The organism is Sediminicola sp. 1XM1-17 (assembly GCF_037203765.1).
Taxonomy (GTDB): Bacteria; Bacteroidota; Bacteroidia; order Flavobacteriales; family Flavobacteriaceae; genus Sediminicola.
Map to the genome: position 1 here is coordinate 115,343 of NZ_JBBCAS010000006.1, position 57,671 is coordinate 173,013.

The window sequence follows — 57,671 nt, forward strand, 5'->3', positions numbered from 1 at the left end:
GCGTCATATTACCTATGAAGGGGCAAAAAAGAGATATCCGGAGATAACGGATGTTATAAGGGAGCGGATCGACTTCGAATTACAGACCATTGAGAATTCCGGGTACCCCGGATATTTCCTGATTACGGAAGATTTTATCCGTGAAGCACGTAACATGGATGTTTCGGTAGGACCTGGCCGTGGATCTGCCGCGGGTTCGGTAGTGGCCTATTGTTTGACCATTACCAATATAGACCCCTTAAAGTACGATCTACTTTTTGAGCGTTTCTTGAATCCGGACAGGGTGTCCATGCCCGATATCGATATTGATTTTGATGATGAGGGCCGAGGGCGGGTCATGGACTATGTAATCAATAAATATGGTGCCAATCAGGTGGCCCAGATCATTACCTATGGTACCATGGCGGCAAAGTCCTCTATCCGTGATACGGCCAGGGTGCTGGACCTGCCCCTGATGGATGCCGATAGGATTGCCAAACTGATCCCAACCATGTCCAAACTGGGCAAGATTTTTGGTGTGAGTGAGGCCGATCTAAAGAAAAAGTTTAGGGCAGAAGAGCTGGAAAAGGTCAATGAGCTGTTGAATATTGCCGAAGGGGACGATCTGGAGGGTCAGACCCTAAAAATGGCTCGTATTCTTGAGGGCTCGGTCCGAAATACCGGTATCCATGCCTGTGGGGTAATTATAACCCCCGATGATATTACCAAGTTTGTTCCCGTGGCCACGGCCAAGGATTCGGATCTTTATGTAACCCAATTTGACAACTCCGTAGTGGAAAGCGCAGGACTGTTGAAGATGGATTTCTTGGGACTGAAGACCTTGACCCTTATCAAGGATACCGTAAAAATTGTAAAGGCCAAGCATGGGATCACTTTGGTGCCCGATGATTTTCCTTTGGATGATGAAAAGACCTATGAACTTTTCCAACGTGGAGATACGGTAGGGGTTTTCCAATATGAATCTGTGGGGATGCAGAAACATATGAAGGACCTAAAGCCAACGGTTTTTGATGACCTCATAGCCATGAACGCCCTGTACAGACCAGGGCCCATGGAATATATCCCGAGCTTTATCGCCCGTAAGCACGGGCGTGAGGAGATCACCTATGATCTGCCGGATATGGAAGAGTACCTAAAGGAAACGTATGGTATTACCGTGTACCAAGAGCAGGTGATGCTTTTGTCTCAAAAACTGGCCGGGTTTTCTAAGGGTGATGCGGATGTACTCCGAAAGGCCATGGGTAAAAAGATCTTTGCCCTGCTGGAAAAATTGAAACCACAGTTTTTGGACGGAGGGGAGCAGAAAGGGCACCCTAGAGACGTACTTGAGAAAATTTGGAAGGATTGGGAGGCCTTTGCATCCTATGCCTTTAACAAGAGTCATTCTACCTGTTATGCCTATATAGCCTATCAAACCGCTTATTTAAAGGCACATTATCCGGCCGAATATATGGCGGCGGTCCTGTCCAACAATATGAACGACATTAAGCAGGTGACCTTTTTTATGGAGGAGTGTAAACGTATGGGCTTGGAAGTGTTGGGTCCGGATGTAAACGAATCCTATTATAAGTTTGCCGTAAACGACCAAAATGCTGTGCGTTTTGGTATGGGGGCCATCAAAGGTGTTGGGCGTGGTGCCGTTGAAACCATAGTGGAGAATAGAAAGGAAGGAGGCCGTTTTAAATCGGTCTTCGACCTCACCAAACGTATAGATCTAAGGGCGGCCAATAAAAAAGCCTTTGAAAACCTCACCTTGGCTGGCGGATTCGATTCCTTTGGAGATACGCATCGCGCACAGTATTTTCATGATGATGGGGATGGGATCACCTTTTTGGAAAAGGTCATGAAATATGGCGCTAAATTCCAAGAGAGTGAAAACTCATCACAAGTAAGTCTTTTTGGTGAGGCCAGTGAAGTGCAGATACCCGAGCCCGTAGTGCCACCTTGTGAGGAATGGGGCACCATGGAAAAACTGAGACGAGAAAAAGAGGTGGTAGGGATCTATATTTCGGGTCACCCCTTGGATGATTTCAAAACGGAAATGAATGCCTTTTGCAATGCTACCATTTCCAATGTGCACCAGATGGAAGCCTTTGTGGGTCGGGAGCTGGCATTGGCAGGGGTTATTTCCGATGTGCAGCATAGGGTTTCCAAAAATGGTAAAGGGTGGGCATCCTTTGTTTTGGAGGACTATACCGATTCTTACGAGTTTCGAATTTTTGGTGAGGAATATCTCAAATACAGACACTTTTTAATGATCAATTCCTTTGCTTATTTTAAGTTGTTTGTCAAGGAAGGGTGGACCAATAGGGAAACCGGTAAGAAAGGTGAACCCCGTTTGCAGTACAATACGGTCATGATGCTTCAGGACGTCATGGAGACCTACGCCCGTAAGCTGACCATCAAACTTAACATAGATCAGCTTAAGGAACAGGAGATTTATGATTTGAAGGATACCTTGGTAGCCCATGAAGGGAGCCATCCTTTGAGTTTTGTGGTCTATGAAATGGAGGAGGAGATCAAAGTAAATTTATCCTGTAGAAAACAGAAAGTACAGATCTCTACCGAACTTTTATTGGAACTGGAAAAGAAGGAAGTGCATTACAAGCTTAATTAATGGCGAATGGGTCAATTTTTTGTATAAAGTTTGCCTATCTTACAATAGGTAAAACGAATATAGCGTTAGTAAGGAAAACGTGAATTAATTGACTAAATTTGCATAATTCTAAAATAAAATAAACATGGCATTAGAAATAACAGATGCTACTTTTGATGAGGTAGTTTTAAAAAGTGATAAACCGGTTGTTGTAGATTTTTGGGCAGCATGGTGTGGACCTTGTAGAATGGTAGGTCCAATTATCGATGAAGTAAGTACTGAATATGAAGGTAAGGCTGTAGTTGGTAAGGTTGATGTTGACGCCAATCAAGAGTTTGCTGCAAAATATGGGGTGCGTAACATCCCAACTGTTTTGGTTTTCAAGAATGGCGAAATTGTTAACAGACAAGTAGGAGTATCTCCTAAGAAAGTATATACCGATGCTATCGAAGCAGCATTGTAAGATTATATGATAGGATTAGAAAAGGCTTGGCGATCGCCAAGCCTTTTTTATTTGATATCATTTCTTGACAACTTAATTTTTCGGCCCACAGGATGTTTGTTATCTTAGGGTATCAATTGCGCTATGAATCTTCAATCAGAATTAAACAATGCTTCGTTGTTCCAGAATTTGGAACTGTTGGCCAACCAGGTAGTGGAAGGTTTTATCAGTGGTATCCATAAAAGTCCGTTCCACGGCTTTTCTGCCGAATTTGCCGAACACAAAATATATAACAAAGGGGAAAGTACCAGACATATAGATTGGAAGCTTTTTGCCAAAACAGATAAGCTCTATACCAAAAGATATGAGGAGGAGACCAATCTGAGATGCCATATGATCTTGGACAACTCAGCCTCCATGTACTATCCTCAGGTCAGCAATTTGAGCATAGACAATCTGAACAAGATCGGTTTTGGTGTATTGGCCATTGCTGCCCTGATGAATATCTTAAAAAGACAGCGGGATGCTGTGGGATTAAGTGTCTATTCGGATACCTATCAATATTATGCCCCTGAAAAAGGTAGTGAGCGTCATCACCAGATGCTTTTGGCCAAACTCAACGAGATCAGTTTGGATACCGAGCCTTCCAAAAAAACGGATACCTATACGTACTTGCACCAGATAGCGGAAAAGATAAAACGCAGAAGTCTTATCTTTTTGTTTACCGATATGTTCCAGAATACTACCGATGATGATCAGTTGTTTGATGCGCTACGCCATTTAAAGTACAATAAGCATGAGGTGGTCCTATTTCATTTGATGGACAGGGACAAGGAATTCCATTTCAATTTTGAGAATACTCCCAAGCGTTTTGTGGATGTGGAAACAGGGGAACATATTGATCTGTATGCGGAAGGTGTCAAAGAATCCTATGAAAAGGAGGTAGGGGCTTATTTTGAAATGTTAAAATTGCGTTGTGCCCAGTATAAAATTAAATATGTGGAAGTGGACGTACATACTGATTTCTCGAGAGTTATGAATACCTATTTGGTGGAGCGCCAAAAATTTCTATAAAGATGTGTATTTTTTAGGCGAAATTATTTGTGCAATTAAATAAGGGGTGTATATTTGCACTCGCTAAACGCCACGGTTCGGTAGTTCAGTTGGTTAGAATACCTGCCTGTCACGCAGGGGGTCGCGGGTTCGAGTCCCGTCCGGACCGCTTAAAGCCTTCAACGCAAGTTGGGGGCTTTTTTCGTTGTTTCAATTTTTAGTTTGTATCCTTGAATTGTTAGTGGCGGGTTCCCCCGAGACTTCGGGGCCGTCCGGACCGCTTAAAGCCTTCAACGCAAGTTGGGGGCTTTTTTCGTTGTTTCAATTCTCAATATGCATCCTTAATTATTAGTGGCGGGTTCCCCCGAGACTTCGGGGCCGTCCGGACGGCTGAACCAATTCGACATAATTAGGAGGTTTTTTTATTTTCTAGGCGAATGATGCAAGGGATTGATAATTTTCGCTATCAAGGATCTTAAATGTACATATTTCGGAGGTACCCTAAGGATATATTGGGGCTTAAAAGGACGTTTTTACATGCTATTTAAAGCCATAAACATAGGCGGTGATGGGCTATGACAACTTTTTTAGAATTTAATCGATTTTTTGTCAACGGACTTGGAAATTCTATATATTTACTTGCCTTTCTAGGGTGTATAGAGGGTTTGTGAAATACTAATTCTTTGATTGTCAATGAGCAAAAACTTAACCTGGAAAGGCATGCTTGCCTCATCTTTGGGTGTCATTTTGTTGATGTCCGGATGTTCTTCAACCGAAGATGATTCCGCTATTGAATCCGATCCTTTCTACCAAGATGCATTGGTAAGTGCAGATCTGAGTCTATTAAATCAATATTGGTCAATTTATGAGGTCAACTACCAGCAACAAACCGCAGAGATACCCAAAACGTACGGTAACTGTGATAGGGACTTTTTTACCTTTCTCAATGATGGCGTCTATAAAGATTATTTAATTCCCAATTCGGCGTGTATCCCGGAAGAACAGAATTTGCAATGGAGGTTCGATAAGGGGGTCATTACCTTGGAAAATTCATTTAAGGATTATAACGAGATGGTCATTGTAAAACTCACCGTGGACCAGTTTGTTTTTAAAGCGAAATACGATTTTGACGATGATGGTGAAGAGGAAATTTTTCAGTTTTTAGCGAAGCCTTACCGCCCCAATGAGGCCTATTTTTACGGCAATAGCTTAATAAAGGATGAGGCAGTTACCAATAAGATTAAGTTGACGTGGTCTGAATACCAAGGCATAAATAATTTTGAAAAATATGAGATATATCTGAGTGACCAGACTTGTGAGCTCGCCAAATCTACACTTGTGGCAACTATAACCGACAAGGGAACCACGGTTTACGAAGATGCGGATCCGCCGGTGGAAACATTTTTCTGCTATTTCCTAAAGGTATATACAGATAAAGGTCTGTTGTTTACTAGCTATTCCGTAGGGATTTCTCCAGAATACCTTGATGTTAAGGGTGTTAATCTGCAACAACCTGTAGTTCAAAACGAGAAGATATTTCTGCAATGGGAAAAATACGACGGACTTTACTTTTCACATTATGAGGTGGTTGTCAAGAATTACCTTGGTGGCTCTGGGTCAATCTACCAGGAAAAAACATTACTTGAGATATCGGACATCAATACCACAAATTTTACCGATGAAACGCCCCCTTACATTAAGAATCCAGTGTACGAGATTCGTGTCCATAATAAATTTGGGAAACAGAACTACTATAATCCACAGGCCATAATCAGTGCTAGAGAGGCCAACTACCTCCCTGAAAAGGTCATCGATTTACAGAACATTTTTGATATTGCACATTCTCCAGATGAAACAGTGGTCTATCTTAATGGTGGTAAGCACAATATAAACGACACCTACATCATCCGTTATAATTATGTAACAAGACGGGTGGAAGCTGTTTCAAACACCAAAACCAATCCTAATGGCAATGGTAGGAATGGCTTAACAGTAGTGAATTCATCCATCGGGAAAGAGCTCATGTACCTTAAATATGATGGCATAACTGTTTTTGATCAAGAAACCTTGAAGTTTAAGTACGATCTGAAACTTAATAATTATGGTTCATTGGACGACTTCATCTATCTTGGAAATGGTCGATATATTTTGCTTGATGCTCAGTATGTCTATACCGTATCGCGTGACTTTGCCAACCTGACCCTTCTGGATAAGCAAGAGCACTTTTCCCAGGGCCAGAGTCAAAGTGGGTATCATGTGTTACAAATCAACGAGGGCCGTATTATTATAGGAAATAGGGATAAGGCCCAAAGTGTCATTTTTAACATTGATGCATCGGGGAATCTTACAGATAAAATGATCATTGATATTCCAATAACCGCAAGGACTTCAAAGGAAACCGTATTCAATCCCAGGGATAATACCATCATCAATTTCAGGGAAAATAGAATTTATAGTCTATTGAGTGGTTCGTTAAAGTCATTTGAGCAACCTTATCTTCCATTGGCCATTAATGCGGACGGACGTAAGATCCTAGGAACCAATAATGACCCAGAATGGAATATTGATCCTGAGTCACTACATGAAAAGAAGGTACGAACTCTAGATTTGATCAATTCAAATTTGAGCCTTATTGAAACGGAGGGATATCCGCATTATCTTTTTGAGAACCATTTGGGTCAAATCATATCCTTATCTACTTATTTTAAAAGACAGAATCCAAACTACGCCTATGAGCGACCGGATTTTTTTACTGAGATAGTGAAATAACAGATATGTAAACTTAGGTCGGTGTTCAGATCTAAATGTTCCAGCAGGCCGGTAAAGTTTGCCAAACCGTTAGTTCCCTGTTATACGGCATGAGTCCAACTATTGCGATAAGTCGTTTTTATGAATATGAGTCCTTTTTTTTGTGAATTGGATCAATCTGTGGAGCTGTATTTTCCTACACTTGTATTTTATCCTACATTTGAACATGTTGGACAGATATGTTTTGCAGGTGGATCAAACTAACTTAATTTTATTGATGGCCTAACTTATTGTGAGGCATTGTTTTAGGCAAAGCTGAAATTATTAACAGCCATTTTTATAGTAATGCAATGAAAAAGACAACGACCCTTTTGTGGATTGCTCTAGTGGTAGTCATCCTTGGCTTTGGGGTTGGTATATACCTACAGGATTTAAAACATCAAGAAAGTACGGAGGCCGCCTGGAAAGCCAATCGGTTCAATATGGAACGATATTACAAAATTCGTCAGTTTACTGGCAAAATAAATGCAGGAAACTGGGAGCACATGCGCGATAGTATAGGAAGTCAGTTAGACAGCTTTATGATCCTCAGGTATAGAAAAGAGATGGATAGTCTCAATAAGTCAAGGAGCAAGTAGGTCCCTTTAAAAGGCAAACCCCTAAGTCAGCCGTTCTGCATATTAATCCCTTAAAAGCACTTTACTTCGATGATCTGTTTTGTTGTTGGGTTTCAACGAGATTTGTAGGCATTTGAGCTATTCTTGTAAGAAAAAAGCACCCTTCGCTTTAAGTTTGTCCTCAACATAATCGAAACAAACAACTTGATGAAGACAATTTTACTCGTAAGGAATATTTATTTGGAAGGCTTTAAAAACATTGGAAACTTTGTGGTTCGAAATTATTTTAAAGGTTTCGCCATCTTTAGTTTTATTATGTTCACAGTAGTTATTTATGCCTTTGTCTTTAGGTTGATGACTGGATTTGCATGGGATTAAACTAGGCATTAAAATTAAATTTTGGTCATACTCAAGATGCTGTCATTACTTATTTGCAGCATGAGATGTGTTGCAACCTACTATTTCTAATGTAGTGCGCAAGTGCGTGGCCAAAAGGCAAGAATCTATGTTTGTACCACCCTTTCCTGTGGTTTGGCAACAAAAATAGTGGTTGATATAGGAAAGATTCTAGTTTTGTTGGGACAACATTAAAAGTCCAAACACATGAAAAATAGAATCCTTGTATTGATCTGTACAGTTTTTTCCTTGAGTTTAACCGCACAGGAAGGTCTGAAAGTGGGGTTGCAAGGGGGGATGCCCTTTGATGACTTTAATGATGATGTATCGCTGACGTTAGGTTTGGATATGGGTTATATGTGGGCCCTAGGGGAAGTTGTTGATGCCGGAATAGCTACAGGTTTCGTCAATGGTTTTCCAGAAACCTTTCATTCGGATGTTGTTAGAACAGATTTGCCCCATGTGCAATTCGTACCTCTTGCGGCCTCTGTAAGGGTCTGGTTGGGCAACTCCTTTTCTTTTGGTGTTGATGGTGGCCAAGCCCTTGGAATCAATAAGGGAAATGAAGGAGGACTCTATTATAGGCCCCAAATTGGATATCTTGTACATTCCAATGCGGAATTGAACTTTTCCTATACGGCCATAGAATTGGAGAATAAATCATGGACCACCATAAACGTCGGATTACTATATACCTTTACCATTAAGGGTAGAAGAAGGTAATTGTCATCCAAACAATGTATTATAGGCATGATCCACTTTAAGGAGAAAGCCGCTTCCATTATTGATTGAAAAGGCTTTCGGTAAACTTTCCGTTGACTTTAGGCAAGCTTGAATTAAAAAGCCCATCGCAATACTTTCTGCCAAACTTATGCCCACCTTGGCAATATTCTTTAAGAACCACTGGTACTCCTCGCTTAATTTGTCCTATTAAAGCATGAGATTAATTGCAATTTTCTTCCGGCAAGTAAGTTAAGGCAACTTCACCAAGTACTCATTGGGGCTGAATTTATATTTCCTTAGAGACAAAATATAATTCCATAACACGGGTGAATCAAGGAGGCCAAACGTATAAATTTGTATTCGCCTTCCTGGGCTTAAAGGAATCATAGTGATGAGAAATATTATGGGTTGGGCGCAAGGCTTATTTTTTAAACTTCTCAAGTTCAGATAGGTAGGTAGCGTTATGGGGTTGGTGAGACCTTCGGTAATAGCCCATAGCGTATTAAAAATTTAACATTTACTTAACGTTTTAATATATACATTTACCTCATGAAAACAGTAAAACATTACAGCTTCGTAAGTCTCTTGCTCCTTTTCCTCTTTTGGGGCGTGGGCAACACTGTTTTTTCATTTCCACAATCTTCAGTTCCCTTAAATTCTCATTCAGGAAATGAGATCAAGGTGAAAGAACTCCTTAATAAGGAAGGGGTTATTTTCAACTTTCAGCACCAGGAATTTGAAACAGCCCTACAGTTATCCTCTTTGGATAAACCGCATTCTGGGTTGTGGATGTACTCCAAAAGGACTGCACCTTTATTTGGTGACCTTAGGGGCTATGAGCTACAATATATCAACTATTCCAAAACCATAGAACCCGGGTTGGATTCGTTGACCATGATATTTCCGTTCCATACTTATATTTAAAAATGTTTGATTTAATGTGGCATTCTTTGGAGGATACTTTTGTTCCTCTCAACAGTGGTTGCACCTGTTTTTGATCGTAATCAAGACGCTTATAGGGTGCGCCCTTAATAAATATCAAACAACATTTTTAATTTTAAATAGTAAGTCATGGATTTAGGATTGGTAATAATATCGGTAATACTAGTGGCAAGTGTTTTTGTGCCCTTTTTTATAATTGATTTCTCAGGTAAAAGTGGAATCAAACAAATGAGAAAATTGTTTAAAATGGAAGTGGTCAATCACAATTTAAAATTGACCGAAGAGGAAAATTGGGGCAATACCTTTATTGGTTTGGATAAGGAACAGAAAAAATTGATCTTTATGAAGGTCCTGGGAACAGAGCCCCTTATCCATGTTATTGATTTGAGCAAGGTTATGGCTTGTGAAATTGACAGCAAAGTCAATACAGTTAAAACAAAAACCAAGAGGGAAACAATTTTGCAGAAATTGAACTTAAAAATTACTGCCATAGAATCCAACAATGCTGAAGTCATTCTTAATTTCTACGATGCAGAGGGTATTTATGGAGAAGATTTTGAATTTGCCAGAGCAGAAAAATGGAAATCAATTATCAAAGGTTATATACATACCGTATATCCTGGCAAAAGGGCAGCATAAACAATCAACCAATATAATTTAAAATCAATGAAAGCAAATTTCAAAACCCGAATAAACAATACAAACCTCCCGTGTAGGTAATTATGGAACTTACAATTATAGTTTTCGTTATTGGCTATCTGCTGATCGCCATGGAGCATGTTGTGAAGCTTGATAAAGCGGCAACAGCCCTATTTACGGGTGTGGTTTTATGGGTACTGTTGGTATTTGGCCATGGGGAACTCAGTGAAACAGTGGTTCACCTAAAGGAACATTTCGAAGAAATTTCGGAAATCCTGTTCTTTCTTCTCGGAGCCATGACCATTGTGGAGCTCATAGATTCCCATGATGGTTTCAAGGTCATTCACAAAGTCATTAAGACAACGGATAAAAGGGCATTATTATGGATTTTGACCATTTTGACCTTCTTCTTGTCCGCCGTACTGGATAACCTGACAACCACGATTGTTATGGTAGCCCTGTTGAAAAAGTTTATGGATAACCGAAACGACCTATGGTATTTTGCGGGTTTTATCGTAATTGCGGCTAATGCTGGTGGTGCTTGGTCACCCATCGGGGACGTTACTACCATTATGTTGTGGAATGGGGGTCAAGTTTCTACCAACGCTATTATTACGGAGGTCTTCTGGCCTAGCGTAGCTTGTTTGTTGGTGCCACTTGTTTTGGTCTCGTTTTTCCTCAAAGGAAAGGTACAAAGCGTAGTTATTGAAAATAAACCAGAACACGAGCAGATCGGTAATGGTGAAAGTATGTTTGTACTTGTTCTAGGAGTACTTTCCTTACTGTTTGTTCCTGTATTCAAAACGATCACACACCTGCCCCCATTTATGGGTATGTTGTTCAGTTTGGGAGTTCTTTGGATAGCGACGGAAATTATACATAGAAAGAAACCGTTTGAAATTAAACATCAATATTCGGTGGCCAATACCATCAGGCGTATTGATACACCTAGTATATTGTTCTTTATGGGTATTTTGCTCGCTGTGGCGGCCATGCAGACCAATGGGGTATTGGGAGTGGTTGGAAATTCCTTGGACAGTTCCTTTGATAGTTATTATATTACCAATATTCTATTAGGTCTTTTGTCATCCATTGTGGACAACGTACCGTTAGTGGCTGGGGCCATGGGGATGTATTCTATGGAGCGGTTTCCCCAAGACCATGAATTTTGGACATTTTTGGCCTATTGTGCAGGAACAGGGGGTAGTGCTTTGATCATAGGTTCTGCAGCAGGTGTTGCGGCCATGGGAATTTTAAAGATCGATTTTATTTGGTATCTTAAACGGATAACATGGTTGGCCCTACTTGGTTATTTTGCCGGGATAGTGGTTTTTGTATTGATGAACTAATGAAAGCATCCGATCATAAAGTATCCCTAGCGTCTCTTTTGATGACGCTAGGGATAGTTTTTGGGGATATTGGCACCTCTCCTTTATACGTATTTACGGCCATTACACAGGGCAAGAATTTTGATGAGTTATTGGTCCTGGGAAGTCTGTCCTGTGTCTTTTGGACACTCATGCTTTTGGCAACTGTCAAGTATATTTATTTGGCATTGAATGCCGACAACCATGGGGAGGGAGGGATTTTTGCACTTTATGCCCTATTGCGAAAAACAAAATCGAAATGGATCATTTACCCAGCCCTAATAGGCTGTGCAACATTGATCAGTGACGGATTTATTACTCCCGCCATTTCCATTTCATCAGCAGTAGAAGGTGTTTCCATTTTATACAGCCATATTCCTACCCTGCCCATTGTATGTATCATCATTACAGGGCTCTTTCTGATCCAACAATTTGGTACCAAGAAAATTGGTGGTTTGTTCGGGCCAGTGATGTTACTTTGGTTTTTGACCTTGGGATTTTTAGGGTTAAGACAATTGATGCACAGCCCGGAGGTACTAAAGGCTATCAATCCCATGTATGCCTTTGATTTTTTGGTCCAATATCCCGAGGCCTTATGGATTTTGGGAGCCGTTTTTTTATGTACCACCGGAGCAGAAGCACTATATTCCGACCTAGGGCATTGTGGAAAAAGAAATATCCGTTTAACATGGATGTTTGTCCTCTCCATGTTATTGTTGAATTATTTTGGACAAGCGGCCTATTGTCTTTCTTTACCAAAAGGTCAGCAGTTGGAATCTGTTTTTTATGCAACCGTCCCTCAAGAATGGTTGCCCTATGTGATCGGGATAGCAACAGTAGCAACAATTATAGCCAGTCAGGCATTGATCACCGGTATTTTCACTTTGGTCAATGAGGCCATTAAGCTAAAATTGTGGACCAATCTCAAAGTCAAATACCCATCGGACCACAAAGGACAGATCTACATTCCGTTTATCAATTACTTTTTGTTGGCGGGATGTTTGTTGGTGGTGTTTATTTTTAAAAAGTCATCCAATATGGAGGCGGCATACGGTCTGGCCATCACCATAGATATGCTCATGACCAGTTTGTTATTGGGATACCTGCTGTTGATCAGGGCGAAAAAGGGTGAAATTATAATTACCCTGCTGTTCTCCTTGTTCTTGCTTGTTGAGACCACCTTTTTGATTTCAAACCTTAACAAGATCGTCCACGGTGGTTGGTTTACCTTATTGTTGGCGCTATTCCTGTTCACTCTATTATTGTTTCACCGGTTTGCAAGACAATTGCGGAGTCGCGTTGCCGAATATCAAAAACTGGAAGAGGTAAAGCCGCTGTTGACCGATGTGATGAACAATGATAAATTGCCCTACCTGGCAACCAATCTAGTATTGCCCACAAGGTCCTCTAGGGTGAATTTCATAGACATGACCATTGTTCATTCCTTGTTTTATCTACAACCCAAGCGGGCAGCGGTCTATTGGTTCCTTCATTTGGATATAACAGATGAGCCTTATGGTGTTTCGTATACCGTAACTACCATTATACCTAAAAAATGTTTTTTTATCAAAGTCAACATGGGCTTTAAAGAACGCCACCTGCTCGATCATATTATGAAAAAGATCCATAAGGATTTGGTACGATCTGGGGAGGTGACCAAGGCCAATGTTTTCTATACGGACCCCAATATTAACGTTGCACCAGATTTTAAGTACATATTGATCAATTCCAGGGTGGCCTCCGATAACCGACTCACCGCTATGGAAGCCTTTAGCGTACGTGTTTACCGCTTTCTAAAATCTCTGGGGCTTACGGCCATTGAAGATTTTGGATTGGATGAGACCAATACCATAGAGGAGAAAATACCGATCAATGTGGCGAAAAGGGATACCCTGCATATTACCAGAATGGAAGCGTAATGCTTGTTTGGTATTTCCTTGGTGCTTACTGCAAAAACCTTCTTGAACAAAGAAGGTTTTTGTTGTTAATGAGGGAAAAGTTTCCACTTTTTGGCCACCAATTCTTGCATGTAGGCAAGTTCATTCAAGGCCTTTTTGCTAAAATCAAAAAGGCTGAGGCTTCTATCCAAATTTTGGTTGGGATATGAAACCTTGTAATATTGATTGTTGTTCAGGTAATCGGTAAGGGCCCTTAGCCCATGGATAAAGGGCATAAAAACGGTTCCTAGAGGTAATGATTGCAGTTCCGCTGAGGTTAAGAAGTGGTCGTTTGTGGCGAGTCCGTCCAAAAATGCTTCAAAAAGTTCCTTGTCAAATGAAATTTTTCGGTGTTCCCTTTCGTCCTCCTGGGCAACATTGGCGATGGTGCGCACCAAATCTCCAAAATCGTAATAAAAATAGCCCTTCATTAGCGTGTCCAAATCAATAAAGCACAACGCTTTATTGGACTCTTTGGAGAACAGAATATTGTTCATTTTGGTGTCGTTATGGCAGAGCCGTAAGGGGAGATCTATTTGGGAAAGTTCTGAAAAAATGTCCAGGGTACTATTTACAAAGGAGATTGCAGCATTGGCCGCAAGGAGTTTCTCTTTGCTTGCCCCCTTGACAGCTTTTGCAAATTGTGCTTCCCGTAATTGTAAATTATGGAAAAGTGGAATGGTGTCTTCAAATTGCTCTGTTGGGGCATGTTGTAATAATGTATGGAACTGACCCAATATCCTACCCGCTTCAAAGGCCATAGCGGGATTTTTCGCATTGTTGTAAGCAGTGCTGTAGGGAACATATTCCCATAACCTCCAATAGGAGCTATCCTCAATTTCACAATAGGACTCCCCTGATTTTGTGGGAATCAATCCTACCGATGCATAGCGTTTGTCGTGTAGATAGGGCAAGGCCTTGGTAATATTGCCCATTACCGCAGTAATGTTTGGAAAAACCTCGCAATTGATCCTTTGCAGGACATAGAATGGATCCTTATTTTTTAAAACGAGGTAAGTGTTGTTGATATAGCCCTGATTAATTCGTTCAAAACGATAAATTCCTTGTTCAATATCGAAGTTGCCTATGAGCCCTTCAAGATCTTTATGAGTGGGAAGAGTTTCCATATCTATTGCAACTTATTCCATAGGGGGGAAGGATAATTTCCCATTGTGGTCATATCCATTAATTGCCCAACAGCCGATTCCCTATCATCGGCATAGGTGATCCCAAACCATTTTCCGCCAGACGGCAGCACCTTTACGGATATTTTATTCTTGGCAATCAAATGTTGAATGACAAGAGGTAGGTATACTTCACTAAGCTGTACCAGTTCCTCATCCAAAAGGAATTTGGTAAAGTATTCCGTTATCTCGGAAAATAGGGAAGGATGGCATATCCAAAAATTCATACTCACCATTTCCTTTCCTGTAAAATATTCTCCGGAATCCAAGTCGGTTATCGATCCATTTTCCGATATGATCTTAAGACGTTCTTCAACTGCTGATAGTTTGCCATTTTTAATGCTACAGATTCCCCTGGAAACAGATCCATTTTGGGAAAGTGTGGCTTCAAGGGTGTATCCTATCATGGCAAATGTGGAATTGTTACGGGAATCATTAATAAAGTCTGCAGCTTCCTTAAAAGCATGACTGCCGTAAAAATCATCGGCATTCAACACGGCGAAGGGAGAATCGATGTGGTTTCTGGCGGTCCACACGGCATGTGCCGTACCCCATGGCTTTGATCGTTTCCCTGTAATTTTTACACCTTTGGGGAGCTCCTCCAATTCTTGGGAAAGGACATCCAATGCTATATGCTCTGGTAAGCGACCTTCCAAATGTTCCTTAAGAAATTGAACATGGTTCCTTTGGGTAATCACAACAATATGGTTGAAACCTACTTTTATGGCATCATACATACTAAATTCCATCAAGAATTCATCTTTGGGCCCTAAACCGTCAAACTGTTTTAGTTTCCCATATCGACTCCCTTTGCCCGCGGCCATCAGTAACAATGTCATCTTTTTCTCCATGGGTAGTAAAAATAAGATTTTTGATAGAACTGCGCTTTTAAAATGTCAGACTTCAATACTAATAACAAAATGATTAATTTAAAGCACCAAATAACAATGTAGATAACCAACCCATTTTACAGATGACCAAAAGAAGAGAATTTATTAAAAAAACCAGTGTACTGGGAGCGGGAATTCTAATTACCCCGGCCATTACCCCTAATTTTTTTGGTGATTTTGAATCCCAAAAGCTGAACATTGGCCTAATTGGCGTGGGAGAGCGGGGAACCAACCATCTCAGTAATCTTTTATTGCGGAAGGATGTCAATATTACAGCCATTTGTGACATTGATCCCAATAGACTGGATGCTGCCAAAGATAGGATGTCGAAAGCTGGTAGATCAGCTCCCAAGATCTTTGGAAAAAATGATTATGATTATCGCAACCTATTGGAGCTTAAAGAGGTCGATGCCGTTATCATATCTACGCCATGGCTCTGGCATACCAGGATGACAGTTGACGCCATGGAAGCTGGAAAATATGCAGGGGTGGAAGTCTCGGCGGCAAATACGTTGGAGGAATGTTGGGATCTGGTAAATACCCATGAGCGCACAGGCACCCACATGATGATATTGGAGAATGTAAATTATCGAAGGGACGTACTGGCCATTCTAAACATGGTCCGACAAAATGTTTTTGGTGAGCTCGTGCATTTCAGGTGTGGTTATCAGCACGATTTAAGGGAAGTGAAATTCAACAATGGCAAACAGCCTTATGGTGGGGGAGTTGAGTTTGGGGAAAAGGGGTATTCCGAGGCACGATGGCGTACGGAACATTCGGTAAAGCGGAACGCCGATGTTTATCCGACCCATGGGGTGGGCCCCATAGCTGCTATGGCCAATATCAATAGGGGGAACAGGTTCGTTTCCATGACGTCAAGTGCCAGTAAAGGAATAGGGCTTCACAATCATATCGTAAAACAAGGGGGTAAAGACCATCCCAATGCAAAAGTAAAATTTAAACAGGGCGATGTCATCACCTCCACTATTGAGACCGCAAATGGGGAAACCATTTTGGTAACCCACGATTGTAACTTGCCCAGACCCTATTCACTGGGATTTAGGGTTCAAGGGGCCAACGGACTATGGGAAGTTGATGGTAACAGGATATATATAGAAGGGAAGTCGGAACCCCATAGGTGGGATGTTGCGGATGATTGGCTCAAAGAATATGATCATCCCCTTTGGAAAAAGTATGGGGAATATGCAGAAGGCTCTGGGCATGGAGGGATGGATTTTTTTGTGCTCAATGCCTTTGTGGAATCGGCAAAATTAAAGGTGGCGCCGCCTTTGGATGCCTATGATGCCGCAGCATGGAGTGCCATAACGCCCTTGTCCGAAGTGTCCATTGAAAATAATGGAGCGCCCCAAAATTTTCCCGATTTCACCAGGGGTCTATGGATAAAACGGTCACCTTATCATTGGATGAAGGATACCTATTAATGGTTGTATCAATTCCTGTGACCCAAATATGATGGATATCATATGTTTTTTTCTATGGTGCGTATATTTTTGAAAGTACATAGCCTCTTAATTTAATTATTATGAAAAAGATTATAGTCCCAGTTGATTTTTCTGAACAATCCGAATACGCCTTGAAGGTGGCGGCATCCCTTGCAAAAAAGTACAATTCCGAAATTTTTGCGGTGCACATGTTGGAGCTCTCTGCCGCAATAATATCCACTTCGGAAGGGATACAACAGGACCAGATGCTTTTTTTGATCAAACTTTCTGAGAAGCGATTTGCCGAATTTTTGGCAAAACCCTATTTAAAAAATATAAAGGTTACCCCCATTATCAAGCATTTTAAGGTATTCAGTGAACTCAATGAGATAGCAAAAATCCACAATGCAGACCTCGTGGTAATGGGTTCCCATGGATCCGATGGATTAAAGGAAATTTTTATTGGTTCCAATGCAGAAAAGGTAGTGAGAAATTCAGAGGTGCCTGTACTCGTAATCAAAGATGAAATAGAGGATTTTAAGGTGGAACATTTTGTTTTTGCCTGTGATTTTAGGGAAGAAAACTTACCGGCCCTTGCCAAGGCCCAGGACTTTGCCAAAAAATTGTCCGCAGAAATACATTTGGTATATGTGAATACCCCTGGGGACGATTTTATGAGTAGTTCGGACATTTATAAAAGGGTCTCCCAATTTTTAAACAAGGCGAAAGTGGGAAAAGAAGTTGAGATCTATAATGACTACACCGTTGAAAAAGGAATTTTGAACTACAGTAAGGACATCAACGCCGATATTTTGGGCATCCCTACCAGAGGAAGAAAAGGCCTTACCCATTTCTTTATGGGCAGTATAGGGGAAGATGTGGCCAACCATGCGAAAATTCCTGTGGTAACTTTTAAATTGTAGGGGCTATCAACACTATAATGGTAATTATAATAGGGAGCCAGTAGGCTCCTTTTTATTACCCATTTTAAATGAAAGGTCTTGCCAAGAAATCCATGTAGGCCTCTTGAATAGAATCAATTTATGCAGTCGATATTGCTGGATACCAGTTCAATAACCGGTTCTGGAGAAATAAATGGAATGCCCAACCCCAATCCCCTTAGGATAGACAAAAGGCCAATAACTATAACAAAAGTTTTTTTCATCATGTACAATGCCATCTTTTTTGCAATCGTCTCCACAATGGTAGCATTTGGTTGATCCCATTTCTTTGCGCTTTTTACCCGGAACAAATTTGTGGTCATACCTATTCCTAAAATATGATATCGATCAGTTTTGTAAAGATTATGACGCTTTTTATGAAGCTGATCAAAATCATAGTTTCCAGTTTGGCCTTCCTTTAATTTTGGTTCATCCCCAAGGATTATACGGGCAAGAAATTTTAAAATAAGTACGTTGAAGAAGATATTGATAGCTACCGACTTTTCAGAAGATGCATGGAATGCGGCTCACTATGCCATTGAAATGCACAAGGATGAGGACTGTGTGTTTTATCTATTGAACACCTATACCCCAACGAAAGTTTCGGGCAGTTTTATGGCAGAAGCTTTGGCAGGACATTCTTTGGAATCTGTCATCAAGTCCAATTCAGAAAATGGTTTAAAGAAGGTTGTAGGACGAATTCAAAAAACCCTTAATTACCCCAATCACAGTTTTAAGACCATATCATCGTTTAATTTATTGGTAGATGAGATCAAAAAGATTGTCAATCGGGAGAACATAGATTTAATTGTTACTGGGGCTAAAGGTGCCTCTGGCCTTGAAGGGGTATTTCTGGGCAGTAACACGGTGCATATCATAAAATGTATTAAAAATTGCCCTGTTCTGGCCATTCCTAGCCATTTCCGGTTTACCGAACTTTCAGAGATCGCCTTTGCTACCGATTTCAATCGGTTCTATACGATCACGGAATTACAGCCCTTACTGGAGTTGGTGAAAACTTTTAAAGCCAGCATTCATATAGTTCATGTACAATATAAAATCACAGAGCTTACAGAAATCCAACAATTCAATATGAATATGCTTTGCAAGTATATGGAAGGTATAGATCACAATATACATACGGTAACAGAATTAAGGTCTGTTTCCAATACGTTGGAAGCTTTTGCTGAAGAGTTGAATATTCATTTATTGGCCATGTTGAACTACCGACACAGTTTGATGGATAACCTGACCAAAGAGCCTATTGTTGATCGGTTGGTTTTTCATTCCAACGTGCCATTGCTGGTACTTCCCGAATTAGGCATGGGAGCTTCTTCCGCTTCCAAAAAACATTCGGTAATTCACTTTACTGATTAGGACGTTTTCCAATGGGGGTAGTCCTCATAGAAATCTTCAAAAGTCTTATCGGTATTATAATCATCCGCCAAAATCCGATATACGGTGTTTATCAATAGGGTTTGACCTATTACTGTAACATAAAATATCCAATTAAATGGGAAATCCAATGCTGCCATTACCGTTAAGAATATAAGAACGATTGTTGTTAAGACCAAGGTACCTTTGGCAGTAACCTTCATTTTTTTATGTTTGAGGTACTACTTATAAGGAAATGATGGTGTTAACGAAGTGAAAAATCCAATGGGGTCCTATTCATTCCAAAATTGATCCTGATTTGGGATGTTTTTATTTTTACCTAAGGTCAACGGGTTGAATTTCAATTTTGCAAAAAGGTACCATACACTGGACGAAAGGGTTGATGTAATATCTGCATGGTCCCATAGCATGTCGGTTCCATAAGAGGTGCCATAATTTGAAGTGTAGGGAATTCCCTTGGCATTGGTCAACGTGGTACTTTTAATAAAGGTTTTTTCCAATTGCTCCAGCAATACATTGGCCTCGCTTTCCAAACCTGCATTTTGAAATGCCACGGCCATTTGGGCCGTTCCTTCCAACCAGATTACATCTTGGTCTTCATCAAAGCAATATCCGACGATATCCTCACCGGTCAAGGTGGAAGTTTGGGTGTTTTTATATCTATCGGCCTGGTATAGCACGGTTGTAGGGAAGTTTTCAAAAATGTTATAGCCCAAGGTGTGCAGGTCCAGAGCGTATTTGTATTCTGGGTTTTCTGGCCATGCAACCAACAAATTTTCATTGTTGTCCCATCTTTCAACCTCTAGATAACCAAGGATGTTCTTGTGAAAATCGTCATATCCTTTTACGGCATTAAAAGCAGTTACAATTCCCTCTGTAACCTTATGAATGGTTGATCCATCTTCATTTTCTCCTCCAAATAGGCCGCCATCTTCATCCTGCAAGGACCGAAGCCATTGTTCAAGTTCATGGGATAATCGACTGTATTTATTGGAGCCTGTAGCGTCGTGATAATTGTTGAGGGCAATTAGCAACCAGGCATTATCCCCCATCCAGATCCTATCATGGTGATCTCCCTGCTTGTTTCTGGTGGCATAAAAGCCTCCGTTCCCCTTTAGGAGCTCATTGTCGATCTGACCGTTGAAGTAATCGAAGATAGCCTCTGCCTTATCATATTTTTTTAAAGCGGTAAAGGCAAGGGCAGCCAGAGCGTTATCATACAGGGAAACAAAATCCCCGTTTTCCGTACTTTCCAATAAACCGTTTGTGCGTTGCATTTTTCCCAACCAATTGGAGGTCTCTGTCCAGATTACATCTTGGACTTCCTCTTTTTCTGGATTGACCACGGTAATTGTTTCGTTTTCAGTTTCCTTTGCCTGTGTTTCTTCAATAACTTCAAGGCTCTCGTTGGAACAGGAAATAAGGGTTGCCATAATCATAAAGCAACACAAAGTAGGTATTTGGGAATATCTGAGCATACTGTAGGTTTGTAGTATCAACCCTACAAATATATTGAGATTATATTCTTCTTTTGTGTACTTTACGACCAGTCGCCCTAAACGTCGTTCATCTACCAATTGCCGTATTCTTGTCTAATTTTTAGACCTTTTATCGTTAATTTGCATATAGATTTTTTGGTGGATCCTTGCCTACTATCTATTTAAGTTTCAGTATTTTTAACCAAAAATAGGCGCTATGAACCTTCCCGATTTAGGAAAGAAAAGAATTGTTGTCATTGGTGCGGGATTTGGGGGTATTTCCCTGGCCAAGAAGCTCAGAGATTTGAATGTTCAGGTAGTGGTCATCGACAAACACAATTACCATACCTTCCAACCCCTGTTGTACCAAGTGTCCACAAGTGGTCTTGAGCCAGATTCTATTGCCTACCCGATCCGCAAGATATTAAAGCGACTCAATAATTTTTATTTTCGATTGGCAACGGTACAAAAGGTGAGTGTGGAGGCCCAGGAAGTTGTGACCGATATAGGCAATCTGACATATGACTATTTGGTGATCGCTACGGGTACCAAAACCAATTTTTTTGGGAATACGAGTATCGAAGAACATGCCATGCCCATGAAAAATGTGCCCCAAGCCTTGAACATAAGGAGCTTGATGCTACAGAATTTTGAAAAGGCCGATGATGCGGTAAGCCAAGAGGAACGAAAAATGTTGATGAATTTCTGTATTGTTGGGGGTGGACCCACGGGAGTAGAACTTTCTGGGGCTTTTGCAGAGCTCAAAAAGAATGTCTTTCCAAAGGATTACAGGCATCTCAACATAAATAATATGGAGATTCATTTGTTCGAGGCTGCCGATAGAGTTTTACCTCCCATGAGTGTACAAGCAGGGAAGAAGGCTACAAAATTTTTAAATGAACTGGGAGTCAATATTCATTTAAATACTGTGGTAAAGGATTACGATGGGGAGAACATGACCTTGGGCGATGGGACAGTGATCAGGACCAAAAACTTTATCTGGACTGCCGGGGTTACAGGAGCTTCCCTGGAAGGTTTTTCCAAGGATTCCTTGATAGAGCGGGCCAATAGATATAAGGTCAATGTATACAATCAAATAGAAGGTTATGAAAATATCTTTGCTATTGGGGATATAGCTTCTATGACAACAAAAGATTTTCCCAAGGGACATCCGCAAGTGGCGCAGCCGGCGATACAGCAGGGACAGCATTTGGCCAAAAACCTTGAGCGACTCCTGGATGGGAAGGCAATGGAGCCATTTTCATACTTTGACAATGGGAGTATGGCCACAGTGGGCCGTAACAGGGCGGTGGTAGATCTGCACAAATTGCGTTTCGGAGGATTTTTAGCGTGGTTTATATGGATGTTCGTGCACCTAATGGCCTTGGTAGGTTTTAGAAACAAGGTCATCGTCTTTTTTAACTGGGCCTATAACTATATCAATTATGATAAGGCCGCACGGTTGATCGTAAGACCCTATTCAGCTAAAAAATAGACAGAATTGTGGTAGAATGGATAAAATTAGACTTAAGGTGTAGTCGACATTTTAATTTCCTTTCCTATCTTTGCCATGTTGTGTTGTGTCTCTTTATGGAGACCAAGGTTGTGTAAACCGAATTGTTGTTCGGTCCAACCAATGAAAGGCTTTCCTATATGGGAGGCTTTTTTTGTTTAGGGGATACTCCCGCCCAAGCTTTTGAACTTCTTTTAATTATCATTCATTTAGGGTTTAATGTTTTACAAAATCTTTATTTTATCGTATTTTTACTGAGGATATAATAAAGAATAATTGCATGCCACTTTATCATAAATTAGGTAGAATACCCCATAAAAGACATACCATTTTTAAAAAGGAAGATGGTACTCTACATTATGAGCAACTTTTTGGAACCATAGGATTTGATGGAATGTCATCCCTGATGTATCATTTACATAGACCAACAATGGTCAAGGAGGTAGGCAAAAGCATTGACATGCGCCCAAAGGCAGCGGTGGAACACAACATAAAATCTAGATTGCTGAAGGGATTCGAAGTACGACCAGAAAATGACTTTCTAGAAAGTAGGAAAGTGGTACTTTTCAATAATGACGTGCATGTAAGTCTAGCTTCTCCCAAAAAATCCATGTCGGATTATTTTTATAAGAATACTGATGCCGATGAGATGCTTTTTATCCATAAGGGCACTGGTACGTTAAAGACCATGTTGGGCGACATCCCATTTGAGTATGGCGACTATATCATCATTCCCAGGGGAATGATCTACCAGATAACTTTTGACACGGAAGATAACCGCTTATTAATAGCAGAATCCTACCACCCCATCTATACCCCAAAACGCTATAGAAACTGGTTTGGACAACATTTGGAACATAGCCCTTTCTGTGAACGTGACTTTAAATTACCGCAAGATCTGAAGGCCCATGATGAGTGGGGCGAATTTGTGATCAAGGTGAAAAAGCAAGGCCAATTGCATCATTTGACCTATGCCTCACATCCCTTTGATGTGGTTGGTTGGGATGGGTACAATTATCCCTATGCATTTTCCATTCATGATTTTGAACCTATTACCGGAAGGGTTCACCAACCGCCACCAGTACATCAGACCTTTGAGACAAGTGCTTTTGTGGTTTGCTCGTTTTGTCCGAGATTGTACGATTACCACCCTCAATCCATACCGGCGCCCTATAATCACAGTAACATAGATTCCGATGAGGTGCTATATTATGTGGATGGCGATTTTATGAGCAGAAATAATATAGATAAGGGTTACATTTCATTACATCCGGCAGGAATTCCACATGGGCCGCATCCCGGGGCTTATGAACGAAGTATCGGACATACCAAAACCGAAGAGCTGGCAGTAATGATAGATACTTTTAAGCCATTGCAGCTTACACAGACCGCGTTGGATATAGATGATGGCATCTATTATCAGTCCTGGTTGGAATAGTCCAACCGGTGCATTATAAAATGTATTAATCCAGCGGCCAATTTGGCCGTTTGGTTATCCACATCAAAGCTTGGATTTAGCTCAGCTATATCCAAGCTTATCAATTTATTGGAGTCAATGATAATCTTCAAAACTTCAAGGACAATATCGGGAGCAAAGCCCATGGGCGAGGGGGCACTCACTCCAGGTGCATAGGCCGATGAAAACCCATCCAGATCTATGGTGGTATAGAGGACGTCTACCGCTTTGATAAAGTGTTGGAGGTGCTTTAGATTATGTGCCAAATAATGCATGCTAAAATGCTCATTTTCTACAATGGTCACCTCATGTTCTTCGGCCGTTTCAAAAAGGATCTTGCTATTGGCATCTTTTCTGATACCCAAGCATAAATATTTAAAAACCGTATGATCTGCGCTGCATTCTTTGGCAATCTGGTAAAATGGAGTTCCAGAATTTGCACCATTTTCATCAGAGCGAAGATCGAAGTGGGCATCAAAATTTATAATTCCAATGGTCTTTTTTTCCCCTTTGGCATTAAGATGCTCTTGTATGCCCTTGTAGTGGGCATAGGCAATATCATGGCCTCCACCTAAAAGAATGGGAAAAGAATTTCGTGCCAATAACTTTTGGACGGTTTTGGCCAAGATGTCTTGGGACTTTTTCAAATCCCCATCCGAACATTCTATATTGCCCGCATCAAAGATATTAAGGGTTTCCGATAGATGTTCGGGTTGTTTTCCCAATTGGATCCTGATGGCATTGGGTCCGGCATGTGCCCCGGTCCTTCCCTGGTTTCTTTTTACCCCTTCGTCACAGGCATATCCCAAAAAGACTATATCCGATTCTTGGATGTTCTCAAGAGAAGCCTTTTTCAAATTAAGCAGCTGTACTTTTTGATGAAGATAAAGTTTTTGGTCCGACTTCCGTCCGGTCCAGTTTTCAGGTTTTGGTTTGGAATAAGCTTCCATTTTTAGTGTGTTTCGTTCTTCAATTAGTATATGTTGTAGTTGACCCGTTCTATTGTACTTCAGGCAATCTAGAACTGGTATAAGCTCCCGCGATCCCAAATAGGGAAAGTACCAAAATGATACCCTCTACCGAAAATATGGAGGCCAGGGCACTGATTCCCCCGGTGATCAATAATATGATTCCTATCAAAGTGTTGCTGACTGCAACATAGTCGGTCCTTTTATTTCCTCCCGCCATATCTACAATATAAGTTTTTCTCCCCAATCGCACGCCACTGTGCGCAATGCCAAGTAAAAAGAATGCCAAGGGGTAGAGCCAATAATCACCCCTTAGACCGTCCATCCAGGTGATGATCACAAAGGTCATGATCCCCAAAATGGCAGCAATCAAACCTCCCCAGACCATGACCATTTTACTGGATTTATCGGCCATGGCACCCCAAATAGGGGCACTAATTACGGAGGCCGCACCATTGGCAATAATAAATAGTCCCAATAAATAGCTTTCTTTTCCCAGATAGGTCTGTGCCAATAGCACGTAATAAGGGGCAGTTAGCGCAGAACAGAGCAATAGGGATCGTGATATGATAAAATTTCGGAAAGATTTGTCCGTCTTTACCAAATTCATTTTGGCCAAGGCCTCTTTCAATCCATTTCTGCCCCCAGAGGTCTCCCCTGGAAACTCTTTGATATTGGCATAGACAATTGCGGCCATCAACCAAAGGCTTCCGGCAAAAAAGATTATATAACTGTAGAAAAGGATGTCCTGATCTTCTTTTGAACTATAGATCATGAACAATCCCGCCAAAAGGACCAAGATACCAGATACGGAAGCGGTATAACCTTTAAGTTTGCCTCGCTTTGTTTTGGGAATGGTCTTCCCCAATACATCTTTGGATGCCACCGAGCACAGACCTCTTGATAAACTGAAGGCCACTAGACATAGAACGATGTGCCAACCGGCTTCGGCTCCCTTGAATTTCATGGCGATCCATCCAATAGCTGAAATGGACAGAAACTGCAATACGGAACCCAGGACCCATGTCCATTTTCTGACCGCCTTTTTCCTAACATAACTGGCAATTACAATTTGTGGCAACATGGAGCCAGATTCGCGAATGGGAACAATAAAACTGATGAGGTAAACTGGGGCGTTCACATAGCTCATCAACCAGGCAAGTACCGTTTTTGGGTTGCTCAGCGTATCCCCAAGAGAAGTGAGGGTATTGCTGATAAGAATTAGGAAATAATTTTTGGGAGTGGACCTACAGGCCGACTCATCTATATCCTTACAGATACGCGCATCTTCTTCATTGTTGATAAAATCGTAGACCTTTTCTAAGTTTAGACTTTGTTTTTTGGAATTCATGGGCCGCAACCGTATTGATACAAAGGGAAATTGTTCTTTAGGGATATAGAATTCCTAAAGATACAACATCTTATATATTAATTCCCGTGAAACAATCCGTCCAACAATGCATCCTCCACTAAATTTGGAAGGGTCACCTTCAAATTGGGCGTTCTGTCCATCTCACGCTTTATGGCAAACAAAGCCTCTTTGTTCCTGGCCCAACTTCTTCTGGATATCCCATTGTTTACATCATAGAAAAGCATGTTTTTTAGTTTCGCAGAAGCTTCTTCTGAGCCATCTAGGACCATGCCGAAGCCACCATTGATCACCTCTCCCCAGCCAACACCACCGCCATTGTGGATGGAAACCCATGTGGCTCCCCTAAAACTATCCCCTATGACATTATGGATGGCCATGTCGGCTGTGAACTTACTGCCGTCATAGATATTACTGGTCTCCCTAAAAGGCGAATCGGTACCGCTTACATCATGATGGTCCCTTCCCAATACGACAGGGGCGGAGATGGTACCTGATTTAATGGCCTGGTTGAAAGCTTCAGCTATCTTGGCCCGACCTTCTGCATCCGCATATAAAATTCGGGCTTGTGAACCTACGACCAACCTATTGGATTCGGCCTCTTGGATCCATTTGATATTATCGGCCATTTGCTGTTGTATCTCTGAAGGGGCATTGGCTCTTATGGCTTCCATCACCTCTAGGGCAATAGCATCTGTCTTACGTAGGTCTGCCGGATTTCCTGAAGTACAAACCCATCTAAAAGGGCCAAATCCATAATCAAAACACATGGGCCCCAAAATATCCTGTACATAAGAGGGATATCTAAAATCAATTTTGTTTTCGGCCATAACATCGGCCCCAGCACGTGAGGCTTCCAGTAAAAAAGCATTGCCATAGTCGAAGAAATAGGTTCCTTTGGCGGTATGCCCATTAATGGCTTTGACCTGTCTGCGCAGGGATCCCTGAACCTTTTCCTTGAATGCCTCCGGATCTGTGCTCATTAGATTATTGGCTTCTTCATAAGACATGCCTACGGGGTAGTACCCTCCCGACCAAGGATTGTGCAAAGAAGTTTGGTCCGATCCCAAATGTACGAAGACCTCTTCCTCCAAGAATTTTTCCCAAACATCCACGATATTGCCAATATAGGCAATGGAAACAACCTCCTTGTTTTGTACGGCACCTTGTACCCGTAGGGTCAAATCATCAAGGTTGTCCATAAGTTCATCTACCCAGCCCTGTTCGTGTCTCTTTGTTGCTGCTGCCGGATTTATTTCTGCACATACCGTGATACATCCTGCTATATTACCGGCTTTGGGCTGTGCCCCGCTCATACCTCCCAATCCAGCGGTCAAAAAAATCTTGCCGGTTGAGTCTTCTTCTTTTTTCAACACTTTTCTAAAGGCGTTCATCACCGTTATGGCCGTGCCGTGCACAATCCCCTGCGGACCAATGTACATATATGATCCTGCCGTCATCTGGCCATATTGGGTAACCCCTAGGGCATTATATTTTTCCCAATCATCCGGTTTGGAATAGTTGGGGATCATCATCCCATTGGTGACTACCACACGGGGTGCCTCTTTGGAAGAGGGAAACAATCCCATAGGATGACCGGAATAGATATGTAATGTCTGTTCTTCCGTCATGTTGGCCAAGTATTGCATGGTCAGTAGGTACTGTGCCCAATTCTGAAAAACGGCCCCATTGCCCCCGTAGGTTATCAGTTCCTCCGGATGTTGGGCAACAGCGGGATCCAGATTGTTTTGGATCATCAACATGATAGCCGCCGCCTGGGCAGATCTGGCAGGGTATTCATGGATTGCTCTGGCATGAAGCTTATAATCCGGCTTAAATCGGTACATATAAATTCTACCATAATCTTGTAGTTCCCGTGCAAATTCAACCGACAGCGTCTTGTGCCATTCCGATGGAAAATATCGAAGTGCATTCCGTATCGCCAATTTTTTTTCCTCCAAGGATAGGATCTCCTTTCTTTTGGGAGCCCTGTTCACTGTTGCAGGTATTTTTTTGGCTGCTGGCAATTCCGAGGGAATACCCTGAAGTATCTGTGCTTTAAAATCCATTTTAATCGTGCTTTTTGTCCATGACCAGTTTACCTCTTTTCCAAACTCTATTGGGTTTTAATGTTCCTTGTTGATACAGGATCTCCTTGTAATTATTGGTAGGGAAAGTGATAAGATCTGCCAAATACCCCTCTTGTATTGTACCTCTGTCCTTCAGGTTCAAGGCCAATGCGGCTCTAAATGTTATTCCTGCCAACACTTCGGCATTGGAAAGCTTTTGGAAGGTTCCCAAAATGGCAGCTTGGGTCAATAAATCTCCCATGGGCGCTGATCCGGGATTCCAATCACTGGCAATCGCTAGTGCCCCTCCTGCATCCAAAAGTTCACGGGCTGGGGTAAAGGCACAGCCCAAACCTAAGGAGGCTCCAGGGAGAGCCGTAGCAATTACATTGCTTTTCGCCAATGCTTCTATCTCTTTGGTAGTACTCGCTTCCAAGTGGTCAGCGCTAACCGCATCAAATGCTATGGCCACTGCACTTCCCGAAGTGGAAAACTGGTCGGCATGAACGGTAATATCAAAGCCCATCGCTTTTGCTTTGGTAAAGTAGGGCACAATATCATCTTTGGAATAGGCGCTTTCTTCAATAAAGGCATCAATTCTATGAGCGAGTTGTTCTGATTTGAGTTTAGGAAAAAGAGTTGTGCTTATTTCTTCCAGATATTCCCTTGGAGTTCCCGAATAATCCTTAGGGACCATATGGGCTGCCAGACAGGTAGCAATAAGATCGGTAGGTAATTTTTGATTCGCTTTTTTTATGGCATAGAGCATTTTGAGCTCTTCCTCCACAGAAAGTCCATATCCGCTTTTTACCTCTATGGTAGTAATGCCATTTTCCAAGTGCCTCGTGGCCCTTTGTCTGATAAGATCAATGAGTTGGTCCTCTGTGGCCTTTCTTGTCTGGGTTACCGTATCCCAAATTCCACCGCCACTTTTTGCTATTTCCAAATAGGATTTTCCGGCATTGCGCATGGCATAATCATTTGCCCTGGTACCGCCATAACAAATATGGGTATGTGCATCCACTAATCCGGGCAGGCACACATCATTCCCGTCCAGGGCGATGGCTTCTGCACCCAATTCCTTGGCCATGGGCAGCATTTCGGAATATTTCCCCAGGGAGTGAATGCGCTCATTCTCAATGAGGATACCTCCATTTTCTATGATAGATAATGATTCGTCCGTAATAGCCCCTTTGAGGCCTAAATTGGTCATCGGTAATATTTGGGCGAAAGGCCCGATAAGCTGATAGGTATGCATACTAGTAGTTTTCAAATTCTTGTGAATAAGGGGTTGAAAGATCTAATTTCTCCCTTTTACTGACCCTTTCTATAACCTTTATAATGGTCTTGTCCTTGATCATGGCAATTCCTGCTTCTATATCATTGGCAAATACCCGGTCCTTATCGGCAAAAGCTACTTTGGTCCGGATCTTTTGATGTATTTCGTCCAATAAGATACCGGATTTCATTGGTTTTCGGAATTCAAAAGCCTGGGCGGCCGTTAATAGTTCAATGGCCAATATCTTTTCTACATTTTCAAGCACCCGCAGAGCTTTTCTTCCGCTGATGGACCCCATGCTCACATGGTCCTCTTGTCCCAAGGAGGTAGGAATACTATCCGCACTGGACGGGAAACACAGACCTTTGTTCTCACTCGCCAAGGCGGCAGTGGTATACTGTAAGATCATATATCCTGAGTTGATCCCAGTATCTTTCATCAATAATTTTGGTACACCAGGACTATTTCCTTCCAAGGCCAAGTAGATCCTTCTATCCGATATGTTCCCAATTTCTGAAGCTGCCAAACAGGCATAGTCTATGGCCATGGCCAAAGGCTGCCCATGAAAGCTCCCTCCGCTGATGGTCAGTTCCTCATCAATAATAATAGGGTTGTCCGTCACCGAATTCAATTCTGTTTCCAGTAGTTCTTTTAGATGCAGCCATGCGTTTCTGGAAGCACCATGGACTTGTGGCATACAACGCAAAGAATAAGGATCTTGGACGCGATCACAATCTATATGGTCCTCCATAATCTCGGAACCTTCCAAGAACGACTTTATCCTTGTTGCCACATGGATATTTCCTTTGAATGGACGTAGGGCGTGCAATTCTTTATAGAATGGTTTAACCGAGCCCTGCAAGCCTTCTATCATCATGGTTCCTATGATATCGGCCTGCGATAGACAACTGTGCAGTTTTTCTACCACCTTTACGGCATGGGCAGCAATAAACTGGGTACCGTTGATCAGTGCCAAGCCTTCTTTTGGACCCAATTCCAATGGTTTAAGCCCTGTTTTTTTGAAAAGCTGGGCCGTGGTAATTTCCTCATTCCTATAGATGACCTTGCCCAGTCCAATAAGGGGTAGGAATAAATGGGAAAGTGGAGCCAAATCGCCAGAGGCCCCAACTGAGCCTTGAGATGGAACTAGGGGGATGGCATCATTATCTATATGCCATAAAATCCTGTCCAAAGTGATCTCCGATATTCCAGAATATCCTTTGGCCAGAGAATGGACCTTAAGTATCATCATTAATTTTGCAATTTCTGAAGCAATAGGAGTACCTACCCCAACACTGTGGCTCTGAAGGATGTTGGTCTGTAATATTTTGGTTTCTGTCTTTGATATTTTAGTAGTGCACAAGGGACCAAAACCGGTATTGATGCCATAAACGGCATGGCCTTTTTCAACAATGTTCTCTACAATAGTCCTGCTGCGAACTACCTTTTCTCTTGTCTCTTCGGAAATACTGCCTTTGGTTTTACCTTGGGCAATGGCCAGAGCTATACTGGCAGAGAGGTGGTCCTCCCCAAATAAAAAATTCTTAGGTACCGGAATCATGGGTCTTAATTTTAATACTATAAAATTATTGATTAAGTTTGATAATCACCAATACCATTATTGTCAATATTCAATAGCTATGAGTTATCAATTAGAGCTTAGACATTTCAAATATTTCTTAGCCGTAGCCGAAGAATTGCATTATCGAAAAGCTGCTGAAAAACTATGTATCTCGCAACCAGGTTTGAGCAGACAAATAAAGCAAATGGAGGAGATTTTGGATACCCCTTTGTTTATCCGGAGTAAAAAGAAGGTAACCTTGACTCCTGCGGGAGAGTATCTTCGGGCAGAGCTACAATACATCCTCAATCACCTGGATCTTGCTACCAAACATTTGGAGTTATTAAAGGATGGGGACTCTGGAGAGGTTCGTATAGGATTTTTGGGGTCTGCCATGCAGAATGTTATTCCGGAGCTATTGATAAAGCTAAAAGAGGAATATCCCAAAGTACGTACTAGCCTGGAAGAACTTTCCAATAGTGCCCAATTGGATGCTGTTATGAAAGACAAATTGGATATAGGTTTCGTAAGGTTGGCCAGGGTTCCTGATGACATACATATTCACCCCGTATTTGAGGACACTTTTTCCGTGGTGCTCCCAGAGGCCTATCCCATACTATCTCGGGAATTTGAGGGAGTTCATCAGTTATCCGCTGAGAATTTTATTCTCTTTTCACAAGATTACAGTCCGTTGTACTATGATACCATCATGAGCATTTGTGAGGATGGTGGTTTTACACCCAAAGTTTCCCATAAATCTGTCCATGCCCAGACCATATTTAAATTGGTGGAGAACAATTTGGGGATTGCCATTGTCCCCACATCCCTGCAATATGGGTTTCATATGAGGGTGAAATTCTTGGAACTTAAAAATATTCCACAACGGGCCATTCTTTCGGTCATATGGAAGAAGGATAACAGGAACCCTGCTTTAAAGCACTGTATGGACCTGTTGTTGGGCAGGGAAAAGATCAATTAAAAAAAGGAAAAAGCACTTCTTTGTAATCCCATACTTTAGAGAGATATAGCCCCAAAAAAACGGTTGCTACCACAAACTTGATAAAAGTTCCCGTTAAAAAGCCAAGAAAAGATCCAAAGGCCGATTTCAGTGCGGACTTATGATCGGCACGGTTTATAAGTTCGCCAACCAAGGCACCAACAAAGGGCCATATAATAATACCAAATATCCCGAGGATAGGAAATACGAGGGAGACCAAAAGACCTATGGTTGTTCCTATCATGCCTGCCTTACTGCCACCAAATTTTTTGGTCCCCATTACCGGGATAATATAATCCAAAGCAAGAACAACTAGGGCAATGATCAGGGTAATGCCCAGTAAAACCCAGTCCATGGGAATGGCTTTTGTATAATGGAGTAAAAGTAGTCCTATCCAGCTAATAGGTGGTCCAGGCAGAACAGGTAAAAAACTTCCCAATATACCAGTTATCATCAGTATAAATCCAAGAAAGACCAATGCAATATCCATAGGAGAGTATTTCGGGGTGTATGGCGAATATATATAGATTTCGTTAGATGTCAGAAATTCAAATTGTTATTATTTTCTAAATTTTTTAACTAAAACATTAGTTTAAACTAAAACTTTAGTTATATTAGCTATGTCGAAGATATTTAATGTAAGTAATTACCAGGTCAAAAAAGGTGTCAAATATCATCTTGAGAGGTCATAGGAAGGGTAGAGAAGGTCTCGACTGCGCTCGAACGGACATAATGGTTTTCCACAAGCTGATTTGAGTGGTAGCGGTCGTATACATAGAAGAGGTTTCGATTAAGCGTTACCGGATAATTTAGAAAAACAAAAATGAAACAACTTACGAAAGCGGAAGAGGAAGTAATGCAGGTGTTATGGCAATTGCAGAAATGTAACGTAGCATCTATTATTGATGAGTTGCCAGAACCTAAGCCTGCATACAACACGGTTTCTACCATTGTGAGAATTTTGGAAAGCAAGGGTTTTGTAGATCACGAAAAGGAAGGGAAAGGGCATTTGTATTTTCCATTGATCAAAAAAGCTGATTACAGCAATGCCTCCATCACCAAGCTTATGGATGGGTATTTTCAAGGCTCTTTTAAAAGTATGGTGTCTTTTTTTATGAAGAAAAATGATATGAGCCTTTCGGAATTGGAATCCATTTTAAAGGATATTAAAAAGGATAAAGAATAGTATCAAAGGAAGGAAGTTGATATCTATAATTATATGAACAATCTAATAAATAGTTTATGATGCAGTATATCTTAGAAAGTGTAGCATTCCAATTGTTATTTCTGATCATATATGACGTGTTTTTAAAGAGGGAGACCTTTTTTCAATGGAACAGGGCCTATTTATTGGCAACTTTTCTGCTTTCACTTCTACTTCCGTGGATGAAGATAGAGGCGCTGAAAATCACGGTGTCCAAGAAATTTATGGCCTATCCGGAATACTTATGGGGTATGGATATGGGTGCGGGAACGGGTGTATTGCTTACTGCCGAAGAATCACAGTTTATGCTTTCATGGCAAGAAATGCTGCTCTACGGTGGCATGGTGTTAGCGGCGGTGCTCTTTATCATTAAGTTGGTTCAGATCCGACAACTCAAAAATAGAGGGGAGGTTCATTATTTTGATCAGTTTACCAGAGTAGTGGTTGCCAAGAGCAATATCGCGTTTTCCTTTTTTAAAACGATTTTCTTGGGGGAGGAAGTGTTGAAAAAAGAGCACGAGAGTATTTTGCAGCATGAACTGGTTCATATTCAACAGCGTCACTCCCTGGATCTTATGTTCTTTGAACTGATGCGAATAGCCTTCTGGTTCAATCCCCTTGTATATGTATATCAAAACCGGATTTCTGAATTGCACGAGTTCATCGCCGATGCCAAGGTATCCAAGTCGCACCAAAGGGAGCACTATCAAAATTTATTGTCCCAGGTGTTCCAGACCCAACATATTTCATTTATCAATCAATTTTTTAAATCATCATTAATCAAAAAACGAATCGTCATGTTACAAAAATCAAGATCAAGGAAAGTCTGGCAATTGAAGTACTTATTGTTATTGCCATTAATTGTTGGAATGTTGTTTTATACCTCTTGTGAAGGGGTGGAAAATACAAAAACAACTGAGGAAGAACAGCATCTGGAAGCCACTGAAAGCACTGGAAACACTAATGAAATATCTGTTTCCTTTGCGGTGATAGATCAGGTGCCAGTTTTTCCTGGGTGTGAAGATGCCGAGGATAAAAAGGCCTGTTTTCATGATAAAATACAAGAGCATGTCCGTAAAAATTTCCACTATCCTGAAGAAGCTAATAATAATGGAATTCAGGGGAGGGTAAGTGTGATGTTTACCATTGATGAAAAAGGAAATATAATAAATATTCGAAAGAGGGGACCACACAGATTGCTCGAAGATGAAACAGAGCGTATTATTGCCAGATTGCCTAAAATGTTACCAGGGATACATAATGGCCAAGCAGTAACTGTACCATTCTCTATTCCCATTACCTTTAAAATCGAGGATGGGCAACTGGATAATAAGGGAGTTAAAGAAAACCAAACAAAAAAGGCGGCTGAATTTGCTGATAATGAGGAGGCACAGGCACTTGACGAAATGTTTATTGTTGGGTACGGACCTAAGAAGGAGTAGATTGTTATTGTGGGCAGTGAAGGTGAGAATGTTATCCACTTGTTAGATGGGATCTATAAAAAATATTGTATAAAAATACATGTAGTTGTATGTATCCTGTCTTTACGTGCTTTCCTTTTAAATATCAATAATTGATTTAACCGATGTTTCAATGAAACAATTAATTGTTCTTATAATTGGATTGGTCAGTTTCAATGCCGGAGCCCAGTCTTCGGCCTTGCAAAAAGCTGATAGTTTATACCGTATTGGTAATTACATTCCCGCGATTAATTATTATGCAGCAGTAGGAACTATAGCTGCTCAGATTCAAATAGCCAATGCATATAATGCCATAGGTAATTATGACAAGGCCATAGATTCATACAAAGCTGTGGTGGATAAAAATGAAGCACAAGTCCTTGCAAAATTTGAACTGGGCAAACTGTATTTAAAGACAAACCAGTTTTTAGAGGCTTTAAAGGTCTTTCAACGTTTGAATATAGATCGGGGCAATAATCCAGAGTTTCTGTATTATGAAGGTCGTGCTTGGCAGGAATTGGATAGTATTGAAAGCGCCAATAAAAAATTTAGGAGGGCGGTGGATTTAGACAGCACACATTTGAGGAGTACCTACCAATTGGGCAAACACTATTTGCAACAAAGAAAGCTCGATTCTGTCTTGTATTATGTAGATCATGGATTGGTGTTTTATGAAAATGATGTTTCATTACTCAACCTTAAAGGTTTGGCTTATTTCAATGCAAACAAGGGGTACTTGGCCTTGCCTATCTATGAACAACTTTTGGAACTAGGGGAGAATACAACCTATGTTTATGAGAAGCTTGGGGTTTTATACGGTCTTTTGTATGAGAACGAGAGGTCTAAAATGGCTTATCAAAGTTTTATTGAATTGGAGCCCACTAATCCCAAGGCACTATATGGGCTCGGTAACGCATATGCAAAGTTGAAGGTTTTGGATAGTGCCGCTATTTATATAAAGGAAGCCATAGTTCAGCAACAGATCAAATTGGACAAGGAATACAATGCTTTGGCCCGTATAGCAGTTGATCAAGGTGATTTAAAGTCAGCGATTGCTTATTATAAAGATGCACTGCAAGAAGATCCCGAGGGATATTTGTATAAATACGAGATCTGTTTTCTGATGGATCAGTTTTATAAAGATCCAAAAATGAAACTGGGGTGTTATAGTAATTATATGGAAACATTTGGTAAGAAAAAGGATTATTTCTCTGAGTTCGCCCAAAGGCGTATCAATGAGTTACGGGAGGAAATTCATTTTGAGAAATAGTCCGTTCTTACTGATAAGTTGCAATAAAAAAGCCCAACATCTGTTGGGCTTTTTTATTGTTTGCTCAAAGGCATGTAGATCTCTGCCGTCCAGTTCAGTTCATCTCCACCCATATTGGGGTTGTTGAAAAAGATTTCCATGGGTAGTCCGGTGACCTCAATATCCTTACTTTTGGCATAGTCCAGCAGTGCATACCATGCCCTATCGGATGTAATATAATTTCCATTGTAAATGGCCTTCAGGGCTTTTCGGGACTTTCGATAGCCGTAGTGGAGTTCTGGATGTTCGGGTAAACTATCAGATTTGATGACAGGATATCCAAAATTGTACTCTATGCTGTCCTTTTGCATGTCCCATTTGGTGATTTCAATAAAAGGCCTGCCCTTTAGTGTTGCTCCGTTATTGACCAAATAAGGATCTAACAAGGGGAAATTTCGCATCATGCCACCTGCCTTACCAAATTGGGATGTTTTTACCTTTACATAGGCATAATAGGTGGCGCTTATTTCGTCTTCGCCTACAACTGAAACCCTTATGTTTTTAATATGCTCATGGAGCTTCTCATTGAAATCGGCCAATGTTTTTACGGTGCGTTTCTCAAAATCGGTCTTCGTAAAAGGAATACGGATCTTATTGATGAAACTATGCGCACTGTCCTTGGCAAAGATCTTGATTTTGGAAACGGAATCGTTTACCGCATCAATTTCCCATGCATATAAATGGGTTGTATCGTTGAAGTGCAATGTCTGGTTAAGTTGGGCCAATTCCTTCCCTTCGTTTAGTTCGGCCTTGTCCAACGTGGAATTCCAAAGTTTTATGGTCTGGTTAATCGTCCCAGGATTGGCTTTGGCCTTAATGGTTACCAAATAGTCGTACGGGTAGAAGAAAAGATACCAAACAATCCCTACTATACATAGGGACAACAGCACTAAAAAGAACTTTTTCATATTATTGCTCCAATGTTGCCAATTCAGATTTTTGTTTCATGTTGAGGTTCTCCACAACATATTTCCCTAAATCCCGACCTTGTTTTACTCCAACTTCTACGGCTGCCCTAAAGTGGATACCACCGTACATTCTGCTTATCGCTGCTTCATCGGCAGCTTCTGAAAAAGAAGAAAACTTCCGTACCGGCAATCCAAAGCGAATTTCGGTGTCGTCCTCAAATGCAAAATCGTCCCCAAAAATACTGGTAAGGGCGGTAGAAGCTGCACCGGAAACTACGCTGTGACCACTGGGGTACTCTGGAAACGGTGGCGTTTGGAGCACCGGTTTCCAACTATCATCGATAAATTGATTGATCAGTGTTTCTGGCCTGATCAAATTGCTGCGGTATTTCTCATCCCAACAACTGATAAAGGCATCTGCCATGGCAATAGAGGTTTTGGTATAGGCGTAAATGGTCTTATCAAAATCACTATCTGTTTTTTTACAGGCGATCTTTGTGATCCCTATCCAATGTGCCCCAGGAGTGATCTTCTTTGTGGCGAACATCAAATGTCCCCTTGTCACCGAAACATAAGGATTACAGTCCCAGAACTGTGCAATCGCTATTTCTTCTGAAGTATCTCCTTCTTCAGTAATTTTCATGCTTATATCGTATACTTCTTGGAGTTCCTTGTAGAAGTCTGAACTTTTTTCTACCGAATAGGCGGGAGGGGCCACAGGTTTAAATTGTGCCGCGGAATCCATGACATAAGGTCTTATCTTATTCCAGTGCGGTTCAATTCCGGCCATATAGGAAGGCGGAGTGGGTTGCCAGCGCGCAGGATCGTCCGTATTTACCGTAAATTTTGGCATGGTACGGGTTTGTTTGTAGTTGTCCTTGTCCATCCAGGCAGCAATATGGTCAGCAACCAAGAGACCATAATCTTTGGAGGCATTGAATTCCGTCGGGTTTTTTGAGGACCAATCCGTATATAAACTGTCCCTGAATATATTGATTTTCTCCTCACTGAATATCAATCGTCGGCTAATATCCATATGGGCAATAAGGGCCGCCAATTTAGGATTTACCTTCCCGGATGGTTCAGGACTGGGGATGGGAGTTAGATCATTTAGTTGTCCCGCCAAGGATTTGTACTCATTATTGTGTGCCGCTATGATTTCAAAGGCTGCAATATTGGGGTAGGCAAAAATTCTACTGGCCACAGGTGGGGAAAAAATATCATGAATCATTATCTCCGTTACCCTATCCACGGATTCGTGAAATAAATCGGGGGTGATAACTATGGGTTCTTCCTTTTTTTGGCAACCAATAAGAATTACAAATATCAGTAGTAGGCTTATTTTCTTCATCATTTTCCAATGTTGTTTATCAATTGATATACTTGGACCTTTTCATTGTTGAAAGTCGCAATCAAATAAGGTTTGTTCTTAAATGTGATGATATTGAGATGTCTTATAGATCTTTGTGAAAAGTCCAATCCCAGATCATCACCCAAAATTACATTATTTTTGCTTTTAATCATAGCCCCGGCAAAAGATCCCAAACGACCGTGGTATGGTTTAACTCCAAAGTAATTGCCTGCTGCAAGTACCTCTTCAGCGCCATCTCCGTCAAAATCATACGCCAGAAATGTCATAATGGGCGCCATTTGTAGCTCCACGTTGAAGGGTACAAAGGTAAAATTCCCGTTATTATTTTCCAGATATCCGGAGCTCAGTTCGTGTACTTCGAAAACCTTGGCTTTTTTAAGTCCTTCCTCAGAAAGGATGCCTTTTATGGGTTTTCCTGCGAAATCTTTATACGCTGTAAATTTCTTTCTTAGACTTATCAATTGTTCGGAAAGGCCTTTTAATCCTTCTATAGGATAATCTTCACCATTTTTTTTAATGGTCACAATAGTTTCCGTACTACCGTTGTTGTCAAAATCAGCATAGTACATCTTTAAAGCTGATTTCTGTGAGGCTTTGAATTTGGAATTCAACCCCCAGTTGCCGAGTAGGTAGTCCTTGTCACCGTCCTTGTCAATATCAAAGGGAATGATACTTTGCCATAGGCCGTTCAATTGATCTAGGTCCATATCATCCTTGATCAGCGTGCCTCCTTTATTTTTGAAAAATGTGGGCTGCATCCATTCCCCTACTACGATAAGGTCCAAAGTACCATCGCCGTTGTAATCGTCCCAAACGGCATCTGTAACCATACCAATATGGTTCAGGGATTCATTTTCCAATATCTCAAATTTTCCATTCTTGTTTTGTAGGACATAAGAATACGGTGTCTTCCCATAGTCATTGGTAACCATTTGATTCCCTACAAAAAGGTCCATGTCACCGTCTAAGTCGTAGTCTGCCCGCGCCAGAACAGAAGCATTTTGAAAGGTGGCAGGGAGTTGTTCTTGAACAAAGGTGGTGTCTTTCTGAGTATAATAGCTGTCCAATAGCGGTGGCATCTCGTTGAAAAAATCGGCACCCCCGGACCCTATAAAAAGATCTTTCTTACCATCCTTATTAAAATCCTCAATAACCGCCACTACGTCTTCTTTGATGGAATCTTTTTTGATGGTCGGGAAAGCCTTTTCTTTAAATCCGTCAGCATGCTGTACGTAGAGTTTAGAAGCCATGAATTTGGAACCGCCAAAAAAGATATCCTCATTTCCGTCGTTGGTTAGGTCACCTATGGCTACTGCAGGTCCACGATCAGAAAATTGATAAGGAATCAATTTCTGCCTATTAAAATCGAAATAGGAGTCCTCCTTGTGTTCAAATTCAAGACCTAGGTTACCTTCAACCTTTTTGAAAATTTCATTTTTGTTCTGTACAAAAATAGGGTAGGTTGCCTGTACTTCTTCTTTTGGTGCAATTACCAAAGTCTGGTTTACCTTAACATTTTTTAGGAGCTGTGTTGTTCTATTGGGCCATATAATGCGAATAGAATCGATTTTCGTGTCCTTTCCATATCCAAAATGAACAAGAGGTTCAGAGGATGCCTGAAAGCCCCTGACCGTGTACATTTCCTTGTATTGAAGGATTCCCTTGTGGTAAGACAAAATTTTGGAACCTATGCCATATGGATTTTTTCCGGGGAATTTCAATTTGATTTTTAAATAATTGGCCTTGTTGTCGGTTTTATTGATATAGAGGGTTGCCGGATGGTTGATGTTGTTGGTCACAATATCAAGGTCCCCATCGTTATCCAAATCGCCCATAGCTGTTGCACCGGAGATCAGGGTATCCCTTTTGATCCAGTTTTTGGACTTATCGATGAACTGCAGATTGGAAGTCCCTTTAAAGACATAATTGGGGATGTTGCCTGAGGGCATCATATCCAAGGCCTGTTGGTCTACCAACTGAGTGTTGTCAATTTTTGTTTTGATCTGGTCGTTGGAAGCGAAATTTATAAAGTCCAGGTCATTGGGTCGCTTTGGGATACCATTGGAAATAAATATATCCTGTTCTCCATCCTGATCATAATCGGCAAACAGGGAGCTCCAGCTCCAATCTGTGGCTGCAATACCACTCAAAAGGGCCGTTTCCTTAAATTTTCCTCCGGGTTGATTGATGTGAAGCATATTCCTGGTAAACTGATAGTGGTATCCGAATTGTCCAACCCTAAGTTTTTGTATTTGGTAGTCATCATCACCTTCGGAAGACTTGAGTACGGTCTCGTCCTCGGGAAGCATGTCCAGGGAAATAATATCGGGCCAGCCATCGTGGTTGATATCCCCAACGTCATTACCCATGGAAAATCGTGTGGTCTGTCCAAAATACTCCTTTAGGCTTTCTTTAAAGGTACCATCGCCATTGTTCAGGTAGTAATAATCATCCTCATGAAAGTCGTTTCCAACATAGATGTCGGGCCAACCATCTTGATTGAAGTCGCTAATGGCAACTCCTAGGCCATACCCGTTGACTCCACCATAAATACCGGCCTCTTCACTAACATCTACAAAGGTATTTCCGTCATTTCGAAGTAAGCGGTCCCCAGTTTGGAAGTCTCTTTGTAGCCTAAGATCTGACCGGCCGAAAGATTCCTGGGTATGTACCGCATGGTTTAGTAGGTATAGGTCAAGATCACCATCCAAATCATAATCCAAAAAAGCTGCATTGGAGCTGAAGGTTTCAAAATCCAAGCCGTATTGGGCTGCGCTTTCGGTGAAGGTAGAATCTCCATTGTTGATAAAGAGTTCATTATAACCGTTAAAGCCATTTATTCCAACAACTGCGCAGACATAAATATCAAGAAGACCATCACCGTTTACATCCCCCATAACGGCACCTGTATTCCAGGTGCTATTGCCGGCAACGCCTGCTTTTTCGGTGATATCTTCAAAAGTTAGGTTTCCTTTGTTGAGGTAAAGCTTGTTCTTTACCTGGTTACCTGAAAGGTAGATATCAGGAAGGCCATCGCCATTGATATCGCCAATGGCGACCCCGCCACCGTTATAAAAATAGAGATAGTCCAAAATATTGAGATCATTGCTCTCTGTTAAGGTGTTGCTGAAGGTAATACCAGTTTTTTCTGGGGATGGATTTGTAAATAACTCGCCTTCCTTTGAACCGCAACCAACCAGCAGCAATAGGATCATGGCCATGACAATATTGTTATTCATTGAGCTTGTATATCTTGGGTTGTGTATTATTGATAGCCGCTATAAGAAATGCATTTCCCTTGCGGTCTTTAAATTGTTTCAGGTGTTTTATTTCTTCCCGTATAAAGAAGCCACTTTTGTTATAGTCCTGCCATTGGAAATCCAATTCCTTATTGCCCAAGAGCACGTTGCCATAATTGGCATCCAGTCTTGAATATTGAGGTTTGAATTCAAAGTTATTACCGCCCATGATCAGGTCCAAGTATCCATCTTGGTTGATGTCTGCACAAGAAATACCACATATACAGGATAATTGTACCCTTGGGGGAAGTACTTTGATCGTAAATTTGCCTCCTCCTTCATTAATTGCGATCACTGATTCTGATAAAGCAGATTTCTTCATTATCGAATTTTTGAATATCTCCTCCGGAAATAATTCATTGATGGTCTTCTTCGCGTATTCGGAAGCTTTTAAGTTCCTTTTCTTTAATGAAACCATTTGGTTGGTTAGCTCTTTTTTCTGGTGCAAGGGGTAATCTTTCCCATTTTCATTCAAGGTAACGATCTGCTCAATGGTACCATTGCCATCAAAATCATTGATCCACATTTTCATTGGATTGGTTACGGTGGGTTTGTAGTGCAAATTGCTTCCCTGATTCCCCAAAATTAGGTCATTGTCACCATCATTGTCCAGATCTGCTGCTTCCACAACATTCCAAAGTCCGTCCAAATTATCCAGGGAGGTATTCATTTTTGATAAACGTCTCCCAGAATTTCTATAAATATTTGGCACGCCCCATTCGGATACGGTTACAAGATCTTTTTTGTTATCCCCATTAATATCTACCCACAGGGCATCAGTAACCATGCCTGCGTCCTTCAGATCGTAGGCCAATCGTTCGGTGGCATTTTTAAAGGTGCCATCCCCATTGTTTTCCAAGAACAAATGATCCGGGTTTACCCCATAGGTGCCCACCACACTTCTGGAACCGATAAAGACATCCATGTCGCCATCTCCATCAAAATCATAAGGTGCAATGGAAGAAATATTTTTGAAGGTAGAAGGAAGTATTTCATTTGACTTTTGAAATGCACCTTTGCCATTGTTGATATATAATCGGGTCCTGTAGGTCCTTTCTTCACCTACTTGGTTGCCTCCAGAGCCTACCATCAAATCCAGATCAGAATCCCCATCAACGTCAAGGAAAGCTGCGGCGGTGTCCTCGTGTTCGGAATCTTCCACAAAAACCCTTTGTTTGAGGGGAGTAACTACCCCGTTGCCCGTATGGGTATAGATGGTTGCGGGCTGACCTTTGGCACCACCGATAAAAATATCCTCATTGCCATCACCATTAATATCACCCACGGCAAGGGCAGGGCCTTCTTGGGAAAGAAGCTTGTATATTAATCCCTCATAATCAAAATCGTTATAGTTGTTTTCTTTATGCGCCAATAAAGATTGGTTCTTGACTTCTTGGAGCATAGGTTTTGTGTTCTTGTTGTTCAGAGGTTTAAATCGTGATGTTGCCTTGCTGTGTTCTAGGACAAGGGTCTGGTCAACTGAAACATTCACCATTTTTTGGGTCATATCATCGGGCCAAACGATCCTAATGGAATCTATTTTAGTGGATTTTCCCAATCCAATGGTCATATCGTAATCTACGGAGGATTGGAATCCTCTTGACGGCACCAATTCTTGATATAGGATACTACCTCCATGGTAAAAGGTAGCAGAGGCTCCTATGGCAAATTTGTTCTTTTCCGGTCCCTTAAATTTCAGTTTAATAAAGTGGTTTTTGGTCATGGAATTGGACTTGTTTTCATAAACAAACGTGGGCATGTTTACGTTGTTCACGACAAGGTCCAAGTCCCCATCATTGTCCAGATCCCCATAAGCTGCACCGTTGGACATGGTAGGAAGCTCAAAACCCCATTCCTTGTTGGCATTGGAAAAAGTTAGGTCCTTGTTGTTCCTGTATGCGAAATTGGGCTGTGGTTTAATGGGCATTTTGTTGATAATGGAATCTATGGATTCTTTTCTTCCGGTAAGTGCCATTTTTTGAATGATCTCATTGGCAAAGAAGTCCACAAAATCGAGGTCAGTAAGGTCATGGTTAATCCCATTGGTAATGAAAATATCTCTAAACCCATCATTGTCCATATCAAAAAGCAATCCTGCCCAGCTCCAATCTGTGGCGTCAACGCCACTGTAGTAGGCAATTTCCGAAAATGAACCATTGCCATTGTTCAGCTGAAGGGTGTTTTGGATGTACTGCTGATAGAAATCCTTGTCCTGTTTTAGTTTAAATACATCATATCCATCAAATTCCATGACCGATTTTACCCGTTCGTTGGCTTCCGGCAGCATGTCGGTAATAAAGATCTCCACATTGCCGTCATTGTTGATGTCCGCCATATCAACCCCCATAGCGGAAAGGGAAAGGTGAGATGTCCACCCCTTAATATCTTCTGTAAAGGTCCCGTCCTGATTGTTGATATAGAGGTAGTCCCTCTCGTAAAAATCATTCGAAACATAAATATCGGGGTATAGATCTTTGTTCAGATCACTGATCATGACCCCCAACCCAAAACCAATGAGGCTCCCGTAAATACCGGCTTCTTCGCTTACATCTACAAAAGTGCCATTGTCATTGCGTAACAACATATCGCCGACCCCTTTAAAAATATCTGGAACCCCGGCCCAATCTTGTGCCCTGACATCTCGTTGCTCGGCATATCCCAAGCTGCTCACCGGAATATTGCTGTTATTTAAAATATAGGCATCCAGGTCACCGTCTTTGTCGTAATCAAAAAAGGAGGCATGGGTTGTAAAGCCTGTCTTTGCCAAGTTGTATTCCGCAGCTCTTTCGGTAAAAGTGAGATCACCATTGTTGATGTATAGGTCATTATCATGATTGTTGCCCTCCATGTTACCAGCGTTACTCACATAGATGTCCAGAAGTCCATCTTGGTTTATATCTACCATAACGACTCCTGTAGACCAAGGTTTGCTGCCTTCAACCCCGGCCGATGCGGAGATGTCTTCAAACTTCATATTGCCCTTGTTCAGGTAGAGCTTATTGGCTACCATATTCCCGGTCAAATAGATGTCCGTAAGTCCATCATTGTTAATATCGCCAAGGGCAACACCTCCACCGTTGTAAAAGTTCCGGTATTTAAAAATATTGAAGTTCTTTTGATTTTTAATCTGGTTGATAAAATCGACCCCCGTCTCTTCCGGAGAGAGCAGGGAAAAGAGGGTAGGGGTTTTATCGGCTTCTTCTGCGTTGGTGTCCTTTTTAGAATTGCAACCAGCCAAAATCCCAAAAGCTGTGATTAGGGTTGCCAGTAGTATTTGTTTACTGTTTTTCATAAAATTTAATTCCCATTTTTAATCAAAAATACCGGAGATGCATTGTTCATTCCGACGATATAATATTCTACTTTATTTATAGTCACTGATTTAATGCTTCTAGCTGGCCCTGAGATATCAAAGTTTTGATTGTGAGACCAATAGAAGTTGCCTTTTTTGTCGTTCAACAAAAGTATGCCATGTGAGGCATCCATCCTACCCAATTGAGTGCTAATTTCAAACGTGTTCCCAACGAACAATAAGTCCTTATAACCATCCCTGTTTACGTCCTCTACCATAATATCGTGGGTGGTTGAGGCCTGTGCGATCAGCGGGAGATTTTTGGTTGTGAAATGTCCCTTGCCATCGTTTTGTAAATAAAGGCTCCGTAATTCAAATACTTCTTTTTTCGCTGCGGATTTTAATTTTTGTTCAGAAAAGAGGTCTTCTAGGCTGGCCTGGGCATATTTTTTGTACGAGAGGAATTGCTTGTTCAAAAATGGCATTTGTTTGGCCAGTTCGTCTTTTGAGGCAAAAGGTGTTTCAACATCTCCTTCAAAGTAGGTGACCAAGGGTTCTACGGTGCCATTGTCATCGAAATCCGATCTGTATAGGGTCAACGGTTTTTCAACCGATGCTTTCAACCTGCTATTGGTTCCCCAGTTTCCTGCCATAAGGTCCAGATCACCATCATTGTCAAAGTCCCCAGCAACGATAACATTCCACAAACCATGTGTATTTTCCAAGCCTGTGGATTTTTTAGGAACAAGTTTACCATCTATATTGGATTGGATGGTAATAGGTTCCCAATATCCCGCGCTGATCAGCTCTTCTTTGCCGTCATTATCGATATCTGCCCATATAAAATCCTTGACATTGGCCAGATTCCTAAAGTTGTTGTATTCATTTTTTTTGAACTCGGAGAAGGATCCTTTTCCATTGTTCAAAAAGATATATTGCTTTGTAGGCTCCCCAAATTTTAGCGGATTCTGGTCACTGGAAATCCATACATCCAGGTCGCCATCATCATCCAGGTCTTTTACTTTTACCTTGGATGCATTAATCTCCACATTTTGAAATTGTACGCTATCTTTTACAAAGCTACCCATTTGGTTGATGTAGAGTCTTGGGCGAAGACTACGGCCGTTCTGAAATTCATTGCCGCCACTCACCACCAAAAGGTCTTTCCAAGTATCTCCATTGGCATCGAAGAAAACTTGGGAAATGTCCTCATTGATGGCATCTTTTTGGAAAAGGTCCTCCTGAACGTTTAAAAAGTTACCATCTTTTTGTTGTAGCCATAACTGGGAAGGTTGGGCCTTGGCACCGCTGATAAATATATCATGAAGACCATCTTTATTGACGTCTTCTACCGTTACTTCAGGACCTTCGTTGGTATTCGCAAAAGGAACCAACGGATCCCTGTTAAACTCAAGGGTTGGAGGATCCTTATGGGTAAACGGTATTATGCTGTCGGCATTGGTCAGTAGGGGTGGTGCAGCGTGATTTGAGCCGAATTCAAACATTGTAATGGCATCCGATGCTCTTAGGGTGATACTTGTATTGGTTGGTATATTGTAGAGAACTTCATAGGTTCCCTGAGGCCAAACCACCCTTAAGGAGTCTATGGTCTTTGCTGCGCCAAGGCCTAAATGAATTTTATTGGGGACGGAAGAAAGGTAACCCTTGGTCACAAAATTCTCTTGAAAAATGGTTTTATCGGAAATGAATGCCGTAACATTTGCCCCTATGCCAAACTTATTTTTTGAGGAACCTTCGAAAGCTATTTGTAAGTAATTGGTATTGGCCTTAGGGCGACTTTTATTTTCCAATAGGGTTGCTTCTTCATCTATGTTGTTTACCACAATATCCAGATCACCGTCATTATCCAGATCGGCATAAACACATCCATTACTATAGGTGGGAGTTTTGGTGTGCCATTGGGAGGTTACATCTGAAAAGGATAGATTGCCATTGTTCTTAAAAAAGTAGTTGGATACTTTTTTCTGTGGTATTTCCTTGATGAAATCCATGTCCTCTGCAGTCATGCCTTTGGCTAGGCTCTTTTGAAGGGATTCATTGGCAATAAAACTGATAAAGTCCATATCATTCGTTGCTCTTTTAATACCGTTGGAAATATAGGCATCCTTAAAGGTATCATTGTCAAAATCTGCAAGAAGAACCCCCCAGGACCATTCTGTTGCCGAGAGTCCGGCCATATGGCCTATTTCACTAAAAGTATTGTTGCCCAAGTTAAGGTGCAGGGTGTTCTGCATGTATTGTGGGGCATAACCGTTTTTTAGATAATATTGATAGGTTGGATATGGAAACTCCAGACCTGAAGTTTTGTAGGTTTCGAGATCTTCGGGAAGCATATCCAACGACAAAATATCTGTTAGACCGTCATTGTTGATGTCCGCAATATCATTGCCCATGGAATAGTGTGTGGTATGTCCCAAGTTCAATTCACTTTGTGTGATCAGTTCTTTAAAGGTACCGTCGGTCTGGTTGATGTAGAGATAGTCATTTTCAAAAAAGTCATTACCTACGTATATATCGGGATAGCCATCGTTGTTAACATCACTAACGCCCAATCCCAGACCGTAGCCAATTCTTCCCTGAAAAATTCCTACTTCCTCTGAAATGTCAACAAACCAACCATTGTCGTTTCTGTAGAAGCGATCTCCGGATTTTTCATCCGGGTTCATTCTCTGTGATCCTTTCCCATAGGTGCTGTTGGGATGAACGGAGTGGTTCATCAGGAACATATCGAGATCACCGTCCTTGTCATAGTCCAAAAAAGCGGCTTGCGTAGAAAAACCTATGAAGTCAAGACCATAAGTGGCTGCATCCTCTTTGAATACGGGAATGCCTTGGGAATTATTGCCTTGATTGACAAATAGTAAATTTTTGCCCTGTATAGCGTTGAAATCACCAACCTTACACACGTAGATATCCAAAAGGCCGTCATTGTTGATGTCTACATGGGTTACTCCGGTGGTCCAATTTCCTTCGTTTTTGATTTGTGATACGGCTGTGGTGTTGGAGAATTTCATGCCACCAAGATTGATGTACAACTGGTCCGCCCCCTGGTTGGCAGTAAAATAAAGATCAGTAAGACCGTCGTTGTTAAAATCAGCTGCCGCAATTCCAGCGCCATTGAAAAAATATAAATAATTAAGAATATTCAATTCTGGCGTTTCCGTAAGCTCGTTGGTGAAGTTGATACCTGTTTTTGAAGCCTCTAGTTTTATAAAGCTTTTGTCTTCTTTTTTTTGGCAACCGTAGAGCAGTATCGTAAGTAGAATTAAATGCCCAAATATCCTATTCATCAATCTAATTATGAGGACGACAAGATACTTAATATGCTTTTAGCACGGAAGTTGAGTTGCATAAATTTTTCAGTTAAAATAGAGGATTTTGTTGTAGGATAATACTTATTTTAGTGGGATAGAAGTGGTTTTTTTTGATGTTGGTTGAAGAATGGCTAGTTATAGGTTTATATAGATTTGTGCTGTGGGATGGGCAAAAAAAAACCCTGATCATTTGATCAGGGTTTTTGATAATATTAGGTTGGATTAGTATCCTTCGTTCTGAACCAAGTTAGGGTTCGCCAACAATTGTGCTGGTGGTATTGGGAACAAGTTACGTGCTGTGTTGCCAATTTGACCTGCATCTTTGAATAACCAATCTCTATTGAACTGACCAAAACGGATCAAGTCATTTCTTCTCCAAACTTCCTGGAACAATTCACGACCTCTTTCATCCAAAAGTTGCTGCTCACCTACAGAAGCAAGTGGTTGGGCACCTCTTAACTGACGAAGCGTGTTAACCATAAGTGTTGGGTCTTGACCGCTTCTTAACATGGCCTCGGCTTTCATTAAATAAGCATCTGAAAAACGGAATACTATCTCATGACCAACAAAGCCGCCACCGTATCTTGGGTTGTACTTCATTACACGGATACCTGTTGTTTCATCGTTATTGATGAAGTTAGGAGATCCTGTAGCGTCAACGAAATCTCTTTTAAAGGTCAGTGGATTACCGGCTCTGTCTTTTAGGGCATTACCAGTTAAACCGTATTGTTGTCCAATAAGATACCCAAAACCAACGTTGGATCCATCTTCAAGGCCATCTTTATCAGTGGTACCTGGTTCTCCTGTAAATGGAGTACCAGCTGGAGGAACGCCTCCTCTTCTTTCTTCTTGACCATCCAATGGATTGCCGTTAATATCAACTCGGTTGCTATTGGCATCTCCTTCATATAGATCGTAAAATTCGGCAAGCGTACTGAATCCGTTCCATCCTCCACCTGCAACTGAAGTAGAGTTGTAGTGAAGACCGTTGAAGATTCTGTTACCTGTAGCCAAAGAGCTCAATGACCAGATGGTTTCATTGTCAGCTTCTTTGCGGAACAAGTCAAAGTATCCTGCTTGTAAGGCAAATTGGTCTCCTTCTATAGCGTTAACCAATGAAATAACTTCTGCCATGTCAGCTGAATCTGGACTTCCGCCTAAGTAAATGTGCTTGTTCAAAAGAACTTTAGCCTTTAAATGACGGGCCGCTGCTTTACTGGCCTTGTTAAGGGCATCACCACTTCCTGCTGTAACCGTTGGAAGGTTGGCAATTGCTCTATCCAAATCTGCTATAATAAAATCTACTGCAGCTTGTCCGGTTAGTACCTCTGGCAAAGATGAAGAAGGTAATTGAGTGTCCCTAAAAGGAATCTGTCCGTAGTTGTCCAAGATAATCCACATAGAGTAAGCTCTCAAGAAGCTTGCGTCACCAATGTTTTGTGCCGTAGGGTTACTTCTCTCATCCAATATTTGGGAAGCAAATAACTGATTTGCGTTGAATTGATCCCAAACCGTACGGATAAAAGCGTGCTCACTGTTCCATGAGTGATTGTGAAGTACTCTCCACAATCCGTTATCACCCCAGTCGGTTCCCCTTGTGGGAACAAGTGCTGCGTCTGTTGTTACTTCCTGTAGGGCAAAGAAGTTTGCCTGGTCTCCATACTGGCCACCAACTCTATTGTAAAGCTCGTCTACAGTTGAAGATGGATCTGCCAACCCTTGGAAACCGTCACTGATAATAGAATCGGTCTCCTCGATTTCAAGGTTTGTACAGGAACTAAGTCCTATGACAGACGCTAGGGTTAGGAAATATATTTTGAATTGATTTCTTTTCATGATATTCAATTTTTTTAATTAAAAGGATGCATTAATTCCAAAGGTTATTGTTCTTGGGTTAGGATATGCTGCCCAGTCTATACCTCTGGTTGGTACTCCAGAACCTAAATCTCCGGTTGCTGATGTAACTTCAGGATCTAGTCCACTGTAGTCAGTGATCAAGAACAAGTTCTGACCAGTTACAGACAGACGTAAGGAATCAAATAGTCCTTCTCCTGATAATGGTACGTTGTAACCAATGGAAGCGTTTTGGAATCTAACAAAATCACCTTTTTCAAGGAATCTTGTAGAAACATCGGCAGATGCTCCACCTGCTTCTCCGTTTCCTATTACATTTTGTGTTACGTTTCTACCGTTGTTGATTGAACCGGCAGTAAAGAAACCGTTAGCTGTGTTATTGTAAACAGAGAATCCGAATTGCCCTGAGAAATAAGCTGCAGCATCCCAGTTACCACTTCTAAAGTTTAAAGATAAACCAGTAGTAACGTCTGGAAGAGCATCTTCTCCTACGAACTTCTTGTCGGAAGAAGGATCACCTACACCATTGCCATCTATGTCCTCATAAATTGGGAAACCTGAACTGTCGAATCCTTCAAATACCGCCATATAGTAAGAGAATAAGGAGTAGCCTGCTTCAAATCGTTGAGCAAAGGCTCCAGAAAGTCCTTGACCATTGATCTCACCAGTGTTAATGGCGCTTGCAAAATCTTCTACAGTGTTGTCATTGTAAGCAATGTTGAAAGAAGCAGAAAAAGTAGTGTTGGCCGACTGAATAAAGTCATAACCCAATGCAAATTCAACCCCTTGGTTTATGATAGCTGCATCTACGTTACCGAACTGGAATGGGTCAACTGCAGGTGCTGCTGGAGGAGTTCTTAAAAGAACGTCTGTTGTTCTGTCTCTATAGAAATCTAAGCTACCAGATAATCTGTCAACATTGAATCCGAAATCCAAACCTACGTTAAGACTCAAAGTGGATTCCCACTTTAGGTCAGGAACATCGGTAGCAACAATTGCGGTACCGTTTTGGTTAACAGCATTGTCATTTTGGATACCAAGACCTGAGAAACGCTGTCTTGCCACGAAGTTACCGTATCCTAAACCATCCTGGTTACCTACTTTACCAGCACTTAATCTTAGCTTTAAAGTGGAAACTGCGTCTCCAACAAAATCTTCCTCACTCATTTTCCATGCGAAAGCACCAGAAGGGAAGTACCCATATTGGTTTTCCGGACCGAAACGAGAAGAACCGTCAGCCCTCATTGTGGCTGTAAATAAATATTTATTGGATAAGGTGTAGTTTAATCTGGCGAAGAATGATTGTAGCTCATCAGTATTGTTGAAAGTATCAGCAGTCATACCTTCTACCTTTTGAACGAAATTACTTCCTACGTTTTCTCCTGGAACAACAGTTGGTTGAAGTCTATTTACTAGAAGTCCGTTAGTGTTTGCTCCATAGAAGTATTGTTGGTAAGAACCATTAATAATACTTGCAGCACCATTTACAGTTTCGCGTAGATCAGCTCCCATTTGGTTCAAATCGGTAGTAGCAAAAGTTCTACCGGCAGAGTTTCTTCCGCTAGTATTAAAATCTTGGAAAGAGTATCCAGCCAAAACATCAAGTTTGGAATCCGCAAATTCCTTGTTGTAGTTAAGGGTAGCTTCCAAAAGGTTGTTTTCTCTGTTCAATGTATTGTAAACACCAAAACCTTGATTTTCGATACCAGTAAAGTTCTGTACATCCCCTGAAATTACAGAAGTGTTTTCACCTTCAGATTTATCGTAACCTAGATTCACTTTTCCAGTTAGTTCTGGAGTGAACTTATAATCAACAGAAGCATTGATCAAGACTCTGTTGGTAAAGGTTTCGTTCTGTGTATACGCCAAGTAGTTGGCAGGTAATATCTGGGTTCCTCCGTCAGAAAAACTAGGATCTGCAGGCCAAGTTGGGTTGGCAGAGTAACCTGCTCCCAAGATATCGCCACGAAATCCTGCACCACCTGATAAAGGCGCAGTCTCATCATTTACTCTAGAGATACTAGTTTGAAGTCCCAAGGTAAGTTTATCATCCAAAAATCTCTGATTAACGTTCAATCTTCCGGTGATACGCTCCAAGCTCGATTTTTCAACAACCCCAAATTGTTTTCCATAACCAAAAGTTGCGCGAACATTTCCGCTACCATAGTTTCTGGAGTAAGAAAGGTTTTGGTTTTGTGAAGCCGCCGTTCTGGTCAAGAATTCTTGCCAATCCGTATTTGCTCCGAAATCTGCAGCTGCAGGATCATTTACCGCAGCTAGGTATTCGTCTCTTTTTAATAGATCATAACTGTTAGCTGGAGTAGCAATACTTAAAGTGGAAGAGAATTCAAATTTTCCTCCTGAAGCTCCTTTACCACTTTTGGTATTGATAATAACAACACCGTTTGCACCTCTAGAACCATAAATCGCTGTAGCGGATGCATCTTTAAGAATACTGATGCTCTCAATATCTGCTGGGTTTAAGAAGTTCAATGGGTTTTTTACTGCGTTTCCACCACTTCCGGTATCACCACCTGGAGAAGTGTTTCCTCCTGCCAATGGCACACCATCTACCACAAATAGAGGGTTGTTCTCACCTCTAACAGATTTGGATCCTCTAATGTTCAACTGGATTCCTGCACCAGGTTCCCCACTGGTCTGTTGGATATTGACACCGGCAGTTTTACCCTGTATCAATTGTTCCGGAGATGATATGACACCACCGTTGAAATCCTCAGCGGTAACCGCTGTTACAGAACCTGTTGCGTCTTTAACAGTAGTTGTACCATATCCAATGATGACCACTTCGTCCAATGCTTGAGCATCTTCTTCAAGGGTAATAGATATAGTAGACCTGCCATTTACTGCAACTTCCAAAGGTTTGTAGCCAATATAGCTAAAAACCAATGTAGCTGTACCTCCTACATTGTTCAACGTATAGTTTCCGTCAAAATCAGTTTGTGTACCATTGGTAGTTCCCTTAACCAATACACTGGCCCCAGGTAAAGGGCCACTGGCATCAGAAACAGTACCTGATACCGTCTGAGCTTTTGCAAGTCCAAAGCACAAAAAGGCCCCAACAAGCATTAAGCTTTTTAGTAGCGTAATCTTCATAAATAAGTAATTTTAGTTTAGTTAATTTCAATTCCAGGTTAAACTTATGCAAAATATTTGTTAAAACAGCTAAGAAACGTGCATAGAATTTCACGAAAACGGTTTCGTGTTGATAACTTACATTAAATATCATACTCACAATCTCAGCTACCTTTAATTCAATTAATGGTAATTTTTTAATCAAAAGTTCATTATTTGGCAAGTTAAAACAAATATAGGGATTTTTACAAAAATAGAAATTTTTGTTAAAAATGGAGGATGGGAAGTCAGGTATCCATGGAATCATACCGTATTGTTAAAAATTTATAATTTTACTTCTTAAGACTTTTTTAATGATTATTTTTCACCCGCAACAGAAATAGTTGCCTTAAAGAACTGGTCCATTTTGAAAAGAAAAATAACACTTAAGCACATTGCCAGGGAATTGGATGTATCCATATCCACCGTTTCCAAGGCCTTGAAAAACAGTGAGGAAATAAGTAGGGATACCAAAGAAAGGATTCAGGCTTTCGCAAAGCTCTACAATTATAAACCGAACAATATTGCGGTAAGTTTAAAAAACAAACGGACCAAAAACATCGGGGTGATCATTCCCAATATTGTCCATCATTTTTTTACGACCGTGGTGCGAGGTATCGAGAAATATGCCAACGCCAGGGGTTATAATGTGATTGTTTGCCTTTCCGACGAATCATTTGACAAGGAAGTCATTAACATGGAAATGTTGGCCAATGGCAGTATTGATGGGTTCATTATGTCATTGTCTACCGAAACCCAGGCCAAAAATGATTATAACCATATTAAAGAGGTCACCAGTCAGGGGATCCCTTTGGTGATGTTCGATAGGGTTACCGATGAAGTGGAGTGTGACAAGGTCATCATCAACGATAAAGATGGGGCCTACGAGGCCGTAAAGAAGTTGATAGATGCAGGGCGCAAGAGAATAGCTTTGATCAATACAGAAAATTTAAGCGTGAGCAAGGCTAGAACGGAAGGTTATTGTCAGGCCCTTCAGGATAATGGAATGCCAATAGATGAAAATTTGATCCTGACGCTTCCGTTTGAAAGTATAGATGAAGAGGCCATTCAGGAATTTTTTAATAACACTTCTGTTGATGCCGTGCTTTGCGTCAATGAGATATTTGCCATTTACAGCATGCGGGTTGTACAGAAAAAAGGGTTTAATATCCCAGCGGATATTTCCTTTATCGGGTTTACAGACGGACCTTTGTCCAGATACGCCAACCCAAGTCTTAGTTCTGTGGCGCAACATGGCGAAAGCATGGGTGCGATTGCTGCACAACTATTGATAGATAAGGTTGAAAATGAAGAAGATGAAGAAGTGTTTAGGACTGAAATTATTGAATCTACACTGATAGAGCGTGAATCCACGATTAGGTAAATAGATTGAATAGCAAAGAGAGCAATTTTTTAAGGCTTTCCAGATCTTTATCTGTTGTCTATTCATCCAAGCAACACTGGTAGTTCTGGTTTTTGCTTGAAGGCCGGCGATGGCTTAAAGAAGTAGAAAAAATTTATATATTTGCGGGGCTATCAATTTATGTTGTTACTTCTCACTTTATTTATTTTTTTGATAGCAAATCGGCCTTATAATTGGTGCTTCCAATTCTTAGGAGCTTTTTTTATTTCCGAAAAAAGGAATTAAAGGAGCTAATTGAGGTGATAGATTTTTATTTTATTCGACTATTAATCAGCCAAGGGCTGTAATTTAATTTATACATAGTGAACAAAGGATTCATATTTGATTTGGATGGTGTCATCGTAGATACGGCAAAATACCATTATTTGGCATGGAAAAAATTGGCCAATGAACTGGGATTCGAATTTACCGAAGAACAGAACGAGGCGTTCAAAGGTGTCAGTAGAAAAAGATGTCTGGAAATCTTATTGGAACTAGGGGAGGTAGATGCCACCCAAGAACAGTTCGATAACTGGATGATAGAAAAAAATGAGGATTATTTAAGTTATATTGAGAAAATGGATGCGTCGGAGATTCTTCCCGATGTGCCAAAAATTCTTGATTTTCTTAAATCTAACAATATACCCATGGCTTTGGGTTCTGCCAGTAAAAATGCAGTACCCATTTTGAAAAAAGTAGGATTGCTCTCGTATTTCAAGGTCGTGGTAGACGGCAATAGTGTGACCAAGGCAAAGCCGGATCCGGAAGTATTTCTTCTGGCGGCCCATGATATTGGGGTTGATCCTTCACAATGTGTTGTTTTTGAGGATGCCCTTGCCGGAATTCAGGCTGCCAATATAGCCGGTATGACGAGCATTGGGATTGGGGACGCCTCAATACTTACCGAAGCGCGCTATAATTTTAATGATTTTACAGAAATAAGTACAGATTTTATTAAACAACTAACCACTTTATAACATGAACCAGGATTATATAGTACCAAATGTTTGGTCGATCATAGAAGAAGGATTTGACAAGGAGAAAGTAAAATCTTCTGAAAGTTTGTTCAGTATTGGAAACGGTGCCATGGGGCAACGTGCCAATTTTGAGGAGCATTATTCGGGACATACCTTTCAGGGTAGTTATATTGCCGGAGTGTATTACCCGGACAAGACCCGTGTTGGTTGGTGGAAAAATGGGTACCCGGAATATTTTGCCAAGGTGATCAATGCCCCCAGTTGGATTGGCATAGATGTTATGGTCAATGGAGAGGCCTTGGATTTGAACACCTGTAAAAAGGTTGCCAAATACAAAAGGGAACTGAATATGCAAGAAGGGTGGTACAAACGATCTTTTACGGCTACCTTGCCAAATGGACAGGAGATTGAAGTTCATGTGACCCGATTCCTGAGCTTGGATATCGATGAGGTTGGGGCCATACAATACAATGTAAAAGCCTTAAGTGGAGATATGGAAGTGTCCTTTTCCCCTTATGTGGATAGTGGTATTACCAATGAGGATACCAACTGGGACGATAAATTCTGGAACACTACCAAGGTGTCTTTCGATGGGCAACTAGGCTTCATTGAGGCACATACGATGAAAACAAATTTTGCGACTTGTACCTTTATGGAATCCAAATTGTTCCACAACGGCAAAGCAGTAGCCCTGAACAGTGAAGCATCTATAGAAGAGAACAAAGTTGGTTTCAATTATAAGGTTTCCATCAAAAAAGGAGAGTCGGCCACCCTACATAAATTTGGTGGATATACCGTTTCACGAAATCATGAAGCCTCACAGCTGGTCAATGCGGCCAAGTCCGTTTTGGAAAAAGTCACCACCATGGGCTTTGATGCACTTTTGGATAAACAAAAGGAGGCTTGGGCAAAGATCTGGGAAATGAGCGATATAACCATAGATGGTGATATCAAGGCTCAGCAGGGGATCCGTTTCAATATCTTTCAACTGAACCAAACTTATTTGGGGAAGGATTCTCGTTTGAATATTGGTCCAAAAGGATTTACGGGCGAGAAATACGGCGGAAGTACCTATTGGGACACCGAGGCTTACTGTATTCCATTTTATATGGCTACCAAGGACCAGAGTGTGGCAAGAAGTCTATTGAAATATAGATACAACCACTTGGAAAAGGCGATTGAAAATGCGAAAAAGTTGGGATTCTCAAATGGAGCGGCCCTATATCCCATGGTAACCATGAACGGGGAGGAATGTCATAACGAATGGGAAATTACCTTTGAGGAAATCCACCGTAATGGAGCCATAGCCTTTGCCATTTACAATTATTTCAGATTTACCGGAGATTACTCATATATCCCAGAAATGGGTCTGGAAGTGCTTATAGGTATTTCAAGGTTCTGGCAGCAGCGGGCTAGTTTTTCAAAGCCCAAGAACAAGTATGTGATCTTAGGGGTTACAGGTCCAAACGAGTATGAAAATAATGTGAACAATAACTGGTATACCAACTATCTGGCAAAATGGTGTATTAATTATACATTAGAGCAACTAGGGAAGGTCAAGGACGGCTACTCCGATGATTACAAAAGAATTATCGGCATGACCAAATTAACGGATAAGGAAACGGAGGCCTGGAAAAAAGTAGCCGATAATATGTATTTTCCGTTCTCCGAGGAATTGGATATCTACCTGCAACAAGACGGATTCTTGGACAAGGAGCTTATAACGGTTGCCAATTTGGATAGGTCCCAGCGCCCAATCAACCAGAAATGGAGTTGGGATAGGATATTAAGGTCCCCATACATCAAACAGGCGGATACCCTACAGGGCTTTTACCTGTTCGAGGACCACTTCACGTTGGAGGAACTGGAAAAGCATTTCGATTTCTATGAGCCTTTTACGGTTCACGAGTCTTCATTGTCTCCTTGCGTACACAGCATACAGGCAGCAAAGTTGGACAGGATGGAGCAGGCTTATACTTTTTATTTGCGTACCTCCCGTTTGGATCTGGATGACTACAACAAAGAGGTTGAGGAAGGATTGCACATCACTTCTATGGCCGGTACTTGGATGAGTATCGTGGAAGGTTTCGGAGGCATGCGCGTTGTAGACGATAAATTGTCCTTC

At 41.3% G+C, this 57,671-nt stretch carries 41 protein-coding genes and 1 tRNA gene (2 of these 42 running past the window's edge); 24 read left to right on the plus strand and 18 right to left on the minus strand.

Going from position 1 to position 57,671, the window contains the following annotated elements; translation table 11 throughout:
* The 12 genes from dnaE to WAA86_RS10525 all read left to right on the plus strand — a co-directional run.
* Window positions 1-2,617, plus strand: partial view of a DNA polymerase III subunit alpha gene (dnaE, locus tag WAA86_RS10470; protein WP_337300953.1) — the 3' portion only. It extends 1,769 nt beyond the left edge of the window; only the last 2,617 of its 4,386 coding nucleotides appear in the window; the start codon falls outside the window, past its left edge; its stop codon occupies window positions 2,615-2,617.
* 124 nt (window positions 2,618-2,741) lie between these two features.
* Entirely contained in the window at window positions 2,742-3,059 is a 318-nt protein-coding gene (gene trxA / locus WAA86_RS10475; protein WP_337300954.1) for a thioredoxin, read from the plus strand.
* Between the two features lie 123 nt (window positions 3,060-3,182).
* On the plus strand, window positions 3,183-4,112 hold the full coding sequence (locus tag WAA86_RS10480; RefSeq protein ID WP_337300955.1) for a DUF58 domain-containing protein: 930 nt from the start codon (window positions 3,183-3,185) through the stop codon (window positions 4,110-4,112).
* 74 nt (window positions 4,113-4,186) lie between these two features.
* Window positions 4,187-4,260, plus strand: a tRNA-Asp gene (locus tag WAA86_RS10485).
* A gap of 524 nt (window positions 4,261-4,784) precedes the next feature.
* Complete coding sequence (locus WAA86_RS10490; protein WP_337300956.1) at window positions 4,785-6,860, plus strand: hypothetical protein; 2,076 nt, start codon at window positions 4,785-4,787, stop codon at window positions 6,858-6,860.
* 329 nt (window positions 6,861-7,189) lie between these two features.
* On the plus strand, window positions 7,190-7,477 hold the full coding sequence (locus WAA86_RS10495) for a hypothetical protein (RefSeq protein ID WP_337300957.1): 288 nt from the start codon (window positions 7,190-7,192) through the stop codon (window positions 7,475-7,477).
* A gap of 186 nt (window positions 7,478-7,663) precedes the next feature.
* The gene (locus WAA86_RS10500) at window positions 7,664-7,834 is read left to right on the plus strand and encodes a DUF6747 family protein (RefSeq protein WP_337300958.1); all 171 of its coding nucleotides are present in this window, start codon (window positions 7,664-7,666) and stop codon (window positions 7,832-7,834) included.
* A 225-nt stretch (window positions 7,835-8,059) separates the two neighbouring features.
* Window positions 8,060-8,575, plus strand: coding sequence for an outer membrane beta-barrel protein (locus WAA86_RS10505; protein WP_337300959.1), 516 nt, complete (start codon window positions 8,060-8,062; stop codon window positions 8,573-8,575).
* Between the two features lie 549 nt (window positions 8,576-9,124).
* Complete coding sequence (locus tag WAA86_RS10510) at window positions 9,125-9,499, plus strand: hypothetical protein (protein ID WP_337300960.1); 375 nt, start codon at window positions 9,125-9,127, stop codon at window positions 9,497-9,499.
* 147 nt (window positions 9,500-9,646) lie between these two features.
* Entirely contained in the window at window positions 9,647-10,156 is a 510-nt protein-coding gene (locus WAA86_RS10515; protein ID WP_337300961.1) for a hypothetical protein, read from the plus strand.
* A gap of 83 nt (window positions 10,157-10,239) precedes the next feature.
* Complete coding sequence (nhaD, locus tag WAA86_RS10520; protein ID WP_337300962.1) at window positions 10,240-11,505, plus strand: sodium:proton antiporter NhaD; 1,266 nt, start codon at window positions 10,240-10,242, stop codon at window positions 11,503-11,505.
* The gene (locus tag WAA86_RS10525; protein WP_337300963.1) at window positions 11,505-13,442 is read left to right on the plus strand and encodes a KUP/HAK/KT family potassium transporter; all 1,938 of its coding nucleotides are present in this window, start codon (window positions 11,505-11,507) and stop codon (window positions 13,440-13,442) included. Before nhaD ends, WAA86_RS10525 begins: the two co-directional genes overlap by 1 nt.
* A gap of 65 nt (window positions 13,443-13,507) precedes the next feature.
* On the opposite strand, the gene WAA86_RS10530 is transcribed toward WAA86_RS10525, so the two are convergent.
* Both WAA86_RS10530 and WAA86_RS10535 read right to left on the minus strand, forming a co-directional pair.
* Entirely contained in the window at window positions 13,508-14,587 is a 1,080-nt protein-coding gene (locus WAA86_RS10530) for a phosphotransferase enzyme family protein (protein WP_337300964.1), read from the minus strand.
* Window positions 14,588-14,589: 2 nt separating this feature from the next.
* Entirely contained in the window at window positions 14,590-15,495 is a 906-nt protein-coding gene (locus tag WAA86_RS10535; RefSeq protein WP_337300965.1) for a nucleotidyltransferase family protein, read from the minus strand.
* Between the two features lie 122 nt (window positions 15,496-15,617).
* Between WAA86_RS10535 and WAA86_RS10540 the strand changes: the two genes are divergently transcribed.
* On the plus strand, window positions 15,618-16,976 hold the full coding sequence (locus tag WAA86_RS10540; RefSeq protein WP_337300966.1) for a Gfo/Idh/MocA family protein: 1,359 nt from the start codon (window positions 15,618-15,620) through the stop codon (window positions 16,974-16,976).
* A 101-nt stretch (window positions 16,977-17,077) separates the two neighbouring features.
* The gene (locus WAA86_RS10545; protein WP_337300967.1) at window positions 17,078-17,899 is read left to right on the plus strand and encodes a universal stress protein; all 822 of its coding nucleotides are present in this window, start codon (window positions 17,078-17,080) and stop codon (window positions 17,897-17,899) included.
* A gap of 113 nt (window positions 17,900-18,012) precedes the next feature.
* Here the strand turns inward: WAA86_RS10545 and WAA86_RS10550 are convergent, their stop codons facing one another.
* Window positions 18,013-18,240, minus strand: a complete 228-nt coding sequence (locus WAA86_RS10550) for a hypothetical protein (RefSeq protein ID WP_337300968.1) — start codon at window positions 18,238-18,240, stop codon at window positions 18,013-18,015.
* A 151-nt stretch (window positions 18,241-18,391) separates the two neighbouring features.
* On the opposite strand from WAA86_RS10550, the gene WAA86_RS10555 reads away from it, so the two are divergent.
* The gene (locus WAA86_RS10555) at window positions 18,392-19,294 is read left to right on the plus strand and encodes a universal stress protein (RefSeq protein ID WP_337300969.1); all 903 of its coding nucleotides are present in this window, start codon (window positions 18,392-18,394) and stop codon (window positions 19,292-19,294) included.
* Here the strand turns inward: WAA86_RS10555 and WAA86_RS10560 are convergent.
* Together WAA86_RS10560 and WAA86_RS10565 are read right to left on the minus strand one after the other, a co-directional pair.
* On the minus strand, window positions 19,291-19,515 hold the full coding sequence (locus WAA86_RS10560; protein ID WP_337300970.1) for a hypothetical protein: 225 nt from the start codon (window positions 19,513-19,515) through the stop codon (window positions 19,291-19,293). The genes WAA86_RS10555 and WAA86_RS10560 overlap by 4 nt on opposite strands.
* A gap of 69 nt (window positions 19,516-19,584) precedes the next feature.
* Window positions 19,585-20,745, minus strand: coding sequence for a hypothetical protein (locus WAA86_RS10565; protein WP_337300971.1), 1,161 nt, complete (start codon window positions 20,743-20,745; stop codon window positions 19,585-19,587).
* Between the two features lie 262 nt (window positions 20,746-21,007).
* On the opposite strand from WAA86_RS10565, the gene WAA86_RS10570 reads away from it, so the two are divergent.
* Together WAA86_RS10570 and WAA86_RS10575 are read left to right on the plus strand one after the other, a co-directional pair.
* Window positions 21,008-22,285, plus strand: a complete 1,278-nt coding sequence (locus WAA86_RS10570) for an NAD(P)/FAD-dependent oxidoreductase (RefSeq protein WP_337300972.1) — start codon at window positions 21,008-21,010, stop codon at window positions 22,283-22,285.
* 298 nt (window positions 22,286-22,583) lie between these two features.
* Window positions 22,584-23,741 carry a homogentisate 1,2-dioxygenase gene (locus WAA86_RS10575; RefSeq protein ID WP_337300973.1) on the plus strand — a complete coding sequence of 386 codons (1,158 nt, stop codon included), beginning with the start codon at window positions 22,584-22,586 and terminating at the stop codon, window positions 23,739-23,741.
* Here the strand turns inward: WAA86_RS10575 and hutG are convergent.
* The 5 genes from hutG to hutH form a co-directional block, all read right to left on the minus strand.
* On the minus strand, window positions 23,723-24,709 hold the full coding sequence (hutG, locus tag WAA86_RS10580) for a formimidoylglutamase (RefSeq protein WP_337300974.1): 987 nt from the start codon (window positions 24,707-24,709) through the stop codon (window positions 23,723-23,725). The two genes, WAA86_RS10575 and hutG, sit on opposite strands and share 19 nt — an antisense overlap.
* Window positions 24,710-24,758: 49 nt before the next feature.
* Complete coding sequence (locus tag WAA86_RS10585) at window positions 24,759-26,078, minus strand: MFS transporter (protein ID WP_337300975.1); 1,320 nt, start codon at window positions 26,076-26,078, stop codon at window positions 24,759-24,761.
* Window positions 26,079-26,155: 77 nt separating this feature from the next.
* Window positions 26,156-28,165 (minus strand): urocanate hydratase, encoded by a 2,010-nt coding sequence (locus tag WAA86_RS10590; protein WP_337300976.1) that lies wholly within the window; start codon window positions 28,163-28,165, stop codon window positions 26,156-26,158.
* A 1-nt stretch (window position 28,166) separates the two neighbouring features.
* Window positions 28,167-29,423, minus strand: coding sequence for an imidazolonepropionase (gene hutI, locus WAA86_RS10595; protein WP_337300977.1), 1,257 nt, complete (start codon window positions 29,421-29,423; stop codon window positions 28,167-28,169).
* A 1-nt stretch (window position 29,424) separates the two neighbouring features.
* Window positions 29,425-31,005, minus strand: a complete 1,581-nt coding sequence (hutH, locus tag WAA86_RS10600) for a histidine ammonia-lyase (protein WP_337300978.1) — start codon at window positions 31,003-31,005, stop codon at window positions 29,425-29,427.
* A 79-nt stretch (window positions 31,006-31,084) separates the two neighbouring features.
* On the opposite strand from hutH, the gene WAA86_RS10605 reads away from it, so the two are divergent.
* Window positions 31,085-31,984, plus strand: coding sequence for a LysR family transcriptional regulator (locus WAA86_RS10605; protein WP_337300979.1), 900 nt, complete (start codon window positions 31,085-31,087; stop codon window positions 31,982-31,984).
* Here WAA86_RS10605 and WAA86_RS10610 read toward each other — a convergent pair.
* Window positions 31,977-32,492 carry a DUF456 domain-containing protein gene (locus tag WAA86_RS10610; protein WP_337300980.1) on the minus strand — a complete coding sequence of 172 codons (516 nt, stop codon included), beginning with the start codon at window positions 32,490-32,492 and terminating at the stop codon, window positions 31,977-31,979. The two genes, WAA86_RS10605 and WAA86_RS10610, sit on opposite strands and share 8 nt — an antisense overlap.
* A gap of 333 nt (window positions 32,493-32,825) precedes the next feature.
* On the opposite strand from WAA86_RS10610, the gene WAA86_RS10615 reads away from it, so the two are divergent.
* The 3 genes from WAA86_RS10615 (at window position 32,826) to WAA86_RS10625 (ending at window position 35,936) form a co-directional block, all read left to right on the plus strand.
* A complete protein-coding gene (locus WAA86_RS10615; protein ID WP_337300981.1) occupies window positions 32,826-33,188 on the plus strand; it encodes a BlaI/MecI/CopY family transcriptional regulator in 363 nt (120 codons plus the stop codon).
* 56 nt (window positions 33,189-33,244) lie between these two features.
* On the plus strand, window positions 33,245-34,648 hold the full coding sequence (locus WAA86_RS10620) for a M56 family metallopeptidase (RefSeq protein WP_337300982.1): 1,404 nt from the start codon (window positions 33,245-33,247) through the stop codon (window positions 34,646-34,648).
* Window positions 34,649-34,799: 151 nt separating this feature from the next.
* Window positions 34,800-35,936 (plus strand): tetratricopeptide repeat protein, encoded by a 1,137-nt coding sequence (locus tag WAA86_RS10625; RefSeq protein WP_337300983.1) that lies wholly within the window; start codon window positions 34,800-34,802, stop codon window positions 35,934-35,936.
* A gap of 53 nt (window positions 35,937-35,989) precedes the next feature.
* On the opposite strand, the gene WAA86_RS10630 is transcribed toward WAA86_RS10625, so the two are convergent.
* The 7 genes from WAA86_RS10630 to WAA86_RS10660 form a co-directional block, all read right to left on the minus strand.
* Complete coding sequence (locus WAA86_RS10630; protein WP_337300984.1) at window positions 35,990-36,883, minus strand: AraC family transcriptional regulator; 894 nt, start codon at window positions 36,881-36,883, stop codon at window positions 35,990-35,992.
* A gap of 1 nt (window position 36,884) precedes the next feature.
* Complete coding sequence (locus tag WAA86_RS10635; protein ID WP_443217586.1) at window positions 36,885-38,234, minus strand: vanadium-dependent haloperoxidase; 1,350 nt, start codon at window positions 38,232-38,234, stop codon at window positions 36,885-36,887.
* Entirely contained in the window at window positions 38,234-41,494 is a 3,261-nt protein-coding gene (locus tag WAA86_RS10640) for a VCBS repeat-containing protein (protein WP_337300986.1), read from the minus strand. Before WAA86_RS10640 ends, WAA86_RS10635 begins: the two co-directional genes overlap by 1 nt.
* The gene (locus WAA86_RS10645; protein ID WP_337300987.1) at window positions 41,487-44,846 is read right to left on the minus strand and encodes a VCBS repeat-containing protein; all 3,360 of its coding nucleotides are present in this window, start codon (window positions 44,844-44,846) and stop codon (window positions 41,487-41,489) included. Before WAA86_RS10645 ends, WAA86_RS10640 begins: the two co-directional genes overlap by 8 nt.
* Window positions 44,847-44,851: 5 nt before the next feature.
* On the minus strand, window positions 44,852-48,157 hold the full coding sequence (locus WAA86_RS10650; protein ID WP_337300988.1) for a VCBS repeat-containing protein: 3,306 nt from the start codon (window positions 48,155-48,157) through the stop codon (window positions 44,852-44,854).
* A gap of 246 nt (window positions 48,158-48,403) precedes the next feature.
* Window positions 48,404-50,017, minus strand: coding sequence for a RagB/SusD family nutrient uptake outer membrane protein (locus WAA86_RS10655; protein WP_337300989.1), 1,614 nt, complete (start codon window positions 50,015-50,017; stop codon window positions 48,404-48,406).
* 18 nt (window positions 50,018-50,035) lie between these two features.
* Complete coding sequence (locus WAA86_RS10660) at window positions 50,036-53,149, minus strand: SusC/RagA family TonB-linked outer membrane protein (protein WP_337300990.1); 3,114 nt, start codon at window positions 53,147-53,149, stop codon at window positions 50,036-50,038.
* Between the two features lie 385 nt (window positions 53,150-53,534).
* On the opposite strand from WAA86_RS10660, the gene WAA86_RS10665 reads away from it, so the two are divergent.
* The 3 genes from WAA86_RS10665 to WAA86_RS10675 all read left to right on the plus strand — a co-directional run.
* Entirely contained in the window at window positions 53,535-54,551 is a 1,017-nt protein-coding gene (locus tag WAA86_RS10665; protein ID WP_337300991.1) for a LacI family DNA-binding transcriptional regulator, read from the plus strand.
* 341 nt (window positions 54,552-54,892) lie between these two features.
* Window positions 54,893-55,546: a beta-phosphoglucomutase gene (gene pgmB / locus WAA86_RS10670; RefSeq protein ID WP_337300992.1), complete on the plus strand. Its 654-nt coding sequence runs from the start codon at window positions 54,893-54,895 to the stop codon at window positions 55,544-55,546.
* Window position 55,547: 1 nt separating this feature from the next.
* Window positions 55,548-57,671, plus strand: the 5' portion of a protein-coding gene (locus WAA86_RS10675) for a glycoside hydrolase family 65 protein (RefSeq protein WP_337300993.1). The gene runs 183 nt beyond the window's last position; 2,124 of the gene's 2,307 nt are visible here — the first part of the coding sequence; the start codon lies at window positions 55,548-55,550; the stop codon falls past the right edge of the window.

Coding starts and splice junctions, on each gene's coding strand:
- WAA86_RS10505 (WP_337300959.1), top strand. CDS start 8,060: ATGAAAAATAGAATCCTTGTATTGATCTGTACAGTTTTTTCCTTGAGT.
- WAA86_RS10525 (WP_337300963.1), top strand. CDS start 11,505: ATGAAAGCATCCGATCATAAAGTATCCCTAGCGTCTCTTTTGATGACG.
- WAA86_RS10635 (WP_443217586.1), bottom strand. CDS start 38,234: ATGAAGAAAATAAGCCTACTACTGATATTTGTAATTCTTATTGGTTGC.
- WAA86_RS10640 (WP_337300986.1), bottom strand. CDS start 41,494: ATGAATAACAATATTGTCATGGCCATGATCCTATTGCTGCTGGTTGGT.
- WAA86_RS10575 (WP_337300973.1), top strand. CDS start 22,584: ATGCCACTTTATCATAAATTAGGTAGAATACCCCATAAAAGACATACC.
- WAA86_RS10660 (WP_337300990.1), bottom strand. CDS start 53,149: ATGAAGATTACGCTACTAAAAAGCTTAATGCTTGTTGGGGCCTTTTTG.
- WAA86_RS10550 (WP_337300968.1), bottom strand. CDS start 18,240: ATGACCACAAATTTGTTCCGGGTAAAAAGCGCAAAGAAATGGGATCAA.
- WAA86_RS10490 (WP_337300956.1), top strand. CDS start 4,785: ATGAGCAAAAACTTAACCTGGAAAGGCATGCTTGCCTCATCTTTGGGT.
- WAA86_RS10585 (WP_337300975.1), bottom strand. CDS start 26,078: ATGAATTCCAAAAAACAAAGTCTAAACTTAGAAAAGGTCTACGATTTT.
- WAA86_RS10565 (WP_337300971.1), bottom strand. CDS start 20,745: ATGGCAACCCTTATTTCCTGTTCCAACGAGAGCCTTGAAGTTATTGAA.
- trxA (WP_337300954.1), top strand. CDS start 2,742: ATGGCATTAGAAATAACAGATGCTACTTTTGATGAGGTAGTTTTAAAA.
- hutI (WP_337300977.1), bottom strand. CDS start 29,423: ATGCATACCTATCAGCTTATCGGGCCTTTCGCCCAAATATTACCGATG.
- WAA86_RS10590 (WP_337300976.1), bottom strand. CDS start 28,165: ATGGATTTTAAAGCACAGATACTTCAGGGTATTCCCTCGGAATTGCCA.
- WAA86_RS10480 (WP_337300955.1), top strand. CDS start 3,183: ATGAATCTTCAATCAGAATTAAACAATGCTTCGTTGTTCCAGAATTTG.
- WAA86_RS10645 (WP_337300987.1), bottom strand. CDS start 44,846: ATGAAAAACAGTAAACAAATACTACTGGCAACCCTAATCACAGCTTTT.
- hutH (WP_337300978.1), bottom strand. CDS start 31,005: ATGATTCCGGTACCTAAGAATTTTTTATTTGGGGAGGACCACCTCTCT.
- WAA86_RS10530 (WP_337300964.1), bottom strand. CDS start 14,587: ATGGAAACTCTTCCCACTCATAAAGATCTTGAAGGGCTCATAGGCAAC.
- WAA86_RS10560 (WP_337300970.1), bottom strand. CDS start 19,515: ATGAAGGTTACTGCCAAAGGTACCTTGGTCTTAACAACAATCGTTCTT.
- WAA86_RS10650 (WP_337300988.1), bottom strand. CDS start 48,157: ATGAATAGGATATTTGGGCATTTAATTCTACTTACGATACTGCTCTAC.
- WAA86_RS10655 (WP_337300989.1), bottom strand. CDS start 50,017: ATGAAAAGAAATCAATTCAAAATATATTTCCTAACCCTAGCGTCTGTC.
- WAA86_RS10570 (WP_337300972.1), top strand. CDS start 21,008: ATGAACCTTCCCGATTTAGGAAAGAAAAGAATTGTTGTCATTGGTGCG.
- WAA86_RS10630 (WP_337300984.1), bottom strand. CDS start 36,883: ATGAAAAAGTTCTTTTTAGTGCTGTTGTCCCTATGTATAGTAGGGATT.
- WAA86_RS10545 (WP_337300967.1), top strand. CDS start 17,078: ATGAAAAAGATTATAGTCCCAGTTGATTTTTCTGAACAATCCGAATAC.
- WAA86_RS10620 (WP_337300982.1), top strand. CDS start 33,245: ATGATGCAGTATATCTTAGAAAGTGTAGCATTCCAATTGTTATTTCTG.
- WAA86_RS10515 (WP_337300961.1), top strand. CDS start 9,647: ATGGATTTAGGATTGGTAATAATATCGGTAATACTAGTGGCAAGTGTT.
- WAA86_RS10540 (WP_337300966.1), top strand. CDS start 15,618: ATGACCAAAAGAAGAGAATTTATTAAAAAAACCAGTGTACTGGGAGCG.
- WAA86_RS10535 (WP_337300965.1), bottom strand. CDS start 15,495: ATGGAGAAAAAGATGACATTGTTACTGATGGCCGCGGGCAAAGGGAGT.
- WAA86_RS10610 (WP_337300980.1), bottom strand. CDS start 32,492: ATGGATATTGCATTGGTCTTTCTTGGATTTATACTGATGATAACTGGT.
- nhaD (WP_337300962.1), top strand. CDS start 10,240: ATGGAACTTACAATTATAGTTTTCGTTATTGGCTATCTGCTGATCGCC.
- WAA86_RS10625 (WP_337300983.1), top strand. CDS start 34,800: ATGAAACAATTAATTGTTCTTATAATTGGATTGGTCAGTTTCAATGCC.
- WAA86_RS10495 (WP_337300957.1), top strand. CDS start 7,190: ATGAAAAAGACAACGACCCTTTTGTGGATTGCTCTAGTGGTAGTCATC.
- WAA86_RS10510 (WP_337300960.1), top strand. CDS start 9,125: ATGAAAACAGTAAAACATTACAGCTTCGTAAGTCTCTTGCTCCTTTTC.
- WAA86_RS10615 (WP_337300981.1), top strand. CDS start 32,826: ATGAAACAACTTACGAAAGCGGAAGAGGAAGTAATGCAGGTGTTATGG.
- hutG (WP_337300974.1), bottom strand. CDS start 24,709: ATGGAAGCTTATTCCAAACCAAAACCTGAAAACTGGACCGGACGGAAG.
- WAA86_RS10605 (WP_337300979.1), top strand. CDS start 31,085: ATGAGTTATCAATTAGAGCTTAGACATTTCAAATATTTCTTAGCCGTA.
- WAA86_RS10500 (WP_337300958.1), top strand. CDS start 7,664: ATGAAGACAATTTTACTCGTAAGGAATATTTATTTGGAAGGCTTTAAA.